Source organism: Microvirga ossetica (assembly GCF_002741015.1).
GTDB classification, from domain to species: domain Bacteria; phylum Pseudomonadota; class Alphaproteobacteria; order Rhizobiales; family Beijerinckiaceae; genus Microvirga; species Microvirga ossetica.
In genome coordinates this window covers 3,481,290-3,538,960 of the sequence record NZ_CP016616.1, presented here as the reverse complement: position 1 = coordinate 3,538,960, position 57,671 = coordinate 3,481,290, and the positions used below count along the sequence as shown (strand labels likewise).

Annotated in this window: 49 protein-coding genes (2 of these 49 cut by a window edge); 24 read left to right on the top strand and 25 right to left on the bottom strand. The window is 62.7% G+C overall.

Translation table 11 applies throughout. The features are described from left to right. A protein-coding gene (locus BB934_RS16735) for an SDR family NAD(P)-dependent oxidoreductase (protein ID WP_099510656.1) crosses the window boundary here: on the top strand, positions 1-85 show its 3' end. It extends 677 nt beyond the left edge of the window; the window shows 85 of its 762 coding nt (coding positions 678-762); its start codon lies beyond the left edge, outside the window; its stop codon occupies positions 83-85. A gap of 132 nt (positions 86-217) precedes the next feature. Then, positions 218-1,255, top strand: a complete 1,038-nt coding sequence (locus tag BB934_RS16730) for an NAD(P)-dependent alcohol dehydrogenase (RefSeq protein ID WP_099510655.1) — start codon at positions 218-220, stop codon at positions 1,253-1,255. A 345-nt stretch (positions 1,256-1,600) separates the two neighbouring features. On the opposite strand, the gene BB934_RS16725 is transcribed toward BB934_RS16730, so the two are convergent. The 12 genes from BB934_RS16725 to BB934_RS16670 form a co-directional block, all read right to left on the bottom strand. After that, the gene (locus BB934_RS16725; protein WP_099510654.1) at positions 1,601-3,085 is read right to left on the bottom strand and encodes a mannitol dehydrogenase family protein; all 1,485 of its coding nucleotides are present in this window, start codon (positions 3,083-3,085) and stop codon (positions 1,601-1,603) included. 6 nt (positions 3,086-3,091) lie between these two features. Further along, positions 3,092-4,762 carry a GMC family oxidoreductase gene (locus BB934_RS16720; protein WP_099510653.1) on the bottom strand — a complete coding sequence of 557 codons (1,671 nt, stop codon included), beginning with the start codon at positions 4,760-4,762 and terminating at the stop codon, positions 3,092-3,094. A gap of 18 nt (positions 4,763-4,780) precedes the next feature. Next, complete coding sequence (locus tag BB934_RS16715) at positions 4,781-5,914, bottom strand: ABC transporter ATP-binding protein (protein ID WP_099510652.1); 1,134 nt, start codon at positions 5,912-5,914, stop codon at positions 4,781-4,783. A 12-nt stretch (positions 5,915-5,926) separates the two neighbouring features. Continuing rightward, positions 5,927-6,748 (bottom strand): carbohydrate ABC transporter permease, encoded by an 822-nt coding sequence (locus BB934_RS16710; protein ID WP_099510651.1) that lies wholly within the window; start codon positions 6,746-6,748, stop codon positions 5,927-5,929. 10 nt (positions 6,749-6,758) lie between these two features. Continuing rightward, positions 6,759-7,682 (bottom strand): carbohydrate ABC transporter permease, encoded by a 924-nt coding sequence (locus BB934_RS16705; protein ID WP_173909462.1) that lies wholly within the window; start codon positions 7,680-7,682, stop codon positions 6,759-6,761. Positions 7,683-7,752: 70 nt separating this feature from the next. Then, entirely contained in the window at positions 7,753-9,069 is a 1,317-nt protein-coding gene (locus BB934_RS16700) for an ABC transporter substrate-binding protein (RefSeq protein ID WP_099510650.1), read from the bottom strand. Between the two features lie 382 nt (positions 9,070-9,451). Further along, complete coding sequence (locus BB934_RS16695; RefSeq protein ID WP_099510649.1) at positions 9,452-9,772, bottom strand: I78 family peptidase inhibitor; 321 nt, start codon at positions 9,770-9,772, stop codon at positions 9,452-9,454. A 126-nt stretch (positions 9,773-9,898) separates the two neighbouring features. Further along, positions 9,899-10,795 (bottom strand): NAD(P)-dependent oxidoreductase, encoded by an 897-nt coding sequence (locus BB934_RS16690; protein WP_099510648.1) that lies wholly within the window; start codon positions 10,793-10,795, stop codon positions 9,899-9,901. A 41-nt stretch (positions 10,796-10,836) separates the two neighbouring features. Beyond that, positions 10,837-12,351: a tripartite tricarboxylate transporter permease gene (locus tag BB934_RS16685; RefSeq protein ID WP_099510647.1), complete on the bottom strand. Its 1,515-nt coding sequence runs from the start codon at positions 12,349-12,351 to the stop codon at positions 10,837-10,839. Between the two features lie 25 nt (positions 12,352-12,376). Then, the gene (locus BB934_RS16680) at positions 12,377-12,856 is read right to left on the bottom strand and encodes a tripartite tricarboxylate transporter TctB family protein (protein ID WP_099510646.1); all 480 of its coding nucleotides are present in this window, start codon (positions 12,854-12,856) and stop codon (positions 12,377-12,379) included. Positions 12,857-12,931: 75 nt separating this feature from the next. After that, entirely contained in the window at positions 12,932-13,927 is a 996-nt protein-coding gene (locus BB934_RS16675; RefSeq protein ID WP_099512926.1) for a Bug family tripartite tricarboxylate transporter substrate binding protein, read from the bottom strand. Positions 13,928-13,987: 60 nt separating this feature from the next. Beyond that, positions 13,988-15,010 (bottom strand): 4-hydroxythreonine-4-phosphate dehydrogenase PdxA, encoded by a 1,023-nt coding sequence (locus BB934_RS16670; RefSeq protein ID WP_173909515.1) that lies wholly within the window; start codon positions 15,008-15,010, stop codon positions 13,988-13,990. A 212-nt stretch (positions 15,011-15,222) separates the two neighbouring features. Here BB934_RS16670 and BB934_RS16665 point away from each other — a divergent pair, with 212 nt between their 5' ends. The 6 genes from BB934_RS16665 to BB934_RS16640 all read left to right on the top strand — a co-directional run bounded on the left by BB934_RS16665 (position 15,223) and on the right by BB934_RS16640 (position 21,207). After that, complete coding sequence (locus tag BB934_RS16665) at positions 15,223-15,912, top strand: GntR family transcriptional regulator (protein WP_099510644.1); 690 nt, start codon at positions 15,223-15,225, stop codon at positions 15,910-15,912. A gap of 47 nt (positions 15,913-15,959) precedes the next feature. After that, positions 15,960-16,679, top strand: coding sequence for a 3-oxo-tetronate 4-phosphate decarboxylase (gene otnC / locus BB934_RS16660; RefSeq protein ID WP_099510643.1), 720 nt, complete (start codon positions 15,960-15,962; stop codon positions 16,677-16,679). Between the two features lie 4 nt (positions 16,680-16,683). Then, complete coding sequence (locus tag BB934_RS16655; protein WP_099510642.1) at positions 16,684-17,490, top strand: hydroxypyruvate isomerase family protein; 807 nt, start codon at positions 16,684-16,686, stop codon at positions 17,488-17,490. Continuing rightward, complete coding sequence (otnK, locus tag BB934_RS16650) at positions 17,487-18,752, top strand: 3-oxo-tetronate kinase (RefSeq protein ID WP_099510641.1); 1,266 nt, start codon at positions 17,487-17,489, stop codon at positions 18,750-18,752. The genes BB934_RS16655 and otnK overlap by 4 nt, the downstream gene beginning before the upstream one ends. A 77-nt stretch (positions 18,753-18,829) precedes the next feature. Continuing rightward, positions 18,830-20,236, top strand: coding sequence for an NAD(P)H-dependent oxidoreductase (locus tag BB934_RS16645; protein ID WP_099510640.1), 1,407 nt, complete (start codon positions 18,830-18,832; stop codon positions 20,234-20,236). A 17-nt stretch (positions 20,237-20,253) separates the two neighbouring features. Continuing rightward, positions 20,254-21,207, top strand: coding sequence for a bile acid:sodium symporter family protein (locus BB934_RS16640; protein ID WP_335645571.1), 954 nt, complete (start codon positions 20,254-20,256; stop codon positions 21,205-21,207). Positions 21,208-21,245: 38 nt separating this feature from the next. Here BB934_RS16640 and BB934_RS50240 read toward each other — a convergent pair whose 3' ends face one another. Continuing rightward, positions 21,246-21,380, bottom strand: coding sequence for a hypothetical protein (locus BB934_RS50240; RefSeq protein WP_257792360.1), 135 nt, complete (start codon positions 21,378-21,380; stop codon positions 21,246-21,248). A gap of 209 nt (positions 21,381-21,589) precedes the next feature. Here BB934_RS50240 and BB934_RS16635 point away from each other — a divergent pair, with 209 nt between their 5' ends. From BB934_RS16635 to BB934_RS16600, 8 genes are all read left to right on the top strand, one after another. Next, positions 21,590-21,781 (top strand): hypothetical protein, encoded by a 192-nt coding sequence (locus BB934_RS16635; RefSeq protein WP_099510638.1) that lies wholly within the window; start codon positions 21,590-21,592, stop codon positions 21,779-21,781. A gap of 511 nt (positions 21,782-22,292) precedes the next feature. Beyond that, a complete protein-coding gene (locus tag BB934_RS16630) occupies positions 22,293-23,813 on the top strand; it encodes an ABC transporter substrate-binding protein (RefSeq protein ID WP_099510637.1) in 1,521 nt (506 codons plus the stop codon). A 65-nt stretch (positions 23,814-23,878) separates the two neighbouring features. Continuing rightward, positions 23,879-24,820: an ABC transporter permease gene (locus BB934_RS16625; protein ID WP_162299172.1), complete on the top strand. Its 942-nt coding sequence runs from the start codon at positions 23,879-23,881 to the stop codon at positions 24,818-24,820. Then, a complete protein-coding gene (locus BB934_RS16620) occupies positions 24,820-25,683 on the top strand; it encodes an ABC transporter permease (RefSeq protein ID WP_099510636.1) in 864 nt (287 codons plus the stop codon). The genes BB934_RS16625 and BB934_RS16620 overlap by 1 nt, the downstream gene beginning before the upstream one ends. Positions 25,684-25,687: 4 nt before the next feature. Beyond that, on the top strand, positions 25,688-26,911 hold the full coding sequence (locus tag BB934_RS16615; RefSeq protein WP_099510635.1) for an amidohydrolase/deacetylase family metallohydrolase: 1,224 nt from the start codon (positions 25,688-25,690) through the stop codon (positions 26,909-26,911). Further along, complete coding sequence (locus BB934_RS16610; RefSeq protein ID WP_099510634.1) at positions 26,908-27,921, top strand: ABC transporter ATP-binding protein; 1,014 nt, start codon at positions 26,908-26,910, stop codon at positions 27,919-27,921. Before BB934_RS16615 ends, BB934_RS16610 begins: the two co-directional genes overlap by 4 nt. Then, on the top strand, positions 27,918-28,901 hold the full coding sequence (locus tag BB934_RS16605) for an ABC transporter ATP-binding protein (RefSeq protein WP_099510633.1): 984 nt from the start codon (positions 27,918-27,920) through the stop codon (positions 28,899-28,901). Before BB934_RS16610 ends, BB934_RS16605 begins: the two co-directional genes overlap by 4 nt. Beyond that, complete coding sequence (locus BB934_RS16600) at positions 28,898-29,386, top strand: RidA family protein (protein WP_099510632.1); 489 nt, start codon at positions 28,898-28,900, stop codon at positions 29,384-29,386. The genes BB934_RS16605 and BB934_RS16600 overlap by 4 nt, the downstream gene beginning before the upstream one ends. 20 nt (positions 29,387-29,406) lie before the next feature. Here the strand turns inward: BB934_RS16600 and BB934_RS16595 are convergent, their stop codons facing one another. Further along, a complete protein-coding gene (locus BB934_RS16595) occupies positions 29,407-30,210 on the bottom strand; it encodes an IclR family transcriptional regulator (protein ID WP_099510631.1) in 804 nt (267 codons plus the stop codon). Positions 30,211-30,338: 128 nt separating this feature from the next. Between BB934_RS16595 and BB934_RS16590 the strand changes: the two genes are divergently transcribed. Continuing rightward, a complete protein-coding gene (locus BB934_RS16590; protein ID WP_099510630.1) occupies positions 30,339-31,538 on the top strand; it encodes an aminotransferase class V-fold PLP-dependent enzyme in 1,200 nt (399 codons plus the stop codon). A 30-nt stretch (positions 31,539-31,568) separates the two neighbouring features. On the opposite strand, the gene BB934_RS16585 is transcribed toward BB934_RS16590, so the two are convergent. The 4 genes from BB934_RS16585 to BB934_RS16570 form a co-directional block, all read right to left on the bottom strand. Continuing rightward, complete coding sequence (locus BB934_RS16585) at positions 31,569-32,555, bottom strand: ABC transporter permease (RefSeq protein ID WP_237049991.1); 987 nt, start codon at positions 32,553-32,555, stop codon at positions 31,569-31,571. Further along, entirely contained in the window at positions 32,552-33,652 is a 1,101-nt protein-coding gene (locus tag BB934_RS16580; protein WP_099510629.1) for an ABC transporter permease, read from the bottom strand. Before BB934_RS16580 ends, BB934_RS16585 begins: the two co-directional genes overlap by 4 nt. Continuing rightward, positions 33,645-35,171: a sugar ABC transporter ATP-binding protein gene (locus tag BB934_RS16575; protein WP_099510628.1), complete on the bottom strand. Its 1,527-nt coding sequence runs from the start codon at positions 35,169-35,171 to the stop codon at positions 33,645-33,647. Before BB934_RS16575 ends, BB934_RS16580 begins: the two co-directional genes overlap by 8 nt. A gap of 83 nt (positions 35,172-35,254) precedes the next feature. Then, positions 35,255-36,385, bottom strand: coding sequence for a sugar ABC transporter substrate-binding protein (locus BB934_RS16570; protein WP_099510627.1), 1,131 nt, complete (start codon positions 36,383-36,385; stop codon positions 35,255-35,257). Between the two features lie 371 nt (positions 36,386-36,756). Between BB934_RS16570 and BB934_RS16565 the strand changes: the two genes are divergently transcribed. From BB934_RS16565 to BB934_RS16555, 3 genes are read left to right on the top strand one after another with little or no spacing between them, the layout of a single operon-like run. After that, positions 36,757-37,506: an ImuA family protein gene (locus BB934_RS16565; RefSeq protein ID WP_099510626.1), complete on the top strand. Its 750-nt coding sequence runs from the start codon at positions 36,757-36,759 to the stop codon at positions 37,504-37,506. Beyond that, positions 37,424-38,929 carry a Y-family DNA polymerase gene (locus BB934_RS16560; protein WP_099510625.1) on the top strand — a complete coding sequence of 502 codons (1,506 nt, stop codon included), beginning with the start codon at positions 37,424-37,426 and terminating at the stop codon, positions 38,927-38,929. The genes BB934_RS16565 and BB934_RS16560 overlap by 83 nt, the downstream gene beginning before the upstream one ends. Next, on the top strand, positions 38,926-42,096 hold the full coding sequence (locus BB934_RS16555) for an error-prone DNA polymerase (protein ID WP_099510624.1): 3,171 nt from the start codon (positions 38,926-38,928) through the stop codon (positions 42,094-42,096). The genes BB934_RS16560 and BB934_RS16555 overlap by 4 nt, the downstream gene beginning before the upstream one ends. 105 nt (positions 42,097-42,201) lie before the next feature. On the opposite strand, the gene BB934_RS16550 is transcribed toward BB934_RS16555, so the two are convergent. Continuing rightward, the gene (locus tag BB934_RS16550) at positions 42,202-44,055 is read right to left on the bottom strand and encodes a sigma-54-dependent Fis family transcriptional regulator (protein WP_237049990.1); all 1,854 of its coding nucleotides are present in this window, start codon (positions 44,053-44,055) and stop codon (positions 42,202-42,204) included. Positions 44,056-44,318: 263 nt separating this feature from the next. Between BB934_RS16550 and adh the strand changes: the two genes are divergently transcribed. Further along, the gene (adh, locus tag BB934_RS16545) at positions 44,319-45,836 is read left to right on the top strand and encodes an aldehyde dehydrogenase (RefSeq protein ID WP_099510622.1); all 1,518 of its coding nucleotides are present in this window, start codon (positions 44,319-44,321) and stop codon (positions 45,834-45,836) included. 102 nt (positions 45,837-45,938) lie between these two features. Beyond that, positions 45,939-46,325, top strand: a complete 387-nt coding sequence (locus BB934_RS16540) for a DUF779 domain-containing protein (RefSeq protein WP_099510621.1) — start codon at positions 45,939-45,941, stop codon at positions 46,323-46,325. Between the two features lie 7 nt (positions 46,326-46,332). Here BB934_RS16540 and BB934_RS16535 read toward each other — a convergent pair whose 3' ends face one another. Then, positions 46,333-48,522, bottom strand: coding sequence for a CHASE2 domain-containing protein (locus tag BB934_RS16535; protein ID WP_237049989.1), 2,190 nt, complete (start codon positions 48,520-48,522; stop codon positions 46,333-46,335). Positions 48,523-48,651: 129 nt separating this feature from the next. Then, entirely contained in the window at positions 48,652-51,654 is a 3,003-nt protein-coding gene (locus BB934_RS16530; protein ID WP_162299171.1) for an Ig-like domain-containing protein, read from the bottom strand. 273 nt (positions 51,655-51,927) lie between these two features. Between BB934_RS16530 and BB934_RS16525 the strand changes: the two genes are divergently transcribed. Next, entirely contained in the window at positions 51,928-52,323 is a 396-nt protein-coding gene (locus tag BB934_RS16525; protein ID WP_099510618.1) for a hypothetical protein, read from the top strand. Positions 52,324-52,340: 17 nt separating this feature from the next. On the opposite strand, the gene BB934_RS16520 is transcribed toward BB934_RS16525, so the two are convergent. The 4 genes from BB934_RS16520 to BB934_RS16505 all read right to left on the bottom strand — a co-directional run bounded on the left by BB934_RS16520 (position 52,341) and on the right by BB934_RS16505 (position 57,482). Continuing rightward, a complete protein-coding gene (locus tag BB934_RS16520) occupies positions 52,341-52,772 on the bottom strand; it encodes a PRC-barrel domain-containing protein (protein ID WP_099510617.1) in 432 nt (143 codons plus the stop codon). A 170-nt stretch (positions 52,773-52,942) separates the two neighbouring features. Then, a complete protein-coding gene (locus BB934_RS16515; RefSeq protein WP_099510616.1) occupies positions 52,943-53,836 on the bottom strand; it encodes a DMT family transporter in 894 nt (297 codons plus the stop codon). A 6-nt stretch (positions 53,837-53,842) separates the two neighbouring features. Continuing rightward, on the bottom strand, positions 53,843-56,239 hold the full coding sequence (locus BB934_RS16510; protein ID WP_099510615.1) for a PIG-L family deacetylase: 2,397 nt from the start codon (positions 56,237-56,239) through the stop codon (positions 53,843-53,845). Beyond that, complete coding sequence (locus tag BB934_RS16505; protein WP_099510614.1) at positions 56,229-57,482, bottom strand: ROK family transcriptional regulator; 1,254 nt, start codon at positions 57,480-57,482, stop codon at positions 56,229-56,231. The genes BB934_RS16510 and BB934_RS16505 overlap by 11 nt, the downstream gene beginning before the upstream one ends. 169 nt (positions 57,483-57,651) lie before the next feature. Here BB934_RS16505 and BB934_RS16500 point away from each other — a divergent pair, with 169 nt between their 5' ends. Continuing rightward, on the top strand, positions 57,652-57,671 hold the 5' portion of the coding sequence (locus BB934_RS16500) for an extracellular solute-binding protein (protein WP_099510613.1). The gene runs 1,234 nt beyond the window's last position; only the first 20 of its 1,254 coding nucleotides appear in the window; it begins with the start codon at positions 57,652-57,654; its stop codon lies beyond the right edge, outside the window.

Here is a 57,671-nt window from a genome sequence, read left to right as displayed (position 1 = left end):
CGATCACGCGAAGGCCGGCTTCGTGACCGGGCAGACCATGTGCGTGGATGGCGGCTTCACGGCTGCTGGCCTCATGGGCCGATAGACGCCGTCACTGCCGACGGGCGGAATTTCCCTGCGGCTTCTGGATTGTCGCCGCCGGGAGGCAATATTCAACAGGGCCGATGATCCTGCGGTGGCATCCCACCCACCGAGCGAAGCGTGAGGAGATCGAGCCATGAAGGCGCTGGTGCTGGAGCGCAAAGACGAGCTCGCCTTGAGGGACTTTCCCGTCGAGGACGAGCTCGGGCCCAGGGATGTTCGCGTTGCCCTTCGCACGATCGGCGTCTGCGGCAGCGACGTGCACTACTACACCCACGGTGCCATCGGCCCGTTCGTGGTCCGGGAGCCGATGATCCTCGGCCACGAGGCGGCAGGCGAGATCGTCGAGGTCGGCTCGGATGTGACCGCGCTGAAGCCCGGCGACAGGGTTTGCATGGAGCCCGGCATTCCCGATCCGGCGAGCCGGGCAACGCGGCTCGGGAAATACAATCTCGATCCGGCCGTTCGCTTCTGGGCGACGCCGCCCGTGCATGGCGTGCTGCGGCCGAGCGTCGTCCATCCGGCCGACTTCACCTTCAAGCTGCCCGATCACGTGAGCTATGCCGAGGGCGCGATGGTGGAGCCCCTGGCGGTCGGTGTGCATGCGGCCACCAAGGTCCAGGTGCAGCCCGGCGATATCGCGGTGGTCATCGGCGCCGGGCCGATCGGGATGGTGACGATTTTGGCGGCCCTCGCCGCCGGATGCGCACGGGTCATCGTCAGCGACGTCCATGAGCCGAAGCTGGAGCTTGCGAGCAAGCTCGGTGCCGTCCTTCCCGTCAATGTCAGGAGCCAGAACCTTCAGGAAGTCGTCGGGCGCGAAACCGACGGATGGGGCGCCGACGTGCTGTTCGAATGCTCAGGCTATGGGCCTGCCATGGCCGAGATGTTCGATCTCGTCTGCCCCGGTGGAAAGGTCGCCCTGGTCGGTATTCCCCTCGAGCCCTTCGCCTATGACGTGAGCAAGGCGCAGGTGAAGGAGGTCAGAGTCGAAAACGTCTTCCGCTATGCTCATGTCTATCCGCGCGCCGTCGCGATGATCGCCTCGGGCAAGATCGACGTGAAGCCGCTGATCACGGACCGCTTCGCCTTCGAGGACAGCATTGCGGCTTTCGACTTCGCCAAGGCGATGCCGCCGAGCTCGGTCAAGGTGCAGATAGACATGCCCGCCTGAGCGGATGGCCCATAAAGCTGTGACGGCTGTTTCCTTTCCCGTTATGGGGAGGAATTGAGGGTTGGGGTGTGAGCGATAACCTGTGAAAACACGGCACTGGCCCACCTCTCCTTGAGGGAGAGGTCGCGCCGGACGCGCGAGAGAGGGGTTACACCTTATCCGGATGAACCTGTGCCCCCTCACCCTCGCTGCGCTCGACCTCTCCCCACCGGGGAGAGGTGAAGCTGCGGCAACCTCTCGGTTAGCAGGACAAGCGTGCGCTCACATCTCCAACTCCTCGCCACAAGGGGGAGGAGAGCCTATAGGCGCTGCTCTTCCTTTTATGAGCCAGATTTCTGAGCGCGGTCACAAACGCTCGCCGTTCAGATAGCGCTGCAGCGTTGCCCGCGTGCCATGCCGCCACAGGCTGTTCAGGGCGACCTCGAAATGCGCGCGGAACGGCCGCGCATCGGCGACATCGCCGAAGATGTCGCGCAGGCCCAGGAACTTGGCCGGATCGTCCTTCGCCGCCAGCGCCAGGGGCACGAGCCGGGCCGCATTCGGATCGTCGAGCCGCACCACGTCGCCCGTATCGGTGGTGCCGGCGCAATAGCGGCACCACAAAGCGGATTCGAGCGCCAGCCCCGTCACGTCGCCGCCGGCCTTCAGCCGGTCGCGGGTCGAGGGCAGGATGAATTTCGGCTGCCGGTTGGAGCCGTCCTGCGCAAGGCGCGGAATGGTGTCGCCCACATCCGGATTGGCGAAGCGCTGCGCGATGGTGCCGTAATACGCCTTAAGGTCGACGCCCGGCACCGGCGGCACATGCGGGATGATCTCCTCCGCCTCCAGCTTGTCGAGGAAGCCCCGCACCAGCGGATCGGCCATGGCATCGTGCACGAAGTGGATGCCCATCAGCGCGGCGGGATAGGCGATCGCCGCATGGCCGCCGTTGAGAATGCGCAGCTTCATCAATTCGAAGGCTGCGACCTCCGATGTGAAGGTGACGCCCACATCCTCCAGCGCCGGGCGCCCGGTGGGGAAGTTGTCTTCGAGCACCCATTGCCGGAACGGCTCGCAGAAGACCGGCCAGTTGTCGCGGATCCCGAAGCGTTCCTCGAGCATGCTGCGCTCGCGGTCCGTGGTCGCCGGCGTGATGCGGTCGACCATGCTGTTCGGGAACGCCACCTTCTCGCGAATGAAGGCGGCGAGCGCCGGATCGGTGAGCTCGGCGAGCCCCGCCACCGCATCCATCGCCACGCGCCCGTTATGGGGGATGTTGTCGCACGACATCACGGTGAAGGGCGCAGCACCCCGGTCGCGGCGGCGCTTCAGGGCCGCGACTAGCGCGCCGAACACGCCCTTCGGCCTGTCGGGATGGGCGGCATCGTGGCGGATGTCCGGATGCTCGGGATTGAAGGATCCGGTCGCGGGATCGATGCAGTAGCCGCCCTCGGTCACGGTCAGCGACACGATGCGCAGCGCTGCATCGTCGAGCGCATCGACAATGGGGGCGGCATCCTCGCCGACCGGGACGAAGCCGGTCATGGCGCCCGTCACCCGGGCGGAATTCGCACCGGGCTCCAGCTCCACCACGGTGGTGAGCCAGTCCTGCGGCTCAAGAGCGCTGCGCATGGCCTGATCGCCCGCGCGCACGCCCGCCCCGAGCAGCGCCCAGTCGAGATGCCTGCCCCGGTTGAACAGGTCGTCGAGATAGACCGCCTGATGGGCGCGGTGAAAATTGCCGACGCCGATATGCAGGATGCCGGCGCGCAGGGCATCGCGGGCGTAGTTCGGCCGTGCGATCGTGGACGGAAGGGCGGTAAGGGCTGAAAGATTGAGAGGCTGGCTCATGACACCTTAAACCTGATTGGCATGGGAAGTGCGTGCGCGAGAAACAGGCTGGCCTGCATCCTTCCTGTCGGCGCGGCCCATCAAGATATCGACGGCTTTGTCGGCGATGGCAAGCACGGGCGCATTGGTGTTGCCGCTGGTGATCGTCGGCATGATGGAGGCGTCGACGATCCTTAAGCCCTCGATGCCGCGCACCTTGAGGTCCGGCGTGACGACGGCGTCGCGATCGGTCTCGCGGCCCATCCTGCAGGTGCCGACGGGATGATAGTTCGTCTTGACGGTGCGTCGGCAATGCGCCGCGAGTGCCTCGTCCGACATGACATCCGGTCCCGGGAAGATCTCCCTGTCGACCATGCCCCGCACCGGGCTCGTCGCCAGAACCTCCCGGGCATAGCGCAGACCCGCGACGGTCAGGCGCAGATCCTCCGGGTCGCCGAAGAATTGCGGATCGACCTGGGGCGCTGCGAGCGGATCGGCCGATGCAAGGCGCACTGAGCCTCGCGCCTTCGGCCGCAGGAGGCAGGGATTCAGCGTCACGCCATGGGTCGGCTCGACGCCTGAGACATCGCGGTCGAGATAGACCGTCGGCACGCAATAGAGCTGCAGCGTCGGCCGTGCGTTTCCATCGGGATCGATGAAGGCGCAGGCCTCTACGCCGGTCGTGGTGACGGCGCCCGACTTGAACAGCATGTATTGGAGGCCGTGGCCCACCATGGCGAAGCCGCGATCCTGACCGAAATAGCCGAAAGCCCCTGTCGTGCTCGCGACGATCGGGACCTCGTGATGATCCTGCAGGTTTTGCCCCACGCCAGGCAGATCGGCCTGGACGGCGATGCCATGCTGCGAGAGCACGCCGGCGGGGCCGATGCCCGAGAGCATCATGAGCTTCGGCGTCATGTAGGTGCCAGCCGCGACGATCACCTCGGAATCGGCGTGAAAGGTTTCCGCGCCGGACGGACCTTTCACCTCCACGCCCGTCGCCCGCCCGTTCTCGATGCGGATGCGTGTCGCCACGGTGTCGGCGACGATGGTCAGCTTCAGGTTGGACAGGACGGGGCGAAGGAAGGCGTCGACGGTGCTGCAGCGGCGGCGCGCCTCCCAATCGATCGTGTGCTGCATGAAGCCGACGCCGGCCTGGCGGGCGCCGTTGAAATCAGCGTTGTAGGGAACGCCCTTCTCCTGCAGCGCCTGCACGAAGGCGCGGCTCATCGCGGAGTGTTGCCCGAGATGCGAAACCTTCAAAGGGCCGCGCACGCCATGATAAGGCTTGCCGAGATGATCGTTTCCCTCCTGCCGGATGAAATGCGGCAGGAGGCCCTCGTAGCTCCAGCCGGCACCACCCAGCGCCTCGTCCCAGGAATCGTAATCCTCCGCGTGCCCGCGAATATAGACCATGGCGTTCACGGCGCTGCCGCCGCCCAGCACCTTGGCCTGCGGCACGATGGGCGAGCGCCCCTCGAGCTGCGGCTGCGGCACCACCTTGTGCATCGTCAGGTAGGTGTCGCGGGCGAGAAACTTCATGTAGCCCGCAGGCATCGCCAGGATGCGGCTGACTTTGCGCGGTCCCGCCTCGATCAACAGAACCCTTGCGTCATGCTCGGCGACGAGGCGGCTGGCAACGACGCAGCCGGCGCTTCCGCCGCCGACGATGATGTAGTCGAAACGCTGCGAGGCCATGGCCAGCCTCCGGGGCGCTCAGCTCGCCTTGCGCGTCGGCAGCCGGCGCAGGTTCGCCAGAGGATGGCGCTGAAGGCGCTCGACCGACAGTCCCTCGGCGTCGAACAGATGGCAGGTCGAGGGATCGAGCTTGATGGCGACGCGCTCGTGCACGCCGGTCGGAATCTCGCCGTCTGTCTGGACGATCACCATCTCCCCATCCTCAAGCTGCGTATAGAGGAACGTCTCGCCACCGAGCCTTTCCACAACCTTGACCTCGCCGGTGACTTCGCCCTCCGCCCCCAGCCGCATATGCTCCGGCCGAACGCCCAGCGTGACCGACTCGCCGACCTTCTGGTGGCCGGCGCGAACGGGGACGACCAGCGTAGCCCCGCTGGCCAGTTGAACGGTGGTGCCCGCCTCGTCGATTCCCGTCACCTTGGCCGGCAGAAAGTTCATCTTGGGGCTGCCGATGAATCCCGCCACGAACAGGTTGCGTGGATGATGATACAATTCGAGCGGCGTGCCGGCCTGCTCGATGATTCCCCCCTGCAGCACCACGATCTTGTCGGCCATGGTCATGGCCTCGACCTGATCGTGGGTCACGTAGATCATCGTTGCCGCCAGTTCGTCATGCAGCCGGGCCAATTCGATGCGCATCTGCACGCGCAACGCGGCATCGAGGTTCGAGAGCGGCTCGTCGAAGAGGAAGACCTTGGGCTTGCGCACGATCGCCCGCCCGATCGCCACGCGCTGCCTCTGACCGCCGGAGAGTTCCTTGGGCTTGCGGTCGAGGAATGCATCGAGATGCAGGATGCGCGCGGCCTCGGCGACCTTGGCGCGGCGCTCTTCCTTCGAGGCGCCAGCGAGACGGAGCGAGAAGCCCATGTTGTCCGCAACCGACATGTGCGGATAAAGGGCGTAGGATTGGAACACCATCGCCAGCCCGCGCTCGGAGGGCGGAACGTCGTTCACCCGCTGCCCGTCGATCATGAGATCGCCCGCGCTGATCTCCTCGAGGCCGGCGATCATTCGCAGGAGCGTGGACTTGCCGCATCCGGACGGTCCGACGAACACACAGAACTCACGGTCGTCGATGGACAGATCGACGCCTTTGATCACCTGGACGGCGCCGTAATCCTTCTGGATTCCCTTGAGGGTTACCGTTGCCATTGCATCCTCCGCTTACTTGACGGCGCCGAAGGTCAGGCCGCGCACAAGCTGGCGCTGGCTCATCCAGCCGAAAACGAGAATCGGCGCGATTGCAATCGTCGAGGCGGCCGAGAGCTTGGCCCAGAACAATCCCTCGGGCGCAGAGAACGAGGCGATGAAGGTCGTCAACGGGGCCGCCTGCGATGTGGTGAGGTTGAGGCTCCAGAACGCTTCGTTCCAACACAGGATGATCGACAGGAGAGCCGTGGATGCGATGCCGGGCAGAGACAGTGGCATCAGGAGCATCCAGACTTCCTGCTTGGGCTTGGCACCGTCCATGCGGCCCGCCTCGAGGATGTCCTTCGGCACCTCCTTGAAGAAGGTGTAGAGCATCCACACCACGATGGGCAGATTCATGAGCGTGTAGACCACGATAAGACCCCAGCGTGTGTCGATCGCGCCCGTATCGCGGAACAGCAGGTAGATCGGGATCAGGACGCCGACCGCCGGCATCATCTTGGTCGAGAGCATCCAGAGCAGGATATCCTTCGTCCGCTTCCCGGGGAAGAAGGCCATGGCATAGGCCGCCGGCACGGCGATCAGCGTTGCCAGGAATGTGGCGCCGACGGAGATGATGATGCTGTTGAGGGCGAAATGAACGTAGTCGGCGCGCTCGCGCACGGTGATGTAGTTCTCGAGGGTCGGCGTAAAGAACAGTTTGGGTGGCGTCGCAATCGCCTCGACCTCGGTCTTGAAGCTCGTCAGGATCATCCAGAAGATCGGAAAGAAGATCACGCCGGCGGCCAGCCATCCGACCAGGGTGTAGATGAGTTTATCGCGTGTCTTGGGATGCATGGCTTGGCCCTCAATCGGCGATGTTCTTGGCGATCGAACGGACCAGGAAGATCGCGACGATATTCGCCAGGATGACCGCGATCACGCCCGCAGCGGAGGCCCCGCCCACGTCGTATTCGCGAAGCGCCCGCAGATAGATCAGGAAAGCCAGGTTGGTGGAGGCCAGTCCCGGACCGCCCGAGGTGGTGACGTAGATTTCCGCAAAGACCGAGAGCAGGAAGATCGTCTCGATCATGATCACCACGCTGATCGCGCGGCCGAGATGCGGCAGGATGATGAAGAAGAACATCGCGAACGGCCCGGCGCCGTCCATGCGAGCCGCTTCCTTCTGCTCGCTGTCGAGGGATTGGATGGCGGTCAGCAGGATCAGCAGGGCGAAAGGCAGCCACTGCCAGGCGACGATGATGATCACCGATGTCAGCGGGAAGGCGCCGAAGAAGTCGATGGCCGGCAGCCCGAGGGAGCGAGCGAAGAACGCGAACAATCCGTTGACCGGATGCATCAGCATATTCTTCCACACCAAGGCGCTGACGGTGGGCATGACGAAGAACGGCGCGATGGCCAGCAACCTCGCGATGCTTCGCCCGTAGAATTCCTGATCGAACAGGACGGCGAGCAATGTGCCGAAACCCACCGTGATCACCAGGACCCAAAACACCAGGAAGAGCGTATTGGCCATGGCCGTCCAGAGGGACGGATCGGTGAGGAGAAAGGTGTAGTTCTCGAACCCGGCGAAACCGCTGACGGACGGATCGAGCAGATTGTAGTATTGGAACGAGAACCACAGCGTCATCGCCAGCGGCACGATCATCCACAAGAACAGGACGATTACCGACGGAGCGATCAGCGGCAGGGTTTTGACGTTGCGCTGACTTCGCTTGCCGGCGGAAGCCGAGCCGCTGGGGAGTGTTGCAGTGGTGGTGGTGCCAGCCATGTCCTTGACTCGCGTCTGGAGTGAGCAGCCGGCAGGCGCTCAGTACGCCTGCCGACGATTGGCCGTCAGCTCACTTCGGATATCCAGCCTGCTTCATGGTGCGCTCGGTCGAGCGTTGCGCGCTGTCGAGCGCCTGGTCGACCGTCGATTGGCCGGCAAGGGCAGCGGCGATCTGCTGGCCGACCACCGTTCCGATTCCCTGGAACTCGGGAATGGCCACGTACTGGATGCCGATATAGGGCACGGGATCCTTGGTCGGCTTGGTCAGGTCGGCATTGGCGATCGAGTCGTAGACGACCTTCGCGAACGGTGCGGCCTTCTGGTACTCGGGATTGTCATAAGTCGACTTGCGCGTCCCGGGAGGAGCAGACACCCATCCGGCCTCGTTGCCCACGAGGGTGATGTAGTCCTTCGAGGTGGCCCATTTCACGAAAGACTTGGCTGCATCGGCCTTCTTCGTGGAGGCCGGGATCCCTAACGACCATGCCCAGAACCAGCCCGAGCCGTTGCTCGTCACCTGCACCGGCGCCGGGGCGAAAGCCGTCTTGTCGGCAACCTGGCTTTCCTTCGGGTTGTAGATGTAGCCGGCCGCCGAAGTGGCATCGACCCACATGGCGCAGTGCCCGGTCGCGAACAGGGCGCGGTTCTCGTTGTGCCCATTGGCGGTGGCTCCCGGAGGGCCGTATTCCCGCATGTTCTTGACGTAGTAGGTGATCGCGTTCTTCCACGGTTCCGTGGTGAGCTGCGGTTCCCATTTCTCGTTGAACCAGCGTCCGCCGAAGGCATTCACCATCGGGCCGACGAACGCCATGTTCTCGCCCCAGCCGGGCTTGCCGCGCTGGCAGAAGCCGTACTGCTCCTTGGACTTGTCCGTGAGCTTGGCGGCATATTCTGCGATCTGATCGTAGGTCGGCTTGTCCGCCATCTTGATGCCGGCCTGATCGAACAGGTCCTTCCGGTAGAAGGTGAACGAGCTCTCCGCATAGAACGGCACGGCATAGAGCTTGCCGTTGTAGGACAGGCCGTTCTTCACCGATGGGATGATGTCGGCGTAATCATAGTCGGCACCGAGATCGTCGACGGGCAGCAGCCAGTTCTGCTTGCCCCAGATCGGAGCCTCGTAGGAGCCGATCGTGATGATGTCGAACTGTCCGCCTTTCGTGGCGATGTCCGTCGTCGCGCGTTGGCGAAGGACATTCTCTTCCAGCACGACCCAGTTCAACTTGTTGCCGGTCGCCTGTTCCCATTTCGGCGACAGACGCTGCATGATGATCATGTCGGCGTTGTTCACCGTAGCGATCGTTAAGGTTTGGCCCTGAGCAAAGACCGGGCCTGCGCCCGCTGTAAACACGACGGCCGAAAGTAGGGCAACATTCCTGAAGCGCATAGTTTCCTCCAGCACATGTAATTGACTTTTATTGTTGTTGTAGCTGCTTACACGACCACCTTTTCTCACAACCGTGGCCGGATTTACTTCTAAATGGAACATTTACGTAAAATGTCTTCCGATCCTACCATCCCCTTAAGAAAACCTGCGTCTCGCCAAGAGAGGTATTGCTGAATCGCGCAGGCTTTCTAATTAATGCCACCTTGCCATCATGGGCGCCTATGTTGGTGAATCTCTGACAGGGGTCAGGCTAGCCGGATCCTCCTCCCGTCAGAAGCATGGCAATCCGTTCTAAGGTTGAAGCCTAAGATCACGGTGTGGCAGTTCTTGAGCCGAGAATGCTTTGGCCGAAGCGTGATTTTCGACCTCCGGGTTCATCCTGTCAGCCGCAGCGGACACCCGTCACGATGCCGGCGCGGTCGACTTCGATATTTAACCGGTCCGGGCTCAACTCCATCGTATAGGCACCGCCCGGCTCGATCTTGCGGACCTCGCGAGCCTCGGCCGCCTGTCGGGCTTTGTCGGCAAGTTCCATGGAATAGGGCTGTCCGACGATGGACTGAGTTTGGCCGGCCACGCAGCGTGCCGGTGTCGGATCGGTGGCCGGCTGCGCGAAACCATATCCGGGGACGACGAGTGGTAGGGCCAAGGCCATGAGGCCGGGCAATCGGCAGGCGAGGATGAGGGCGTAACGAACCTGCACGACGCGCTCCTGCTCTGGTTCCAACGAGGTTATGCGCCAGATTGGAATCCGTTCCCGACCGCCATTGCGGGCCGGTTGGCTATGGTGCAGCCGATGGGCGATCGGGACGGATCAGGACGCCGGAGATCAGCTCTCGGCCAATGCAGCGTTTCTACGCTCGAGCTCGACAAGCAGGCCGCTGTGGTCGAGATCGCCGGCATTGGCGATGAGGCCTCGGAACAGATCTGCGGTCAGGGCCGTGTAGGGGAGAGACTCCAGGTCGATCCGGTCCGCCGCATCGAGTGCGTTGTCGAGATCTTTCAGGTGGGTGATCGAGCGGCCCTTCGTGACGAAGTCGCGCTCCACCATACGCTGCCCGTGAAGCTCGAGGATGCGGCTTTCGGCAAAACCGCCGCGAAGCGCTTCTCGCACCTTGGCCGGGTCGGCCCCGCCGCGCTGCGCCAGCATAAGCGCCTCGGCGACCGCTCCGATGGTCACGCCGACGATGATCTGGTTGGCGAGCTTCGCCAGCTGGCCGGCGCCGTGCGGCCCCACGTGAACGGGACGCCCCATGACTTGCAGGATCGGTTCGACCCGGCCGAAGATCTCGGCCTCGCCGCCCGCCATGATGGCAAGCGTCCCCTGCTCCGCTCCGAGCGTTCCGCCGGACACCGGGGCATCGATGTGATGGATGCCACGCTCTGCCAGATGCCGGGCGTGATCCTGCGCCTCGGCGGGCTTGATGGAGCTCATGTCGACGACGACGGCGTCCGGCTGCAGGGCCTGCGCCGTCCCCTGCGCGAACAGCACGTCAGTGACGATGGTGCCGTTCTCCAGCATCAGGACAACCACATCGGCGCCGGCGACGGCCTCGGAGGGCGTATCCACCACGCGGGCCCCGAACGGCGCGAGCGCCTCGGCCTTGTCGCGCGACCGGTTCCAGACAATCAGGCGATAGCCCGCATCGAGCAGCCGCCGGGCCTGGCGCGAACCCATGAGACCGATGCCCAGAAAGGCCACGGTGCCGAAACCGGATGCCGTCATCGCAAGCTCCTTCAAACCCGATCGTCTGATGAACGACGCTCTCACGCCACCGCTGATGACGCCTTCGGCCGAACGACGCGTCCCACCAGGGTGCTCAGGACCGGCCCGAGCGCAAGGGCGAGACCGATGAGCATGAGCGTTGTGACAAGCCCATTCGACCAGAAGATCGAGAGCGATCCCCGCGACATGATCATGGACTGGCGGAAGGCATCCTCCGCCTTGTCGCCGAGCACCATCGCCAGAACGAGGGGCGCGATCGGGTAGTCGAGCTTCTTGAACAGGTAGCCGACGATGCCGAAGGCCAGGGCCAGCCACAGGTCGAACGGACGGCCCGCGACGGTGTAGGCGCCGACGAAGCACACGACCACGATCACCGGTCCGATGATGGCGAAGGGAATGCGCAGGATCGAGGCGAAGAGCGGAATGGTTGCAAGCACCATGAGCACGGCGACGATGTTGCCAAGATACATGCTGGCGATCAGGCCCCACACAAAATCCGGGCGCTCGATGAACAGCATCGGTCCCGGATTGAGACCCCAGATCATCAGGCCGCCCATCATCACGGCCGCGGTCGCGGAGCCGGGAACGCCGAGGGCCAGCATCGGCAGGATGGCGCTGCTTCCGGCGGCGTGATCCGCGGTCTCGGGAGCGACGACACCCTCGGGCTCGCCTTGCCCAAAGCCTTCCTTGCGGCGGGAGAGCCGCTTGGCGATGCCGTAGCTCATGAAGGACGCCGCGGTCGGCCCGCCGGGCGTGATGCCCATCCAGCATCCGATGATGCTGCTGCGCAGGAGAGTGACCCAGTAGCGCGGCATCGTCGCGATGGTCTTGAGGACGTCGCGCACCCTGACGCGGGCGCTGATGCCTTCGAAGCGAAGCCCCTCTTCCATGGTGAGCATCAACTCGCCGATGCCGAAGAGACCGATCACCGCGATGAGGAAGCTGATGCCGGACAGCAGCTCGTTGAAGCCATAGGTGAGGCGCAGGCCCCCGGACACCGTATCCATGCCCACTGCCGCAAAGGCGAAGCCGAGGCCCATGGAGACGACGGTCTTGAAGGGCGATGCAGCGCCAAGGCCGATGAAGCTCGCGAAGGCCAGGAAGTAGACGGCGAAATATTCCGGCGAACTGAAGCGAAGGGCGAACTTGGCGACCCAGGTCGACAGCACCGTGATGAGGATGACACCCACGAGAGCGCCGAAACCGGCCGACAAAAACGCCAATGTCAGCGCCTGCGTGGCCTGCCCCTGGCGAGCCATGGGATAGCCGTCGAATGTAGTCGCTACCGATGACGGCTCGCCGGGAATGTTGAAGAGAATGGATGTGGTCGATCCGCCGAAGAGCGCTCCCCAGTACATGCTGGTGAGGAGAATGATCGCGGCCACCGGGTCCATGGTGAAGGTCAACGGCAGCAGCAGCGAAACGCCGTTGGGAGCGCCAAGTCCGGGAAGCACTCCGACGAGAATTCCCAGAAGGACACCGATGATCATCAGCGCAACGTGATAGGTCGACAGTGCGACGCCGAATCCATGAAGAAGCGATGCAAAATTTTCCACGGCCGGTCCCCGTCAGGTTTGGAGGCTAGTAGAGGCCCAGAGCGGCTTCGAGCGGACCTTTCAGGAGCGGAACCTGGAACGCCATTTCGAGCACGAGATAGAAAGCGATGGCTGCAGCAAGACCAGAGGCAACGGATATGACGAGACGATATTTCCCCTGCACCCACATGACGAAGGAGATGTAGAGAGCCGTCGCCACATAGAGCCCGAGAAGACGGGCCACGACCACGAACGCGAGCATCGGCAGGAAGAAGGATGCGACGCGCTTGGCTTCCTCGCGATGAATGAAGACGGATTGCAATCCACCGCGGCCGATAATCGCCTGGATCAGCGTTCCTGCGCTGGCAGCGATGACGAGAAGCCCGATATAGAAAGGAAATGCGCCAGGCTCCGGCCCAGCATCTCCCCACCCGATCCCGAATTCCAGCGCGCCGACCACCGCAGCGAGGCCCAAGCCCGCCGTCAGAGTCGCGGTTCCGATCTCAGCCGTATAACGAGAAATCATGGCGTCCGTCCCGTTTCCGTAAGTGCGTAAAGAAATGCTGGCGGAGAAAGCCCCGCCAGCCATTGGCTATCGCAATTAGCGAACGACCCAGCCTTCCTGCTCGAAGACCTTGCGGTTCTTCGCATCGTCCGAGGCAATGAAGCTCTTGAGATCCGCACCGGCGATGAACCGGTTGGTCTGTGACGTCCGCTCGATATATTCCTTCCACTCCGGCGTCTCGCTCACCTTCTTGAGCACATCGGCATAGAAGGCCACGGCCTCGGTGGGCACGCCGCCGGGCAGCCATACGGTGCGCGGCATCTGGAACTGATCGATCGGGATACCAGCTTCCTTGCAGGTCGGAATGTCCGCCCAGCCCATGGTCGCCGTGACCTTCGGGCCATCCTGCAGACGCGACGGGCTGAACACGCAGAGCGGGGTGATCGCGCCCGCCTTCCACTGCCCGGCATTCTCGTTCGGATTGTTCGTGTTCGAATCGATGTGGCCGCCGGCGAGCTGCACGCCGGCTGCGCCGCCGCCCTGGAACGGCACGTAGATGAACTTGGCGCCCGTCGCATCCTGAATCAGGCTGGTCAGCGTCTGGTCCGTATCCTTCGACTGGCTTCCGCCCATCTTGAAGGAATCGGGTTTAGCCTTCACGGCCTCGATATAGCTCTTTGCGTCCTTATAGGGTGCGCTTGCATTGACCCAGAGCAGGAACTCGTCCAGCGCCATGGCGGCGACGGGCGTCAGCTCATCGGGCTTGTAGGCGAGCTTTGCCACGTAAGGCAGAAGATAGGCGTTGTTCGTGCCGAAGGTGAGCTTGTGAGAATCGCCGGTCGCCACCTTGGCGTAGATGAAGCCTTCCGCACCGCTGCCGCCACCCTTGTTGGTGACCACGACCGCCTGGTCCATCAGCTTGTGCTTGGCGATGATCGACTGCACGACGCGGGCGAAATTGTCGGTGCCGCCGCCGGGGGCCGACGTGACGACGAACTCAACCGGCTTCGTCGGCTTCCAATCGGCGTGCGCTGCGCCTCCGAATGCCACGGCCATTGCGGTGGCCACCAACCATGACGTCTTCTTAAGCATCTTTCTTTCCTCCATTTTGATGTTTCCGACCGATGGCGTCGGTTCTGCGGAACGGGATGTTCAGGAATTGACGGCCGACAGACGCGGCTCGGGCTGAGCCGCGGACCGACGGGCGCGCACTTCGGTGCCCATGCGGATCGCCAGCGAGAGCGCCTCGCGGCTCGCACCGAGATTGGCGATGCCGCGTCCGGCGATCTCATAGGCTGTACCGTGCGCGGGCGTGCAGATTGGGAACGGGAAGCCGCCGATCAGCGTCACGCCGCGATCGAAGCCCATCAGCTTCATCGCGATCTGGCCCTGGTCGTGATACATGGTGAGGACCGCATCGAAGTCACCGTTCTTGGCGCGCAGGAACACCGTATCTGACGGGAACGGCCCCTCGACTGCAAAGCCCTTTTCCTTCGCCTGCACGACAGCCGGCTCGATGACGTCAATTTCCTCGGTGCCGAAATTGCCGCCATCGCCGGCATGGGGATTGAGCCCGGCGACTGCGATGCGCGGAGGATTGAACCCGGCAGCGCGCATGCACTGATCGGCGAGCGTCAGCGAGCGCAGGATCGATGGCCCGGAGATTGCGGCAGAGACCTGGGACAGCGGGATATGTGAGGTCACGCGCGCATTCCAGGTCTTGCCCAGAACATTGAACTCGCTTGCGGCCACCGATGTCTTGAGCACATCGCGCACGAAGCGGATCTCGTCGTCGTACCCGTCATAGGCAAGGCGCATCGCCTTCTTGTTGAAAGGCGTGAAGAACACAGCGTCGGCGCGACCGGATTGGGCGAGCAGCAGCGCACGACGGAAATTCTCGGTCGCGAAAAGACCGCCCTCGAGGGTTGCCGTCGCGGGCGTCACCTGATCGAGGCTCAGGTTCTTGAGATCGACGAAAACAGGGCGGGTCGCGCCTTCCGGAACCTCATCCTCCGACGAGACCACCTCGACGTCCACGTCGACACCGGCGACCTTGGCGCCCTGCGCCAGAATTCGCAGGTCGCCGAAAATGACGAGGTTCGCCCCGGTGCGAAATTCTTCTGCGGCGATGAGCTTGGCAGCGAGTTCAGGGCTGATGCCGGCGGGATCGCCCATCGCGAACGCAACTCTGGGCTTTTCGGACGTGGTCGATGACGTGTGGGCGTTCACAGCGGCCTCATTCTCAAGATGACGGAAGGACACTAGCAGCCCAAAATGCCGTACACAAGTATGCTGTATGCAGAATTTTGTTTGCATGGATTTAGGAAAGGGTTGTATAAAAATCCGGCGCCCGTCAGGAACGTGAGGCTGAAACAATGGAACGAGTCATGGCACTTGAGGCTGCAGACCTGCCGATCGGCGACTTCGATTCGCGCGGCCCGATCCTCCGCCCGACGCTCCATGACGCCATCGTGGCGCGCGTCCGCGACATGATCATCGAGGGCGAACTCGCTCCCGGCACCCGGCTCCATGAGGGCAATATCGGCAAGATGCTCGGCGTTTCCCGCACGCCTTTGCGCGAAGCGGTCAAGTTTCTGGCGAGCGAAGGCCTGCTCGAGCTATCGCCTGGCAAGGGCGCCGTGGTCCGTCAGTTTACGGCAAAGGATGTCTGCGACAGCCTCGTGGTGCTCGGCAACCTCGAAGGCCTTGCCGGACAACTCGCCTGCGAACACGCCAGCGATGCCGAAATCCTTGAGGTGCGCCATCTGCACGACCGCATGATGGACATGTATGCGAAGCGCGACCGCATGCCCTATTTCAAGCTGAACCAGAACATTCATTCCGCCATTCTCCGGCTGTCGAAGAACGAGGCGCTGATCTCCGTTCACAGCATTCTGCAGGCCCGACTGAAGCGGATCCGCTACATCGGCAACGAGGGACCCGAGAAGTGGGCCGGCGCCGTGGCAGATCACGAGGAGATGATCGAGGCCCTCGAGGCACGGGACGGCGAGCGCCTGTCCAAGGTGCTGACCGCGCATATGGAGAAGACCTGGGAGCGGGTCAAACACTCCGTCTGACTTGACCAAACTGACGTGCCACCCTCTAGCCTTCCGAGAGCCTCGACATGAGCGCTGAGAGCGAACTTCGCGAGATGATCTGCCGCTTCGGGCGCTCCCTGTTCGAGCGCGGACTGACTGCGGGGTCCTCGGGCAACATCTCGGTGCGGCTGAGCGATGGGGGCTGGCTCGCCACACCCACCAACTCTTCGCTCGGCTTTCTCGACCCGGCGCGCCTGAGCAAGCTCGACGACGAAGGGCGGCTCCTGTCGGGAGATGCCCCGACGAAGGAATTGCCGCTTCACTCGGCGCTCTATACGACCCGGCAGGGCGCCGGCGCTATCGTCCATCTGCATTCCACCCACTCCGTCGCGGTGTCGATGCTGCCGGACGTCAACCCTGACAACGTGCTCCCACCCATGACCGCCTATTATGTCATGCGCGTCGGCCGCACCGCTCTCGTGCCGTACTACCGGCCGGGCGATCCGGCCGTTGCCGACGCGATCCGCGGTCTTGCCGGGCGGTACAGCGCGGTTCTCCTCGCCAACCATGGACCCGTGGTGGCCGGCAAGGATCTGGAGGCGGCCGTCTATGCCACGGAAGAGCTGGAGGAGACCGCAAAGCTGCGCCTTCTCCTGCATGGCCTCAATCCTCGTCTCTTAAGCCGGGCACAGGTTCAAGATCTCGTCTCACACTTCAAGCTGGACGAGGCGATTGCCGAGGACATGCCCGAGGACGAGCGGAACTGCTGCTCCCACGACCATCACCCTTCCCACACATGCGGATGAACTCATGCCCCGCTTTTCGGCCAATCTAGGATTTCTGTTCACCGAGCATACCGAAATCGAGCGGATCGCAGCCGCCGCAGCATCAGGCTTCAAGGCGGTTGAAATGCACTGGCCCTACCAGGTGCCACCGGCGGAGATGCGCAGCGCCCTCGCGCGGAGCGAGGTCACGATGCTCGGACTGAACACACCCGTCGGCAATGCGTCCGCGGGCGATTTCGGGCTAGGTGCCTTGCCGGGGCGTGAGAGCGAATTCCAGCAGGCGCTCGACCAGGCCGTGTCCTACGGCCATGCCATCGGAGCATCGGCGGTCCATTGCATGGCCGGTGTTGTGGCGGCGGATGCTAGAGCTGCCGCCGAACTCACCTTCGTCGAGAACCTGAAAGCGGCGGCCGACAAGGCCGCACAGGCTGGAATGACCGTTCTCCTCGAGCCGATCAATCACCGCGACCGGCCCGACTATTTCCTTCACACCATCGAGCAGGCGGCGTCGATCATCGGCCAGGTGGGACGCAGGAACGTGAAGATCATGTTCGACTGCTACCACACACAGATCATGCAGGGTGACCTGACGCGCCGGCTCAAGGATCATCTCGACCTGATCGGTCATGTGCAGATCGCCGCCGTGCCGAGCCGGGCCGAGCCCGACGAAGGCGAGATCGACTATCGCGACATCTGCCGAACGCTCGACCGCCTTGGCTATGACGGCTGGATCGGCGCGGAATACAAACCTCGCGGCCGGACGGAAGACGGCCTCGGCTGGCTCTCTGCATGGTCCGACGATCGATCGACCTCCCGGGGAGATGCAGCATGAGACTCGGATGCATCGCGGACGATCTGACCGGCGCCTCGGATCTCGCCCTCATGCTGGCCCGCGAAGGACTGCGGACAATCCAGACGATCGGCGTGCCGCGCGAGGGTCTCGACCTCTCCGCTGCCGATGCCGTCGTCGTCGCGCTGAAGTCCCGGACGATTCCGCCGCAGCAGGCCATCGAACAGTCGCTGGCGGCGGCTACCGCCCTGCGGAAGGCCGGCGCCTCCCATGTGTTCTTCAAGTATTGCTCCACCTTCGACTCGACCGACGAGGGCAACATCGGCCCGGTCACCGAGGCCTTGCTCGCCTTCACCGGCAGCGACTTCACCCTCGCCTGCCCTGCCTTTCCGGCTAATGGCCGCACAATCTACAAAGGCCATCTGTTCGTGAACGGCGTGCCGCTTCACGAGAGCAGCATGAAGGATCATCCGCTCACGCCGATGCGGGATTCCAACCTTGTCCGCGTCCTGCAGCGCCAGATGGAGCTGTCCGTCGGTCTCGTCCCGTATGAGGATGTGGACGCAGGCCCGGATGCTCTCCGCTCGGCCTTCGCGCGTGAGCGGGCGGCGGGACATCGGGTGGTGATCGTCGATGCCGTGAGCGACACGCATCTTCGCTCCATCGGCATGGCGGCAGCCGACTTTCCCCTGATCACCGGCGGCTCGGGCGTTGCGATGGGGCTTCCGGCCGCCTATCGGCAGGATGCCGCATCTGCTGCCGCTCCCCGCGGCGCGAGCTTCGATGCTCCTGATGGGCGACCGATCATCCTGGCGGGGTCCTGCTCCAGCGCAACGCAGGGCCAGGTCAAGGCGGCCATCGATGCAGGCGTTCCCGCCCTTCGGCTCGATCCGATGCAGCTTTCATCCAAGGATGTCACTGCCCAAACTGCGCTCGACTGGCTGGCCGCTCAGCAGACGAACGGCCCAGTTCTGATCTATTCCACATCCACCCCAGACGACGTGCAGGCCGTGCAAGGCAAACTCGGGCGCATGAATGCCGGCGAGATCGTCGAAAAGACGCTCGCGGACATCGCGCGCGCTCTGCCCGCTCTCGGCTTCACACGGATCATCGTTGCAGGTGGCGAAACCTCCGGAGCCGTCGTGAACGCGCTCGACGTTAAAGCGCTCACCATCGGCCCCGAGATCGATCCCGGCGTGCCGTGGACCCGGTCCCTCGGCGGTGTCGACCTCGCCCTCGCCCTCAAGTCGGGCAATTTCGGCGCCCCTGACTTTTTCCTCAAGGCCTGGACCATGCTTCGGTAGGACCGGCACAAAGGCCTTCACATCTCACGAGCACAAGAACCGGCGACGCCCTGCGCACCGGACGGGAGAGATACGCCATGAATTTCCATGACCATTACGCGAAGGCTGACCGCCCCGTCGAAACCTGCGTCGTCGGCACGGGCGGGTTCGGGCAGAGCTTTCTCGCTCAGGCGCGGCATGTGCCGCTGATGAATGCACGCATTGCGGTCGACCTGACTGCGGAAGCCGCCGCGGCGGGCCTGAAAGCGGCCGGCATCGACCCGCGCAACATCCGGATTTGCGAATCCGCGAGCGATGCAAGAGCCGCATGGGATCGAGGAGACTTCATCGCCGCCAGCGATCTCGCGCTCGTCGCCGAGCTTCCCTTCGATGTGGTCGTCGAGGCAACCGGACGCCCGAGAGCCGCCGCCCGCCATGGCCTCCTTGCTATCGAAGCCGATAAGCATCTTGCTCTTGTGACGAAGGAAGCCGACAGCGTGATCGGACCGGAGCTGAAGGCCCGCGCTGCCGAGAGAGGCCTCATCTCCACGACCGTCGACGGCGACCAGCCGAGCCTGCTCATCGGGCTCGCCACCTGGGCGGAAGTCATGGGCTTCCACCTGATCGCTGCAGGAAAGTCGAGCGAGTATGACTTCGTTTTCGATCCCGCCACGCGTCATCTCAGCAGCAACGAGCGTTCGGCCGACGATGTCGATCTTTCTCCCCACTGGGAACTTGGAACGAGGAGCGTTTCGGAGCTTCTCGAAGCCCGTCACGCCGCGATCTCCGGCTTCCCGCAGCGCGCCGTGCCGGACCTGTGCGAGCTCATGGTCGTCGCCAACGCGACCGGCCTGCAGCCGGATCGCCTCGATCTCCACGCTCCCCTCGCCCGCATTGGTGAAGTGCCGACCATCTTCTCTCATCGCGAGGGAGGCGGCATCCTCTCCGGTGATCGTCGTCTCGACGTGTTCCACTGCCTGCGCAAGCCCGATGAGATCAGCTTTGCCGGCGGCGTCTTCGTGGTCGTGCGCTGCGACGATGCCACGAGCTGGGAGATGCTGGCCCAGAAAGGTCATATCGTCAGCCGCACCAGCGCAACTGCGATGATCTTCCTGCCGCGCCACCTGCTCGGGCTCGAGGCCGCCACCAGCATTCTCGACGCGGCCCTGCATCGCCGGTCGGGATACGGCTCCGATTACAGGCCGCGCTATGACCTGGTCGCCGTGGCGACCGACGACCTCGCTGCGGGCACCGTTCTGTCCATGGGCGGGCATCACCATACGATTGCCGGCGTCACCGCTGAGTTCCGTCCTGCGCAACCCCTTGTAGCCTCGGCACCCGCCCCGTTCTATCTCGCTTCCGATTGCCGTCTTGCCGCGCCGGTTGCGAGAGGGCAGGAGATACGCATGTGCGATCTCGAGATGGACGAGGGCCAGGCTCTGATGAAGCTGCGCCGCGATCAGGACACGCGGTTCTTCGGACGTCGTGCGCAGGCCGCGATGTGAGCGTGCGAGTGATGTCAATGCTGGCTCTTCTGAAGCCCGACCGTTTCACCCTGGCTCTCGTGGCAACCGCCATCGTCGCGACGATCCTGCCGGCGACGGGTGCGGGCGCTCCCGTTCTCAAGGTAATAATCGCCGGCTCGATTGCCCTTCTGTTCTTTCTGCAGGGGGCACGCCTCCCGCGCGAGGCGATCATCCAAGGCGCCGTTCACTGGCGCCTTCACCTGATGGTGTTCGCCGCGACCTTTCTGCTTTTCCCCGCTCTAGGGCTGCTCACGAAAACCTATCTGCAATCCTATCTCGCGCCCGGCATTGCCCTTGGCGTGCTCTACCTCTGCCTCCTTCCCTCCACGATCCAGTCATCCATCACGTTTACATCCATTGCCGGTGGGAATGTCGCTGCAGCCGTGTGCAGCGCGTCGGCCTCGAATGTCATCGGCGTCTTCCTGACCCCGCTTCTCATGGGGTTTCTCATGCAGACCCAGGGCGGAATATCCCTGAATGCCATCGGCGAGGTCGTGCTGCAGCTCCTCGTACCTTTCCTTGTCGGACATCTCATGCGCCCCTGGATCGGCAGATGGGTGGAAAGGCAGCGGACCTTAACGGGGATCGTCGACCGCGGCGCGATCCTTCTGGTCGTGTATTATGCGTTCGGCGAGGCGACTATCAACAATCTGTGGCATCAGCTGGATCCAAGCGACCTGATCGTCCTCGTCGTCCTCAACTGCGTGCTTCTCGCCACCGTGCTGCTCATCACGACCGGCGCAAGCCGCCTGCTCGGATTCTCGCGGCAGGACGAGATCGCCCTCGTGTTCTGCGGCTCCAAGAAGAGCCTGGGCAGCGGCGTGCCGATTGCGAGCATTCTATTCCCGGCAAGCATGATCGGCGCCGTCATCCTGCCGCTGATGCTGTTCCACCAGATCCAACTGCTCGTCTGCGCCGTCCTGGCGCGATCCTATGCCGAGCGCAATTGACCGAGGATGACGATCGCCCTGACGCGAACGAAAGGAATTCAGCCGGCCTGGGGCGCAGCTCCTGCGGGTGTATCGTTCTGCAACCGATCGAGGAGCTTCCTCAACATCGCCTTCACATGCTCTTTGATGGCCTGACTACTCGGCTCGGCGACGCTCGGCTTCAACTGGGTCATGCCTCGCCCCCCAAGATCTACAGCGAGTTGATGATCCCTCAAACAATAGGTGAGCGTAGAAGTGTAGCTGTGCTACAGCACACATACTTTAGGGTTAGGCCCTGCTGCGATGCCGGGAACTATCCCTTCGATAATCCTACTACCACCTCCGAAATGCTGCAGATGCGAGAGCATACTGTTACGCTTCGGAGAGTGAGGGGGATGGGATTATGCAGCGTTTTGAAGTCATTCAAATGCGTGAGGATCTCTGGTCGGTGATGTACCAGGGGCAAACCCTGTACCAGTATACGACGGAGGAAGAGGCGCGGTGGGCTGCATTGGCTCTCGCGACGAACGCCTGTGAGACAGGATCTCAGGCATCGGTCGTCATCACCCCGTCCGGCATGAGCGACGCGGTCTAGGATCTAAGGCGACCGAATTAACTCCATCGGCAACGAGCGCCGCGAAAGCGGCCGGAGTTTCTGCGCTTCGGCTCTCTCATCGCGCAGCCTAGAGCCCGATGAAGCAAGGTCACATGCGTCGGTCGCCAGAACCACCTGACCGAACCGCTTCGCCGCCATCACCCAAGAGGATCGTTGCCATGAAACTGCTTCATGCCGATGTCTTCGAACTGCTTTTCCAATCGGTCCTGGCCGTCAGCGGTATCGCGGCATTCGCGATGCTCACCGTGGCTGGCCGCTACATGGTTTAGAATCGCGCTTCGGCGCGGATTGAAGTTGCACCTGAGCATCTTCCCGAGTTCGGCACCGGCGCAAATCTTCTGCAGCACCGCTCAGAGACCTCTTCCCGCCATGACGATGCGCGTAGCCCGATGGCCGATGGCCTTGGGACCTCTTGACCTCGACCTCGCACTGGCTCACTATCTCATAACTAAAGCAACTAATACATAATTATAGAGCAAGAGGGAGACACATGAGGATCAAAGGAGCATTGCTTACCGGTGTGGTTCTGCTCGCATCGAGCCCCGCCTTGGCTCAATCGGGAGGTGTCATCAACGTGGCGACGATCGGCGAACCGCCGACACTCGACCCCATGGTCTCGACGGCGGATCTCGTCGGGATCGTCACCCAGCACTTCTTCGAGACGCTTTACACCTTCGACAAGGATTGGAAGGTGACACCCCTTCTCGCGGCAAGCATGCCCGAGGTCACCGAGGGCGGAAAGGTCTATACGATCAAGCTGCGGGACGGCATCAAGTTTCACGACGGCTCGGACATGACCTCCGAAGATGTGGTTGCCTCTCTCAAGCGCTGGATGGAGCAGGGCTCCCGCGGCAAGCAGGTTGCCGGCAATGTCGACAAGCTGGAAGCTGTCGATCCCTCAACCGTGCGTCTGACCCTGAAGACGCCCTATGCGCCTCTCCTGGCCCTTCTGTCGTTCAACAACTCCGCGGCTGTCATCATGCCGGCGGAGAAGATGGATGTTCCGATGAAGGAGCCGGTCGGGACCGGCCCCTACAAGCTGAAGGAACGCAAGCCGGATCAGTATATCCAGCTTGTTCGCAACGACGCCTACAAGCCTCTCGACGGCGCCGGAAACGGCTATGGCGGAGCGCGCAAGGCCATTCTCGACGAGATCCGTTTCGTCCCGGTTCCGGATCCCAATACGCGCGTCGAAGGTGCGATTTCCGGACAGTTCGACTATGTGGACTCGCTCCCGGTCGAATCCTTCGATCGCCTCAAGAACCTGCAGACATCGAAGCCGGTCATCCTCAAACCCTTCGGCTGGCCGGTCTTCGTGATGAACACGAAGCAGGGTGTGACGGAGAATGTCGACACGCGCATGGCCATCCGGTTGGCACTGAGCATGGAAGACATGCTGGCCGCCGCCTTCGGCAATCCCGAATTCTACTCGCTCGACGGCGCCATGTATCCGAAGGGCTATGTGTGGAATTCGAATGCCGGCATCGACGGTCGTTACAACGTCGCGGATCCCGACAAGGCCAAGGCGCTTCTGAAGAAGGCCAATTACAACGGTGCGCCGCTGCGCATCCTCACCAGCCGCCAATACGAGTTCCACTACAAGATGGCACAGGTGGCGGCGGAATATCTCAAGCAGGCCGGGTTCGCCGTCGATCTTCAGGTCGTCGATTGGGCGACCCTGACACAGCGGCGCGGCGATCCGGCTTTGTGGGACATCTACATCACCCACAGCCCGTTCCTGCCGGAGCCGGCTCTGATCGGCCAGCTGTCCGAGAGCTCGCCCGGCTGGTGGTCGACCCCGGCACGCAAGAAGGCGGTCGATGCCTTCAACACCGAGAGCGATCCGCAGAAGCGCCCCGCACTCTGGGCCGAGGTCCAGAAGGTCATTTACGACGAAACCCCCAGCATCAAGATCGGCGATTTCAACGCCCTGTCGGCGCAATCCCCGAAGCTGGAAGGCGTCGTGCCTGCGCCCTGGCCTTACTTCTGGAACGTGTCGGTCAAGAAATAAGCGCACGCAATCCGGGGAGCGCTCTAAGGAGTGCTCCCCACCCCTCCTCTTTTGCATATGGACGCATGAGCCGTTACGTCATTCAGCGCCTTCTCGGCATGCTCGCCGTGATGTTCGTCGTGGTCACGATCGTCTTCATCATCGTGCGCATCGCTCCTGGCGACCCTGCGGCCGTGATGCTCGGGCCCGACGCCACGGCACAGGACATCGCCGCACTGCGCACTCGCCTCGGCCTCGATCAGCCGCTCATCGTGCAATACGGCATTTTCTTCGGTCAATTGCTGCAGGGCGATCTCGGCGAGTCCATCTTTCTCAACCGCCCTGTCCTCTCGGCCTTGGCGGATCGCGCCGAGCCGACCTTCTTTCTGACGCTGTTCTCCATGTTCATTGCCGGCCTGATCGCCATTCCGGTCGGCATCCTGTCGGCTTACTGGCGCGGGTCGATCTTCGATCAGGCCTCCACGACGCTGGCGATGCTGGCGGCATCCATTCCGAGCTTCTGGCTCGGCCTGCTGCTGATCCAGTTCTTCGCAGTGCGGCTCGGCATATTCCCGGTCTCAGGCTACGGCGGTCCGGGCGCAAGCCTCTTGACGAGGCTGTCGCATCTCGTCCTTCCGGCCCTGTCCCTTGGTATCGTCTCGTCGGCACTGATCCTGCGCTTCACCCGGGCCAGCATGCTCGATGTTCTCAACGATGATTATGTTCGCACTGCGCGCTCGAAGGGGATGAGCGAGTTTCGGGTGGTGATGAAGCACGCTTTCAAGAATGCGCTCATTCCGGTGTTGACCGTTATCGGCCTGACGGCGGCCCTTCTCGTGTCCGGCGCTGTGGTGACCGAAACCGTGTTCGGCCTGCCGGGCGTCGGCAACCTTGTCGTCTCGGCCGTCCTGAGGCGCGACTATCCCGTGATCCAGGGCGCCCTGCTGATCGTGGCCGCGCTCTATGTTCTCATCAACTTCCTGATCGACATGCTCTACCTGCTCATCGATCCTCGGGTGCGTTACTGATGGCTGCGGTCAGCTCCCCTGCCATTGCCGAAGCGAGCTTCGTCTCGCGGCTGATCACCCGCAAGACGGTGATGGTCGGCATTCTCATTCTCCTCGTCGTCGCAGCCCTGGCGATCCTGGCTCCGTTGATCGCACCTTATTCGCCGAGCCGCCTGTCGGTGGTGAACCGCCTGAAGCCGCCGAGCGGCATCTACTGGTTCGGCACGGACGAGTTCGGCCGGGATGTCTTCAGCCGCACGATCTATGCGGGGCGCCTCTCCCTGCTCGTCGGTGCGTCGGTGGTGGCGTTTGCGGCCGTCTTCGGCGTTACGCTCGGACTCGTGGCCGGATTCTTCCGCCGCCTCGACACGCCGATCGCCCGCATCATCGACGCCATGATGGCGTTCCCGGACATTCTCCTGGCGATCGCCCTCGTTGCAGCGCTGGGTCCGTCCCTCGTCACGGTCATCGTCGCGCTCGGGATCGTCTACACGCCGCGCCTCGCCCGCATCGTGCGCGCCTCCACGCTCGTGATCCGCGAACTGCCCTATGTGGAAGCAGCCCGCGCCCTCGGGGTTCCGACCTGGCGCATCATGACGCGGCACGTGCTGCGCAATCTCGTGTCGCCCATTCTCGTCCAGGGAACTTTCATCTTCGCCTATGCGATGCTCGCCGAAGCCGGCCTGTCGTTCCTCGGCCTCGGCGTGAGCCCCGAGGTGCCGACCTGGGGCACGATGATCGCTGCCGGGCGGCAATATATCGGGCAGGCCGATTGGATGACGCTGTTTCCCGGCATCGCCATCATCCTGTCCGTTCTTTCATTGCAGATGGTCGGCGACGGCTTCCGAGACCTTCTCGATCCGCGCCTGAGAAAGGATCTTTGATCTCATGACTTTTCATGCGGAAGCGTCTCCTCTGCTGCTGTCTGGCGTGAAGCCCGTCGGGTTCGGCAAGGGCGTGCCTCAGGAGGCGATGGACATTCTGATCGGCGCGGACGGAATCATCGCCGGCGTCGGCGCATCGCTGGCGTCGCCGGAAGGGGCCCGCCGCATCGATGCGAAGGGCGCCTATGTCTCGCCCGGCTGGGTCGATCTGCATGCCCATGTCTGGCATGGCGGCACCGACATCTCCATCAAGCCGCGGGTCTGCGGCATCGAGCGCGGCGTGACGACCATCGTTGATGCCGGATCGGCCGGCGAGGCCAATTTCCATGGCTTCCGCGAGTACATCATCGAGCCCGCCAGGGAGCGCATCAAGGCCTTCCTCAACATCGGCTCGATCGGCCTCGTCGCCTGCAACCGCGTCAGCGAACTGATCGACATGCGGTCGATCGACATCGATCGCACCATCGCCTGCGTCGAAGCCAATCGCGACATCATCATCGGCATCAAGGTACGGGCGAGCGGCGTGATCGTCGGCGGATGGGGCATCACCCCCGTGAAGATCGCCAAGAAGGTCGCCAAGATCCTGAAGCTGCCGCTGATGGTGCATGTGGGCGAGCCGCCTCCGGTCTTCGACGAAGTTCTCGAGGTCCTCGGCCCCGGCGACGTGGTGACCCATTGCTTCAACGGCAAGGCTGCTGCGAACATCATGGAAGACGAGGACCTGTTCCTGCTCGCGGAGCGCTGCGCGAAGGACGGGGTTCGTCTCGATGTCGGCCACGGCGGCGCCTCCTTCTCGTTCAAGGTGGCCGAACTTGCGATCCAGCGCGGGCTTCTGCCCTTCTCGATCTCGACCGACCTGCACGCCCGCTCCCTCGACAACCCGGTCTGGGACATGGGCACCACCATGTCGAAGCTTCTCTCGGTCGGCATGCCGTTCGAGGCGGTCATCGACGCATCCACGCGGGCGCCGATGGAGGTGATCGGGCTTCCCACCGAGAACCTGCTCTCTCGCGGCACCCGCGCCGAATTCACAGTGTTCGAGGTCAACGACAGCGATTTGCGGATCGTCGACTCGATGGGCTACGGCGCGCACCTGTCGCGTCTGATCGAGCCGGTCTGGACGATCCTCGGCCAGGAGGCCGTCAAGGCGAGCCGCTACGTCCCTCCGCGGAAGTCCGCTCTGGAAAGCTCCGCCTGCCCGCATTGCGGGTGGATCAACGCCCGATGACGGTCCTGCCCGACGATATCGTGCTCAAGGTCTCGGATCTGCAGACTCACTTCGAGCTCGGCAGCCGCGTCGCCAAATCGGTCGACGGCGTGAGCTTCGACGTGAAGCGCGGTGAGACGGTCGCGGTCGTCGGCGAATCCGGTTCGGGCAAGTCCGTCACCAGCCTGTCGATCATGCGCCTCCTGTCGTCACCCGGCCGGATCGTCGGCGGTAGCATCCTTTACCGGACGAGCCAGGGTCAGGTCGTGGATATCGCGACCCTGCCGGAGAGGAAGATGCGAGCCATCCGTGGCCGGGAGATCGCCATGATCTTCCAGGAGCCCATGACGAGCCTCAATCCGCTCTACACGGTCGGCGATCAGATCATGGAGATGATCCGGCTTCACCAACCTGTTTCGGCAGCCGAGGCACGTCAGCGCGCCAAGCAGATGCTGGATCTTGTGGAGATTCCGGCGGCAGACCGCAGATTGGACGAGTACCCGCATCAGATGTCCGGCGGCATGCGCCAGCGCGTGATGATCGCGCTCGCGCTCTCCTGCAATCCAAACCTCCTGATCGCGGACGAGCCGACGACCGCTCTCGATGTGACGATCCAGGCTCAGATTCTCGATCTGCTGCGCAGGCTGCAGCGCGAGATCGGCATGAGCATTCTGTTCATCACGCACAATCTTGGCGTCGTGGCGGAGATCGCTCACGACGTGGTGGTGATGTATACCGGGCGCGTGGTCGAGAAGAGCCCTGTCTCCGGCCTCTTCGCGCATCAGAAGCATCCTTACACCCGGGGCCTTCTGGCCTGCATCCCGAATGCCGCGCGGGACCGCGATGCAGCCGGTGGAAGGCTGCGGCTCAACCCCATTCCGGGCAATGTGCCGAGCGTAACCGCACTGCCGCCCGGCTGCAGCTTTGCGCCGCGCTGCTCCTACCGCATTCCGAAATGCGATGAGGCTCCGCCGCTCATGACGGCCGGCCCGTCCCACCTCAGCCGGTGCTGGAGGCATGAGGCCCTATGAGCACGGACACTCTCTTAAGCGTTCAGGGACTCACCAAGCGGTTCCAGACCCGCAGCGGCACCGTCAAGGCGGTCGATGGTGTGAGCTTCGACGTGAAGCGCGGCACCATCGTCGGCCTCGTCGGAGAATCCGGATCGGGCAAGACCACGGCCGGCCGCTGCACGCTCCGGCTCGTCGAGCCGAACGAGGGTCGGATCGTCTTCGACGGCGTCGATCTGCGCACATTGTCGGAGCGGGACATGCGGGCTTACCGCAGCCGGCTCCAGATCATCTTCCAGGATCCTTACTCCAGCCTCAACCCGCGCCTGCGCATCGATCAGATCATCGGCGAAGCGCTGGACATTCATCGTCCGGTCAAAGGCAGCGCCCGGCGCGACCGCATCGCGGAACTGCTCGAGAGAGTGGGGCTCAATCCGGATGCGGCGCGCCGCTTTCCGCATGAATTCTCCGGCGGACAGCGCCAGCGCATCGGGATCGCGCGGGCTCTCGCTGTGGAACCCGATTTCATTGTGGCGGACGAGCCCGTCTCGGCGCTCGACGTCTCGGTGCAGGCCCAGGTTCTCAACCTGATTCAGGATCTGCAGCAGAGCTTCGGCCTGACGATGCTGTTCATCGCCCACGATCTGTCCGTGGTGGAATATCTCTGCGACGAGGTCGTCGTCATGTATCTCGGGCGCGTCATGGAGCGCGGACCGAGCCGCGAGATCTACGCCATGCCGCGCCACCCCTATACCCAGGCGCTTCTCTCCGCGGCGCCGGTGCCGGATCCGACGGCAAGCCGTCAGCGGATCGTTCTGAAGGGCGATATTCCAAGCCCCATGAATCCGCCATCCGGATGTGTGTTCCGCACACGCTGCCGCTATGCGGTCGAGGCCTGTGCCGAGATCGTTCCTCCGCTCGAGGACCTCGGATCGAACCATCATGTCGCCTGCATTCGCCAAGGCGATTCTGAAGTGATTTCTCAAGGACTGACATTGTGAACGAAGTTCAATATCTGAATGCGTCGAATCCTTACGAGCGCCTGAAGGAGCTTGGCATTGCTCTGCCGAAGCCCCCCAACCCGATTGCCAACTTCGTGACCCATGTGCAGGAAGGAAACCTCCTGTTCCTGTCGGGTCAGGGCCCGCAGGAAGGCGACGGCTACCTCCACACGGGCAAGGTCGGCCTGGATGTCGATCCTGACGAGGCCTATGAGCACGCCAAGCTGACGGGGATCAATCTGCTCGCGGTCATGCAGGATGCACTCGGCGACCTGTCGCGGGTGAAACGCATCGTGAAGCTGCTCGGCATGGTGAATGCCGTGCCCGATTTCGGCGAGCATCCCAGGGTGATCAACGGGTGTTCCGATCTCATGATGGCCGTTTTCGGAGAGGCCGGGCGGCACGCCCGCTCCGCCGTCGGCTTCGGATCCCTGCCCAACAACATCACGGTGGAAATCGAAGCCATCGTCGCCGTCGAGGAATGAGGCATTCCCTCATGCGTGGATCAGCGCCAGCCCAATGTTGCCTCGATCCTCTCGGACGCCTTGCGCACGGCCGTGGTGTAACGCTCGCGATCCTGCACCACGCGATGCTCGGGAAGCACGATGGAGATCGTCGCGAGGCATTCGCCGGAGGGCTGGCAGATCGGCGAGGCAATGCAGGCGACGGAGAAGTCGGACTCGTTGATCTGGATCGACAGACGTTCCCGCAAGGCGGCGACCGAGGCTTCCGACAACGCTTCCGGATTCGTGTTGGCGCGACCCGTGGGCGACACCTTCGCCGCGTGCCTGAAGACATCCAGACGCTCCGCGTCGGGAAGGTGGCCCAAAAGAAGCCGCCCCGAAGCCGTCCAGTTCAGCGGCACGCGCGAGCCGACCTTGGATGTCACCCGGAAATGTCCCGGCCCGTCCGCCATGGCCATTACGACCATATGGTCACCGTCACGCCCGCAGATCTGAATGGTTTCCTCCACCTCCCTGCACAGGTCCTGCATCTCGTGAGTCGCGATGTTGAGGAAGTCGAGGGACTGGGCATAAGCGAGACCGTAATGATAAAGCCGCGGCCCAAGCCAGACCGTTCCGTCGTTGCGACGCTGCAGAAGCCGCTTCTCGACCAGATCCTCGATGATCACATAGACGGTCGAAAGCGGCGCCCCTACAGCCTTCGCGACGGCATAGGCGCCGACCGGCTTCATTTCCGCCTGCAGGAAATCCAGAATCTGCAAGGCACGATCGATGCCGCTGACGCGCGCGCCACGGCTGCGCTTCTCGGGCGTAGCCTTCGCGATATCGGAAACCTTGGTGTCCACTGGATCTTCTCCCGGATCTTCAGGAATTCGCAGCCTGCCGTCACGATTGGCTGCTTCCCGTCACGCGCTTCCTCAATAATGGAATAAACGCCATTCCGGCAACATAAAACATAGAGACAAAGAGCCCCATGACCCAGAATGACATCCGCCCCGATCTCGGCCTTCGCCCCATCATCAACGTCTCCGGCACGATGACGTCGCTCGGTGCATCCATCGTCGTCCCGGAGGCTGTTGCGACCGTTTCTGCGATTCTGCCGCAATTCGTCGAAATCGGCGATCTTCAGAAGAAGGCGAGCCGGACGATCGCACGCCTGTGCGGCGCCGAGGCCGGCTTCGTCACGGCGTCCTGCTCGGCAGCAATCACGCTCGCGATTGCGGGAGCCATGACCGGCTGCGACCTGGCGGCGGTCGAGCGGCTTCCCAATACGGATGGCCTCAAGAACGAAGTGCTGATCATGACCGGCCATATGGTCGGCTATGGCGCACCGGTCGAGCAGGGAATCCGCCTGTCCGGCGCGAAGGTCGTGCCTGTCGGACAGGCGACATCGGCCCACGGCTACCAGCTCAACGGCGCCATCAACGAGCGCACGGCGGCTGCGGTTTATGTGGTGTCCCATCATACGGTGCAGTACGGACAGATCCCGCTCAAGGAGTTCGTTGAGATCTGTCATGCGCGGGGCGTGCCGGTGATCGTCGACGCGGCGTCGGAATACGACCTGAAGGGCTTCCTCGCCACCGGCGCCGATATCGCGCTCTACTCGTCCCACAAGTTCCTCGGCGGCCCGACCGGCGGCATCGTGGCGGGCCGGACCGAGCTCGTTCGCGCGACCTACATGCAGAACATGGGCATCGGTCGCGGCATGAAGATCGGCAAGGAGGGCATTCTCGGCACCATTGCTGCACTGGAGGCCTGGGAGAAGCGAGACCATGCGGCGGTGCGCGAACGCGAGACGCGCTATCTCGAACTCTGGGAGCAGACGCTCTCCGGCCGCCCCGGCGTGACCCCGATCCGTGAAGCCGACCCGACCAACAACCCGCTCGACCGTCTCAAGGTCGCCATCGAGCCGAAGGGCGCGCATATCACGGCCTGGGATCTGGCCGATGCTCTCGCAGCCGGACAGACGCCGATCATCGTGCGCGACCATGAGGTCGAGCATGGCTACTTCTATCTCGACCCCTGCAATCTCCATCCCGGACAGGAAAGGATCGTTGCAGAGCGGCTCGTCGAGGAATTGGACAAGGCGCGACGGTCGAATGAGATCATCGCGACCTCGCTCGATACGCGGCGCAATCGGGCCTCGCGGGCCATCATGCGCTGGCCCGAATGATCGCAGGGACGAAGAGCGAGTAGCGTTGCCTCAACCGGTGACGCGCTCGCCGCGCCCATAGACGAGCAGCATCGCGATGATGACGGTGCCGTAGATGATCTGCCTTCCGGCCTCGGGCATCTGCATGATGGAGAGCACCGAGTTGAGAAGCACGATCAGGATGACGCCCACGAGCGTGCCGAGATAGCGCCCGCGCCCACCGAGGATGTTGGTGCCGCCGATCACCACGGCGGCGATCGCCGGCAACAGATAGGCATCGCCCATGCCCTGGTAGGCCTTCGTGGAATAGCCGGCGAGAAGGACGCCGGCGAGGCCGGCCGCGGCGCCCGAGAGCGCAAAGGCGATGAGGATCACGCGGTTCGTGTCGATGCCCGAGAGATAAGCGGCACGCTCGCGATTGCCGATGGCATAGATCGCGCGTCCGAGAGTCATGCGCGTGAGAATGACGACGACCAATGCCGAGACCGCGAGCCAGACGAGGAGCGCGACCGGTATCACGCCGCCGATGCGGGCGACCGCGAGATACTGCATCAGGTCGGTGGCCGCGGTCTGCGGCGCGAAACCGCCGGTATGAGCGACCATGAGGCCACGCATCACGGCGTTCATTCCGAGCGTGAAGATCATGGACGGCACCCGCAGATACGCGACGCCGAGCCCGTTGACGATGCCGACGACAAGGCCGATCCCCAAGCCCATGGGAATGGCCCATGGTCCGCCGACGGCGGTGGCCATCATGGCGGCGGCGGTCAGCGTCCAGGGCACTGAGAGATCGATGTGGCCGAGCAGGATCACCAGCATGAGGCCCGCCGCCACGATGCCGAGGAAGGATCCCACCTGAAGCTGCTGCAGGAGATATTGCGGCTGCAGGAGCGGCGCGCTGCCCTGCGTCAGGATCGTATAGCCCGTACCGACAAGCAGGATGAGCAGCACGAAACCGGCTGCGAAGACCACAGGCTTGTCGTCCGGCTTCAGGCGAAAGCCCTGCAGCGCGGGTATTGGGGCGGCGGTCCTGCTCACCGGAACACCTCGAGCTTGTTCTTCAGGCGCAGCAGCTTCAAACCGCCGAGGCTCACGGCTGCGAGAAGAACGACGCCCTCGAAGAGCGGCTGAAGAAGCGGAGCTACGTCGAAGATGCGGAAGTTGAACGAGATGGTGCGCAATACGAATGCACCGATCATCGAGCCGATGGCACTTCCGCTGCCCCCGACGAGGGACGTGCCTCCGATTACCACTGCGGCGATGGAATTCAACGTGTAGGCCCCGGCCTGCGGAATGTCCGCATTTCCGGAGGATGTCTGGAGCGCAAGGAACAGGCCTCCTAGCCCGGCAAAGAGCCCGGCCAGCGTGAAGGCCGCAAGCTTCGCCCGGTTGATCGGCAGACCCGACATATAGGCCGCGCCTTCGGAGGATCCGATGGCATAGACCGTGCGGCCTGTGACGGAACGGGTGAACGGCACCCAGACCAGAAGGACGATGAGGGCCAGCAGGATTAGCGGCACCGGAATCCAGGCGAAAGGCTGCAGCCAGAGGGCCTCGCCATCGGAAAAGAGCCCGAAGGTTGCCGCGAACTCCTTCACGTCGCTCGTAACCGCCCAGGACAGGTCCTCATGCACCTTGCCGCCGGGCGTCGGCCGCAGGATGAGGGCAAAGCCCATATAGATCGCACTGGTGGCAAGCGTTGCAATGATCGGCTGGATCCGTCCATAGACCACCACGCAGCCATTGGCGAAGCCGCAGGCGGCACCTGAGGCGATGCAGATCGCAATGCCGAGCACGATCTCGCCCGGGCTGCCGTTCACGAGATGGCTCGCGATGCAGCCGACGAGCGTCATCACCGCACCGACGGAGAGATCGAGGCCCGCCATGAGCACGGGCACCGTCTGAGCCATGGAGACCAGAGCCAGGGCGAAGACCTCGTTGGCGTTCTGAATCAGGACCTGCCCGGTGAAGCCGCGAGGATGATTCGCTTGATAAAAGAGGTAGAGCACAAGGAAGAGCGCAAGTGCGCCGATAATGCCTGCGTGCTGCCGAAGCCGCGGGCCAAGGCTCCCTCGTCGCCCTTGTGCTCTCTCCACCGACTCCACCGCAGCAGGATTAAGCGCCGCGTCAGCCATGAGCCGGCTCCCGCTGCCCGACGATGTTGAGGGCGCTCGCGATCAGATTGCGCTCGGTGATCGCGTCATCCTCGAGTTCGCGAACGATGCGGCCGTCATACATGACAGAGACCCGGTCGCAGCATCCGATCAGCTCCTCGTAGTCGGTCGAGTAGAACAGAATGCAGGCGCCTGCGTCTGCGAGTTCTCGCATGAGACGGTAGATCTCCTGCTTCGTGCCCACATCGATGCCACGGGTCGGATCGTTGAGAAGGATCACATCCGGTCCCGTGGCAAGCCATTTTGCGATCACCACCTTCTGCTGGTTTCCGCCCGACAGGGTCGCGACCGGATCGTCCGCATCGCCGATCTTGATCCGCAACTGCTCGATGGCTCTCCGCACGGCTTCACGCGTGCGGTGCGCGCTGATGAAAGGCCCGAACGCGAGACGCCCGAGAGAGGACATGGCGAGGTTGTCGGCGATCGACATCGAGAGAATGAGCCCCTCGCTCTTGCGGTCCTCCGGCACCAGGGCCATGTGAGCGCGGCCGCTCTTTGCCGCGCGCGGCGAGGACATGGCGAGGTTTCGGCCTTCGACCGTTACCGTACCGTGCACACTTCGCAACACTCCGAAAAGGGCAAGCAGCAGTTCCTTCTGCCCCTGTCCGTCAAGGCCGCCCAAGCCGACGATCTCGCCGCGCCCGGCCGCAAGCGTCACGCCGTTGAGGCGGTTTTCCCAGGAGAGATCGCGGATCTCGATAAAGGGCGGCGGGCGTGGTCGCTCAGGCTTCGGCGGGAACTGCCCTTCGATCTCGCGGCCGATCATGAGCCCGATGATCTCGTCGCGGCTTCGTGTACCCTTGGCGAAAGTCTCGATATGCCGTCCGTTGCGGAAAACCGAGCAGCGATCCGCCAGAGCCTCGATCTCGTGCATGCGATGGGAGATATAGAGAATGCTCAGGCCACTCGCTTTCAGATCGAAGAGCGTGCGATAGACCAGGTCCACATCGGCTGCCGTGAGCGCGGAGGTGGCCTCGTCGAGAATGAGAAGCTTGGGATCACGCCCGAGGGCCTTCGCGATCTCCACCATCTGCCGACGGGACAGCGGAAGGTCGACGACGCGGGTCGATGGGTTGATATCCTCGCAGCCGACGCGGGCGAGCAGTTCCTCCGACCGCCGGCGCTGTGCCCGTCCATCGATCAGGCCGAAGCGGCGCGGAGGGCTCGACAGGGTGATGTTGTCAGCCACCGTGAGCTCCGGCATCAGCGAGAGCTCTTGAAAGATGCAAACGATGCCGGCGCGGTTCGCAGCCGCCGGGTTGGGAAACGTGACAGGGATGCCCTCGAGGGTCATGTGGCCCTCGTCCGGCTGCACGACGCCTGCCATGATCTTCATGAGCGTCGACTTGCCGGCGCCGTTCTCCCCCAGCACCGCGTGGATCGAGCCGCGGCTGCAGGCAAAGTCCACGCTCCGCAAGGCATGAACTCCCCCGTAGCGCTTGGAGACGTTCTCGAGGGCGAAGAAGGGCGCAGGTTTCATAGGACCCCTTCGATGCTCGGAAGAAGAAGCTCCTTTCCCGACTCTCGTCGGGAAAGGAGCGAACGCGTGTCGGCCCTATGCTTCTACTCGGTATTCTTGGCATCCTTCGCCATGATTTCCGGTGCGGTGACATTCACGCCGCAGGCAGGGAATTCATTGGCTGCAAAGAAATTGTCGGAGAGGTTCGACCAGTAGTTCACATTGTCCTTGAGCGTCGTGTAATCGACCACCGGGATCGGGACCGAGATGAGCTGCGGCATTGGATTGCCTTCCAGCGCCGAGAGCGCGGCCTTCATGGAGATCGACACGAGGCCGGGCGACTGGCTGTAGGATAGGCCTTTCAGGCCCTCGCCCGCATGCTTCGCGATGAGCTTGCGGTAGCCATTCTCGCCCTCGCCCGCCATCGGCACGAATGGATGCTTCGCATCCATCATCGCGCGTACGGAACCCGTGGAGCCGCCCTGCGTGAACACCGCCTCGAACTTGCCATGCACGGCGAGCGCATCGGCGGTCGCCTTCTGCGCGGTGCCGTCGTCCCAGTTGCCGACAACCTCGATGATCTGGAACTTGCCCTCCTTCTCCATCACTTCGCGGAAGCCGAGATGACGGTCACGGTCGACCGAGTTGCCTGGGAGGCCCCGCACTTCGAGAACCTTGCCATCGCGCTTCTGCCCCAGCTCCTTCAGAAGGAAGCGTGCCGAGGTGCGGCCGATCTCAAGCTGATCCTCATTCACCTGCATGACCTTGTCGGTATCGAGCACGTTGTCGAACGGGACGACCACCACATTGTTGCGGTCGGCCAAGCGAATGACGCGATCGAAGCCGTCGGGCGCCACGGCAATGGTGATGATGGCGTCGAAGCCCTGATTGATGAAGTCCTCGATGGCGCCGAGCTGTGCGGCAACGTCGGTGCCGGTGGAGACGACCTTCAGCTCCTTGATCTTCTCCTTGATCCCGGCCTGCTCGGCAAAGGCCTTGGCGGTCTGGATCATCTGGATGCGCCAGGTATTGCCGACGAAGCCGTTGACCACCGCAATGCGGTAGGGCCCGGGCTTCTTGTCCCATTGCATGTACTTGGTCTGAGCACTCCAGGGCTTGAAGCAGTTCGGATCCGGTCCCGGTCCGGCGACCGATTTCGGGGCCGCGATGGCGGCAACGGATGAAAGCAGGAAGCCGGTGAAAGCGAGAGCGGACAGGCGAGCAACGCGTGTCATCTGATCCTCCTAAGGCGACGTTCTTCCCCGGCCCGGTTCGTCTGTCGCGAACCTGAACCAACTAGCATGTTAGCGCACCCTTACGGCAGGACAAGCGGGGCGTTTTCGTGATCGACTCTTTAGTCATTGCCGGGAATGGGCCTTGCTCGCGAGGGGGAACCGGCGCTTCCGATGTCCCGGCGACAGAGACACGGGCCAATTCTCTGCCACAGAAAATCCCTCCTGTTGGGGGCGGTCAGGATGCCCCATCAGCTCTACGAAACATTCTTCTCCCCAAAATTCACAGCTACCTTTGCGTGTATTTGACTCACTCTTAAATGAGAACATGATAGGAACATCATCAACAAGGCATTGGCTATTGGCACGGATCCATGGACCTCGGGCGACAGGACAGGCTTGCCGATTTGCGGCTGCAGATTGCCCGAGTGGGAGCGCCTCACAAGGCCAGGCCCCTGCCCTTCGGCCTACGCCCTGTCGATGGCCATCTGCCCGGAGGCGGCTTGGCCCGAGGCGCGCTCCACGAGATGATCGAAGCGGGGCCCGCCTCAGAATTCGCCGGCTGCACAACCCTTTTCACGGCAGGAATTGCGGCCCGTCTTCAGGGACCTGTCCTCTGGTGCCTGGCGCGCCGGGATCTGTTCGCCCCCGGTCTCCTGCGCGCGGGCCTGCATCCGAAGCGGGTCATCTATGCCGAGGCCAGGCGCGAGCGGGAGATCCTGCCCCTCATGGAGGAAGGCCTGCGCGAGCAGGGGCTCGCAGCCGTCGTCGGCGAGGTTTCGCGCCTGGGGCTGACAGCGTCGCGCCGCCTGCAACTTGCCGCTGAATCGACCGGAGTGACCGCCTTGGTCATCCGGCGCTGGTGGACGATGTCCGAGAAGGAACTGGTCCATTGCCCGACGGCTGCCGTCACCCGCTGGCGCATTGCCCCTGCCCCATCCGACCTCATCCCCACTCCCGGCATCGGCCGGGAGCGCTGGCAGGTCGAGCTCCTGCGCTGCCGCAACGGTGGACCCTATACATGGATCTTGGAGTCTTGCGATGAGAAGGGTCGTCTCGCTCTACCTGCCGACCTGGCCGACCGACCGGATCAGGCGCCGCAAAGGCTCGCCACCGCCAGATGAGCCCCTTGTCACCGCAAGCATAGAAGGCTCCCGCCGCCTGATTGGCGCCGTCGATCGGGCGGCACACGCCCTTAGCCTGCGTCCCGGCCAGACCATTGCCCATGCTCAAGCCATGGTGCCGGGCTTGCATATCGTCGATGCGACGCCGGAGGAGGACGAAGCCTCCCTCACTGCACTGGCACATTGGTGCATCGGATATTCGCCCATCGTCGCTGCCAACCCGCCCGATGGCATCTGGATCGATATCGCCGGCGCGGCTCACCTCTTCGGGGGCGAGGAGCAGCTCGTCACCAATCTCGTCTATCGGCTCCGCTCCCAGAATATTAGGGCGGATGCCTGCGTGGCGGATGCACCTTGCACGGCCTGGGGCATCGTGCGGTATGGAAGCCAGGTCATCGTTCCGCCGGGGCGCTCTATCGAGGCAGTTGAAGGCCTGCCGCTTCCGGCTCTGCGCCTGCCGCAGGCGACGGTCGAGGCGCTTCATCGTCTTGGAATCGAGCGGGTAGGCCAGCTCGCGGCGATGCCCCGCGCTCCGATCGTCCGGCGCTTCGGAAAAGAGGTCCTGCTCCGGCTCGATCAGGCCTTCGGCCATGTCGTCGAGCCGCTCAACCCGCTCATGCCCAAGGATGTCCCGGTGCGACGTGTCACTTTCGCCGAGCCGATCGGGCGGCTTGAGGATCTGCAAAGCGTCGTGAGACGCCTTGCGGACAGGCTCTGCCGCGATCTTGAGCGGGCATCTCTCGGTATCCGCCGCCTTGATCTGGTCTTCGAGCGAATCGACCGCTGCAGCATCGCTTTTCGCATCGGAACCGCAAAAGCGACACGCGAGGCGAGACATCTTGCAAAGCTCTTCGACGAGCGCCTGCAGACGGCCGATCCCGGCTTCGGAATCGAAGCGGCCGCGCTCATGGCCAGCAAGGTCGAACCGTTGAGCGAGCGACAGATCGCAGCGAAGGAACTGGCGAAGGATGAGGCAGACAATGTGGATTTGAGCCACCTCGTCGATCGGTTGAGCACACGGCTTGGGCCGAAGCGGGTCTATCGCCTCGCTCCGGTCGAAAGCCGCGTGCCCGAACGGACGATGAAGCGCATTCCGGCTCTCGCGCCCATGCCGGATGCCAATTGGCCTGAGGATCTGCCGCGGCCGGCCCGCCTCCTCGATCCACCCGAACCTGTGACGGCAACGGCCCTCCTGCCGGACCATCCGCCGGCTTTCTTCGTCTGGCGCAATGTCCGTCATCGCGTGGTCAGAGCCGACGGGCCGGAGCGCATCACAGGCGAATGGTGGAAATCCGAGCGCGAGCATTTTTCTCTGCGCGATTATTACCGCGTCGAGAGCGAACAAGGCACGCGCTTCTGGCTCTTCCGCGACGCGCCGACCGCCGAGGGCGGACGCTGGTGGATGCATGGGTTCTTCGCATGACCTATGCCGAGCTTCAGGTCACCACGCATTTCTCCTTCTTGCGCGGCGCCTCGAGCCCGCGCGAGATGTTCGAGCAGGCGAAACTCCTCGGCCTCCCGGCGCTCGGGATCGTCGACCGCAATTCTCTGGCCGGGATCGTGCGGGCCTATGAGGCGTCGAAGGAAACCGGCGTGCGCCTCGTAGTCGGCTGCCGGCTCGATCTCGACGACGGCGCATCGCTTCTCGTCTACCCCACCGATCGCACCGCCTATTCCCGTCTCTGCCGACTCCTGAGCGTCGGCAAGAGTCGGGCCGGCAAAGGCAAATGCAGCCTCGCCTGGGAAGATGTGGAGGCCTGGAACGAGGGCCTGCTCGCAGTGCTGCTTGGAGACCATGCGGATGAGGCCTTGCAGATCGATCTGCGGCGCTTGAAGCGCATTTTCGGAGACCGGGCCTACATGGCCCTGATCCGCCGGTTTGCCCCCAACGAGCACCTGCGCCTGTGGCAGATCGAGCAGGCCGCTCAGGCCGCACGCGTGCCGACCATCGCGATGGGTGACGTCTTCTATCATCATCCCTCGCGCCGCATGCTGCAGGACGTCGTTTCCTGCATCCGCCAGGGCTGCACCATCGACGATGCCGGCTTCCGTCTCGAACGGCATGCGGACCGCTTTCTCAAGGATCCGGCCGAGATGGCGCGCCTTTTCGAAAGGCATCCGGAAGCGCTGGCCCGAACAAACGAGATCGTCCGGCGCTGCCGGTTCTCGCTCGATGAGCTGTGCTATCAGTATCCAAGCGAGACGGAGCCCGGCGAGACAGCACAGCAGAAGCTGGAGCGCTTGACCTGGGAGGGTGCCGAGCGTCGCTACGGCAAGGATCTACCGGAGCAGACTATCTCGCAATTGAAGCACGAGCTTACCCTGATCAGGAACCTGAACTACGCTCCGTACTTCCTGACCGTCCATTCCATCGTGAACTTTGCTCGGAGCCAAGGTATTCTCTGCCAGGGGCGAGGCTCGGCAGCCAATTCTGCCGTCTGCTTCGTGCTCGGCATCACCTCCATCGACCCTATCCATTCCGAACTTCTCTTCGAGCGCTTCATCTCCCAGGAGCGCAACGACCCGCCCGATATCGATGTCGACTTCGAGCACGAGCGGCGCGAGGAAGTCATCCAGTGGATCTACGACACCTATGGCCGCACACGGGCCGCGCTCACTGCGGTCGTGATCTGCTACCGCACCCGCGGTGCGGTGCGCGAAGTCGGCAAGGCGTTGGGAGTGCCGGAGGATGTGACGAGCGCTCTGTCCGGACTCGTGCGGGGCTGGAGCACGGAGGGTGTCAGCGACAACGATCTCAAGGACCTGAACCTCAATCTCGACGATCCGCGTCTTCGCCTGACCCTGGAGCTTTCGCACGACCTGATCGGCGCCCCGCGCCATCTCTCGCAGCATCCGGGCGGCTTCGTCCTGACGCAGGACCGGCTCGACGATCTCGTGCCGATCGAGCCGGCCGCCATGGAGAACCGGCAGGTCATCGAGTGGGACAAGAACGACATCGAGATCCTCAAATTCATGAAGGTCGACGTGCTGGGCCTAGGCATGCTCGGGTGCATGCGCCGCTCCTTCGAGCTCCTGCAAAGGCACAAGAACACCAGCCACGACTTGGCTTCGATCCCGCAAGACGATCCTGAAACCTACGACATGATTTGTCGTGCGGATACGCTTGGCGTGTTCCAGATCGAAAGCCGGGCGCAGATGGCAATGCTGCCGCGGCTGAAGCCAAGAAATCTCTACGATCTCGTGATCGAGGTCGCGATCGTTCGGCCCGGGCCGATCCAGGGCGATATGGTTCACCCCTATATCCGCAGACGAGAGGGCCGCGAGGAGGTGTCCTATCTGTTTCCGGAACTGGAACGAGTGCTACACAAGACGCTCGGTGTCCCACTCTTTCAGGAACAGGCTATGCGCATTGCCATCGAATGCGCAGGATTCACGGCCTCGGAGGCCGATCAGCTGCGCCGGGCCATGGCAACCTTCAAAGCCAAGGGCGACGTCTCGAAATTCCGGACCAAGCTGCTTCAAGGCATGCAGGGCCGTGGCTATCCGCGGGAATTCGCCGAGCGCATCTTCAGGCAGCTCGAAGGCTTCGGCTCCTACGGCTTTCCCGAAAGCCATGCCGCCTCCTTCGCCCTGATCGCCTATGCCTCGTCCTGGATGAAATGCCACCATCCGGATGTGTTCGCTTGCGCCCTCCTCAATGCGCAGCCCATGGGCTTCTACGCGCCGGCGCAGATCGTTCGCGATGTCGGGCAGCACGGCGTCGAGGTTCGGCCCGTCGATGTCAATCTCTCGCATTGGGACTGCAGGCTGGAGCGAACCCGCCGCGAGGATCGCTTCGCCCTTGGCCTCGGGCTTCGGATGGCCAAGGGCCTGTCCAAAGCCGACGGCGATGCGATCGTCGAGGCACGCGGCGGCAAGACCTTCTCGTCCATCGAGGATCTCTGGCTTCGGGCAAAACTGCACGTCGCCCCCCTCGAGCGCTTGGCAGAGGCCGATGCCTTCGGGTCCCTCGGTCTCAATCGCCGTGATGCACTCTGGAAGATCAAGGGATTAGGCGACACCCAGCTTGCCCTCTTCACGGCAGCGGACGAGCGCGATGAGCAATTCCGCCCGGAAGCGGTCGAACCGGAGGTCTCCCTGACACCGATGAAGGCAGGACGTGAAGTCGTCGAGGATTATCTCTCGAAGGGCCTCACCCTGAGACGTCATCCCGTTGCTTTCCTACGCGAAGAGCTGGCCCGCCGCCGCATCATTCCCTGTGCCGCTCTCAAAAGCATTCGCCACGGCCAGCGCATCACCGTCGCCGGCCTCGTTCTCGTGCGCCAGAAGCCGGGTTCCGCCAAGGGGGTGATGTTCATGACCATCGAGGATGAGACGGATGTTGCCAACCTCGTGATCTGGACATCCCTCTACGAGAAGCATCGGCGCCTGATCCTCTCATCCGGCATGATCGGCTGTCGCGGTCGGCTTCAACGGGAGGGCGATGTGACCCATCTGGTCGCAGAATACCTCATCGATCTGTCGGACCTTCTGCGCTCTGTCGCCAATCGCGACGATGCTCCACATCTGTCTCAAGGCCCGGGCAGCAAGGAGCCCATCATCAAAGTGGCCACGCGGGACTTCCGATGACTGGAGCACGACCCAGAGCTGTTTCCACTTGCGTGGAATCACCTCTCTTCTTTGGCTTGCCGCATTTTTTGACGACGAACCGGAGTCATTTCGTCGAAAAATGCTCTAGCTTTGCATGCGTCGGTAGAGCGTGCTTCGGCTGACGCCGAGCTGGCGCGCGGCCCGCGAAACGTTTCCTTTCGCCGCTGCGAGGGCCTCGTGCATGGCCGTGACGGTAATGGCATCGAGGGTGGACAGCGTCCCGCTCTTGGACATTGGGGCTTTAGAGTCGACATCATCCCCACGGCGGCGGACATCCGGAGGCAGGGCATCGGCCGTCAGCACATCCCCCGGCTCGCCGAGTGCCAGCATCGCCCTCAGGCAACCGACCAACTGTCGAAAATTTCCGGGCCATTCATAACTGGAAAGCTCATTCCGGCATTCCGGGCTGAGAGCGATTCCATTGGCTCTTCCTCCGACAGAACTCCATAGCTCATCGATCAGCTGCGCACGATCCGCACGACTGCGAAGCGAAGGCAATGCGATTGTGTACTGCGCGATACGGAAATAGAGATCCGATCGGAAACTGCCGGCCTGAACGCGTTCCCACAGATCCTTGTTGGTCGCACAGATCAGCATGAAATCGATGGGAACCGGTTGCCCCCCACCCAGGGGAACGATTTCCCTCTCCTGCAGCGCGCGCAGGAGTTTCGTCTGCAAGGAAAGCGGCATATCGCCGATTTCATCGAGGAAGAGCACGCCGCCATCGGCTTCCCGCAAATAGCCCTTCGATCCGCCGGGCCTTGCTCCAGTGAATGCGCCGGATCGATAGCCGAAGAACTCGGCATCCATGAGTGTCTCGGGCAGGGCCGCGCAATTGACGGCGACCAGAGGCTTGCCGGAACGCAGGCTTCTCGCGTGAACCGCACGGGTGAAGACTTCCTTGCCCGTCCCCGTTTCTCCCCGCACGAGAACGGGAACCGCGGCATCGACCAGCCGGACGGCACGTTCCAGGGCCTTCGCCGTTTCGGCGTCGAAGATCGGCTTCGGCACGGCGAACGTCATTCCACGTGTCGACCGGCGGGGCGGCGCAGGTGACCTCTCGAACCCGTCAAGCCGGCCAACCAGCGCGGTTCCGTTTTGGTTCTTGAAACTTCCACCATCGGCAAGATCTGTCAGCCTGTCTCGAAACAGATCGCTCCATGTCACTCTGCCGAGAGCATCGAAGCTTCGGCCGATCAGCTTCAAACCGCGCCGGTTGGCAGCCTTGAGACATCCGTCCTCGAAAACAAGAATGCCCTCCCGTGCGGTGCCGAGCATGGCTGGATCGACGTGGAGCCGGACGACATCCGCCTCCCTGAACGCCCTATCGAAGAGCCTGTGCTCGATCTGCGCGGCAGCGAGCGTCACGAGACCCAGTGCATGGGCATGGTGCGTCTCGGCAGGACCGGAGAGATCCAGAACGCCGAGAACGTTGCCTTGCGGACCGAGAATCGGAATGGCCGAGCAGCTCAGGATCCGGTTGCATTCGAGATAATGTTCTGCGCCGCGCACCTCGATAGGGCAGCCTTCGGCCAGGGAGGTTCCGATCGCATTGGTCCCGACAATCTGCTCACTCCAGGGCACACCCGGCCGCAAAGCCACCTGGGCAGCGCGCTGAGCGAAGTCGAGACTGCCGACGGTGTCGAGGATGAGGCCTGAGGCATTGGTCAGGATGACGATGCTGTCCGTCGCCTGCGCGTCCGCATAGAGCGCCTCCACTTCCGGCCGGCAGAGGCGCCTGAAGCTCTCGGCCTCCTCCGCCGTAATGGCGAATTCGTAGGCTGTGACCGGCTCGGGCAGCGCGTTCGCCCTTCCCTCGAGGCCGAGGGCCTGGCACCGGGTCCACGACCGGAGGATGGATTGTGAAACGAGACCACCCGGAACGGCTTCCTTCGAGAAGAAGTGCCGGCGAGCGTGCTGGATCGGATCTGGCGACAAGGGCGTCCTCCTATCCCGGTGTCGCAAATTGCAACATGTGTTGCAGATGCGTTTCTCTCCGCGACAGAGTTTCTCCGCGACAGAGTTCATGATAGGCGAAGCTGAGGCAAAAAGAAGTCCGCGAAAGGTCGACACATCAAGTCTTGAATGACCCCTTTCGTGCCCAACAGGTTACCGCGACGCGAAATGAATGCTGCTTCGCGATACAACGGCTTGGCACGACATTTGCTCAGCAGGGCCTGTACATCCCGGGAGGAAACCACATGAACAAGCCAGAATTCCTGACACTCTCGCATGTGCCGTTCAAAGAGCGCTATGGCAACTTCATCGGCGGGCAATGGGTGGAGCCTGTCAACGGCCGCTATTTCGAGAACACGTCGCCGATTACCGGAAAGCCGGTCTGCGAGATCGCCCGCTCCGACAAGGACGACATCGAAAAGGCGCTGGATGCGGCCCATGCGGCTAAGGATGCCTGGGGCAAGACGGCGCCCGCCGAACGGGCACGCATCCTCAACGAGATCGCCGACCGCATGGAGGCCAATCTCGACACGTTGGCCCTGGCGGAGACCTGGGACAACGGCAAACCGATCCGCGAGACGACCGCAGCCGACATGCCGCTCGCCATCGACCATTTCCGCTATTTCGCCGCCTGCATCAGGGCCCAGGAAGGCTCGGTCGCAGAAATCGACCACGATACGGTCGCCTATCATTTCCATGAGCCGCTCGGCGTCGTCGGTCAGATCATTCCCTGGAACTTCCCGATCCTCATGGCAGCCTGGAAGATGGCTCCGGCCCTTGCAGCGGGCAACTGCGTCGTCATCAAGCCGGCAGAACAGACGCCGGCCTCGATCCTTGTCTGGGCGGAGATGGTGGCCGACCTGCTGCCGCCCGGCGTCCTGAACATCGTCAACGGCTACGGCCTGGAGGCCGGAAAACCGCTTGCCTCGAGTTCGCGCATCGCCAAGATCGCGTTTACCGGCGAGACGACCACCGGCCGCCTGATCATGCAATATGCGAGCCAGAACCTGATCCCCGTGACGCTCGAGCTTGGCGGCAAGTCGCCCAACATCTTCTTCGACGACGTGACGGCGGAGGACGACGACTATCTCGACAAGGCGATCGAGGGCTTCGTGATGTTCGCTCTGAATCAGGGCGAGGTCTGCACCTGCCCCAGCCGCGCCCTGGTTCAGGAATCGATCTACGACAAGTTCATGGAGAAGGCGCTCAAGCGCGTCGAGGCGATCAAGCAGGGAAGCCCGCTCGATCCTTCGACGATGATCGGCGCCCAGGCCTCCAGCGAGCAGCTTGAGAAGATCCTCAGCTATATCGACATCGGCAAGCAGGAAGGTGCGCAGGTGCTGACCGGCGGCGAGCGCAACAACCTCCCTGGGGATCTCGCCGGCGGATACTACGTGAAGCCGACCGTCCTGAAGGGCCACAACCGCATGCGTGTCTTCCAGGAGGAAATCTTCGGACCGGTCGTCTCCGTCACCACGTTCAAGGACGAGAACGACGCTCTGGCGATTGCCAATGACACCCTCTATGGCCTCGGCGCCGGCGTCTGGACCCGCAACGGCAATCGCGCCTATCGCTTCGGCCGTGCCATCCAGGCGGGACGCGTCTGGACGAACTGCTACCATGCCTATCCGGCCCATGCGGCATTCGGCGGATACAAACAATCCGGCATCGGCCGCGAAACGCACAAGATGATGCTCGATCACTATCAGCAGACCAAAAACCTGCTGGTCAGCTACAGCAGCAAGGCGCTTGGCTTCTTCTGATAGTCCACAATCCTGCCCCTGGGAGAAGACAATCGCCAGGGGCAGGGTCTACCGGACGGGTCTTCAATATCCCGCTCGGATCATGATGAGGGATCGATCCGGATGAATGACGATAGCATTCCACGCGTGACGGCAACCCCTGCGGCGCTCGATCTGATCGCGACCCTGCGGAATGAGCATGGCCCGGTGCTGTTTCACCAGTCGGGCGGCTGCTGTGACGGTTCCTCGCCCATGTGCTATCCCCAAGGGGACTTCATCGTCGGCGACGAGGATGTCCTGCTCGGCCATATCGGCGGAGCGCCGTTCTATATGAGCCCGTCCCAGTACGAGTACTGGAAGCACACGCAGTTGAATATCGATGTCGTTCCGGGCAAGGGCGGCATGTTCTCCCTCGAGAACGGCCGCGGGATCCGCTTCCTGACCCGTTCGCGCCTTTTCACGGACGAGGAGATCGCCGCCCTCGATCTGGCCCATACGTCGCTTCAATGATTTCCGGTCAGCTGGACGATGCCTGCGTATCGATCAGGTGCCGGATCCTCTGAACATAGAGATCGTAGTAGTCGTCGAGACCGAAACTCTTGCCGAGTTCCTTGCACAAAAGGATCATTTCGAGTGCCTGCGACCATTCTGCGGCGCGATACGCGGCAAGCATCGCGCTGTTTCGCTCATTCAAGGTCAGATAGGCGGAGCTTCCGGCCACCTCAGCACGGCCCAGGAGCGTAAAGATGCGCTCCAATTCCCACTTCCCCCTCACCTGGAGATGGTCGATCTCGAGAACCGCGAACTGCGACTGAACGGCCTGGGCGGTTTTCTCTCCGATGATGATGGAAACGCCATAATGCTTTGTCAGTCCCTCAAGACGGGATGCCAGATTGACCGGGTCGCCGATGACGGAATAGTTGAAGTGAAGCTCCGATCCGAAATTGCCGACCACGCATTGGCCGGTATTCAGGCCGATGCCGATCCTCAGCGGCGGGGGTGGATGAATGCCGACGGTCTCGCTCTGACGCTGTTCGTTCAGTTCGTCGAGACTTTCCAGCATCGCGAAGGCCGCCTCGCATGCGTTCATCTCGTGGCAAGGATCGTCCAGCGGGGCATTCCAGAAGGCCATCACGGCATCGCCCATATATTTGTCGATGGTCCCGCGGCGCTCGATGATGTCCTTCGTCAACGGCGTGAAAAGCCGGTTGATGAGAGTTGTCAGTCCCTGTGGGTCGTCCTTGTAGAGTTCCGAGATGGTCGTGAAGCCACGAACGTCGGAAAAGAGCACCGTCAGCTCGCGCTGCTCTCCGCCAAGAGCCAGCTTTTCCGGCGACTGCGCCAGCTGTTCGACCAGATCGGGAGAGAGATATTGATTGAAGGCCGATCTGATCCGGAAACGGTCTGCCGACACGCTCATGTAGTTCGTGCATACCAGAATCGCATAAACCAGAAAGCTCGCGATCAAGGGAAAGGTGCAGTCGATCAGAAGATCGACAAACGTAAAGCAGTACCAGGACAGGCTTAAGGTCACGACTGCGGTCGTGCCGCCGAGGAGGAACAGCGTTCCCGCATTCATCCTCGGTGCGAAGACAATCAGGATCAGGCTCAGAATCGTCGCCAGCGCGAGCTCGATCACGGCGGTATAGCTCGGCCGGCTCAACGTCGCCCCGGTGAGGGCGCTCTCCAGAAGCTGTGCATGAAGCTCGACCCCAGGCAGCGCCGGGTGGATCGGGGTGACCTTGAGATCGAGCAGACCGGCGGCGGAGGTTCCGATCAGAACCATTTTCCCGGCAAGGCTGCCGGCGGGAATTCTCCCCTGCAGAAGATCGATCGCGGACACGTACCTGCCCAGGTTGGGCGGCGAGAAGTGGACCCAGACGCGGCCCTTGCCGTCGGTGGGGATCTCGATGGCATCGACACCGACACTCCGGACGCCGCTGGCATCGCTTTTGATAAGGACGGCACTCGATCCGGTCAGGACGCGAAGCATCTCGAGCGAAAGGGATGGTACGATCGTGCCGTCGGCAACCGCAACGACCGGCACGCGGCGGACGACGCCATCCCTCTCGGGTATGATGGAAAAGATGCCATGCCCATCCGCCGCCCCATCAAGAAGGGGAAGATTCCGCAACAGATGCGGAAAGTCGACGAGGTAAAGACGTGGATCGGGGCCGATCGTGGCGATTCCGGTCTGGATAGGCGGATGCGCGATCGGAGCACCTCCCGCGACACGATAGCCCGATTGCCCGAGCACAACCTTGGACCGACGAATGGCTTCCGCGAAGACGGCATCGTTGCCAGGCAGCTGTCGGAGCGTCTCTCGCGTCGTCGGGTCAAGGCCTTGGAACGTCTCGGCAGCGACTTCAGGCGAGCTGCGATCCGGCTCCGGAAAGAGCACGTCGAAGCCGATGACCGTGCCACCATGCTCGACGATCTTCGAAACCATCTCCGCCATCACCGTGCGCGGCCATGGCCATTGCCCCAAAGCCTGCAGGCTCCGCTCGTCGATGTCGACGACCGCAGCAAGCTCCTGGCGCGCCACGCGCGGATACATCAGCTGATAGATGTCGAAGGATTTCAGGCGGATGGTTTCTGTAAGACCGGGATCCCAGACCCGCAATGCCAGAAGGCTCACGAGAAGCAGGAGGCCGAGGATTCGCCCGGCTCCGAAATAGCGCGTCTTTCTTCTCAGCAGAGCGATCACAATGGTCGTTCCAATGGGCAGCAGGCCCATTCCATTCCGGCCCGAAATCCGCTGGGCCTATGTCGCATCTCCTGTTGGACGAAAACCTCGATCGACTTGGACGGATACGTCACGCGATGCATCGTATCCTCACAGGATGAGATCGGTGGAGCGGGGCAGAGCGCCCGCGATGTTCAACTGCGCCGAAAGAGTTTCCCCACTTAAGAAGGTGATGGTTGCCGACACGACGTTGCCATCTCCGGCAAGCCGGCTTAGCTCGCCGATCGAGGCATTGAGGGCGAAGCCATTGCGGGTCGCAACAAGATCCTCCGGACCGATCTCGACGATTTCCCTTCCATTGACGAAGACATCGATGTCAGTAACGGTCCCGCTCGGAAGCGGCCTTCCGAGCACCGAGATATCGATCTGCTCGGGCGAGGTCAGGACTGAGGCTCCACCCGTGTTGTCGATCGCGTCGAGCCGGGAGAGATTGGCGTTCTCGCCGACGCCAAGGGCGGTGATCGTCGCTCCATAAAGATCATTCAACGTCGCGATCTCATCCTCGATCGAGCCTTGCCCGGCACCGTCGGAAAGGAAGTAGAGGAAGTTGCTTTCTCCTCCTTGATCGAGGCTTCCAAGCCGGTCATTGGCCGCTCTCAGGGCATCGGCGAAATTCGTTTGTCCTCCGGCATCCAGATCTCTCAGGTAATTTGCGATCGCAGCATCGCCTGTCTGGCCGAGACTGAACGTCGCCGCATTCACGGCGCCTCCATCTGTCACATTTGCCGGATCGGCGGCGCCGTTGAAGGGAATCACCGTGATCGAGACATCCGCGGACGAAAATCCGAGCCCCCGGACCCGATCGGTCAAAGCGATCAAGCTCGCGATCTCCGCATCGAGGACAGTATTGGTAGCTCCGTCGCCGTTGAGGTCGCCGACCGGCGTCCCATCGAAGGTGTCGGACGTACTGCCTGAGATGTCGATCAGGTAGACGATATTCATTTGCGGCTGCAGAACCGGCCCGAGACCGATGACCAGGCCGAGATTTGCTGTTGAGGTTGTGGTCGCCGATGGCGCATCGACGGTCAGCGAGACCGGCTGACCGTTGAAGCCGAGAACTGCACCTTCGGAATCCGACTGACTAGGCGATGTGAAAGTGCCTGTCCCGCGAACCTGCAGAGTAACATTGGCGGTATCTGTCGCTCCGTTGCTATCGGAAAGCGTGTAGCTGAAGGACACGGTTGCGGTTTGGCCGGCACTGAGAGCCAGAAAATCGTCACCCGGATCGAAGACCAACTCGCCGGAGGAGTTTCGAAAGACGGAGCCTTCGAACGGCCCGGTCCAGGCAACGACGCGAACGGCATCGCCGTCCACATCCCGGTCGTTGCTCCTCACTGCAAGGAGCTTTTGACCTGCCTCGTCGACCGCAGCGATATGATCATCTGCGGCAACGGGAGCGTCGTTCTGCCCCAGAACCTGCAGAGTGACATTGGCGGTATCTGTCGCTCCATTGGTATCGGAAAGCGTGTAGCTGAAGGACACGGTTGCAGTTTGGCCGACACTGAGAGCTCGAAAACCGTTACCGGGATCGAAGACCAACTCGCCGGAGGAGTTCCGGAAGACGGAGCCTTCGAACGGCTCGGTCCAGGCAACGACGCGAACGGCATCGCCGTCCACATCCCGGTCGTTGCTCCTCACCGCGAGGAGCGTGCGGCCGGCATCGCTAACCGCGGCGATACGATCTCCGACGGCAACGGGAGTGTCGTTCTCCCCTGTAACGGTCCAGGACGCCGATGCGGGAACGCGGGTGCCGTCTTCGGCCAACAGATTGTAGGCTATCGTGACAACTTCTCTCTCTCCTGCGCCGAGATGCTGATAAGCCGGATGCGACGGGTCCAGCGAGAAGCTTCGCGTGCCGGCGAGATACCGCACGCCGGGCGGCAGGTTCGCCGGCAGGAGAACGATGATGGCCTCGGACGACGCTACTGCGTCCGTCAGTGCGCTCAGCCGTGTGAGCGGTCCATCCTCGACGGCTCTGCCGCGGATCGCTTCCGGCACGGTCGGGGAAGAGGGGACGACAATATCCCGGGATGTCGCACGTTCTCGAGCGAAGGGCGTAACGGCAAATTGCGAAGGATCCGGCGGACTTGCCTTCTCCGGCAAATTCACGGGGATGATGGGGACATCATTGGGATCGCTGCTGCCCCGCCTCTGAGGCTCGGGCGAGAATACCTGAAAGAGGTCCCTCACCAGATCGTTCTCGCCCCGGATCTCGTCGGTAGATTTCGTCACTTGCGTGATGCGCGGGTCGGTGCCAGCTAAAGGTGTCAGGAGCGTCGAGACCCGCGGATCCGTGATCGACGCGATCACCCGCGAGGGATTGGTCCGGTCCAGAAGAACGAACGAGCCCACCGTTCCATCGGGTTCGGTGAGGAGCGAGAACCGTGTCTCGCCGCTGAACGCCGAGATCTCGGTGTGAATGGCCGTTCCCCTGATCGCCATGGTGGCCACGGGAGTGTCGACCTTGAGATCGCCGGTTTTTGCAATCCGCCCTGCAACAAACCCGATGACGCCTTGGACGAGCGTAAACAACGCCGAATTCGCGCTCGCATCTGCGGCGTAGACCATGTCGTTCAGCACCATGCGGGCATTGGACGACAGGCTGAAGACTGTTCCATCGTTGAACTTGATCGTGAGTGACGCGTTCGAGCCCGTCTGCACCACATCGCCCTTGGTGACCGCATCTCCGAGGCGCAAGTCTATCGATACACCATTGCGCAAGACGGTGACGGCCCCAGATGCCTTCTCAACACGTCCGATGGCCAACAATCCAGCTGCCGCACCCGTCGCTTGCGCATATTGTCCTGGTGAATCCGGCCCTGCCAGAGCATCGACCGTTGCGCCGCTGAGACCTGCCCCTTCGCGTGTTGCGAGACCTGGGCGCCGCTCATCCTTGAAGTAGCCGAGGATGACGGCCTTCGTCTCGTGACCGAGGAGGAGAAGATCGTCACCTGACTTTTTAAAGTCTGCGGTGAAAAGCAGATCCTTATCGGGAAAAAGGATCGGGGAATCCGGGTCAGCACCACGACTCGACGCCTCTGCAGCATCGATCTGAATGTCGAAGGCACTGGCGCCGTCCCCGGATTGGTACACAGCGGATCCCTTGGGTTTCCAAAATGATATCCTTTTCGCTGCTCCATTCATACCGGAATGAAATCTCAAATATCCAAGTCAATCAGGAATGATCCCTTAGTTTTTCTGGAGACGGGAAGTCGTCTACCACGTTAGAGGTAGGCCATTAGTGGAGCTTACAATGCTTTTGCTCGCCTCTGTTCGCGGCTATGCGATCCGAATTGTCTTGCTTTGCATTGCAATTACTCTTCCCGCTCTCAGCGGAGCGGAAGACTTGGCCCAAGGCCACCATCTGTGGACCGTCGCTACCGCGAACGGCGGCAAGACGTTCATCGCGGCAGGGACCTATGCGACGGATCCAAGGCCGATGTCATTCTCAATCGGCAGATCAAGGCGATCGGCAACGTCAAGCTTGTAGCGCTTTCGAGCGACGGTCACGCCTCGGAAATAGCGAAAGACGCCTGGATGAGGAAGGCGCTCTTCGGCTTGCAGCCCGATGCCTATCGGCGGCATCGGGATATCACCGGCTCCATTCTCGCCGACTTGGCCGAGCCCATACCTACAAGGCCGGGACCGAACCTCATCGTGGTTTGGGAGGTCAAAGATCTGGGCGGATCGTCCGGCATGATCACGACGCGTCAGAGCCGAGGATTCCGGATCACACCGCTAGCCCTGCCTGACCTTCCTTGACGGGGTGCGAAGCAGGATCAGGCCGTCGGCGTCGTCCGATAATAAGCGTCGACTCTGGCGCCGTATTCGTCATCCATGAATGGGTCCTCTCCGGCCTCATATCGGGGAGCGCCCGAGAGCCGGTCCTTGTCGATGTCCACCACATAGCCGCCAAGCCGCGTGTCATACGTCAGCGCCCGCCATGGGAGCGGATGATAGCTCTCTCCGATGCCGAGAAACCCACCGAAGCTCATGACGACATAGGCGACTTGGCCAGAAACCTTGTCGACCATGAAATTATACACCGTTCCCAGCTGCTCCCCTGCCCGATTGAACACCGGCGTACCCTCGACCTTGCTGGAAGCGATCAGCCGCTGCGTTTCCTCGATGGCGACGCCCTCGCCGGCCGGATCGAGTTCCATCGATCCCGGCTGACGCATTTCTCTCTCATTCGGCAGCTTTGTCGGCATGACATTCTCCTCCGGTGAGAACGCCGCGGTGCTCCGGGCCGTTCCGAAGGATGTCCCGGCACGACAAAGCTTTGGCTCAAGCTAGCAAGACTGCGGCTCCTGCTTTCTCTATTGGGCCTCGTGGGGGATGGCGTTGTTTTGCGTACCCCTAACATCACCTCGTCCCGGGCTCACCGCCTGCTCTTGAGCCAGCGCTCAACGGGCGTGGCCGACAGCGTAGTTAGGACGACGATGACGGCGCCGAGGCACAGGGACAGCGACGGGATTTCCGCGAAGAAAAACCAGCCCGCCAAGCCGGAAAAGATGATCGAGAGATAGCCGAGCGGCGCGAGAAGCCGTGCTTCCTGCTTCTGGTAGGCCTGCAGCCAGCAATATTGGCCGAGCTGGGCCAGAACGCCGACGAGAATGATGTTCGGTGCCTCGGAATACGGGATCGGAACCCACACGAGAGCGGCCGGGATCGACGTCAGCAGAGTCAACCCCACTGTATAGAAGAGCATCAGGACGACGGTGTTCTCGCCGGCGAGCCGCCTCGTCTGAACCACGGCAAGGGAGCCGAAGAACACCGATCCGAAAGCCGCGATCAATCCCATGTTCCAGGAGATCGCATCCGGCCGCACCATGATGATGACACCGATGAAGCCCAGTACCGTGAAGAGGTAGCGTATCCTGCTGACGTTCTCTCCCAGCAGGATCGAGGCCATCACCAGAAGCGCGAGTGGCCGGATGAACCCGATCGCCGTCACCAAGGCGAGCGGCAACGCGGCGAAGGCGGCAAAATTGAGGGTCAATGCGATCGAGTTGAACCCGACGCGCGTGAGATGCCCGCGAATGTTCGACAGGTTCGTCAGCTTGGCGCGGTGACGCCATACCAACGGCGCTACAGAAACGAATCCGACAAGCGAGCGGAGAAAGACAAGCTGGATCGCGGGGTAGGTCTCTCCTTCGGCTTTGACGATGGCCTGCATGACGGTCACCAGCGCCATGTCGAGCAGCAGCCATCCCGCACTGCTCCACAGCGGCACGGGAGACCGGATGAGGCCGGTTTCTGGTTCGGTAGCCATGTCCTCTCAGGCAGGCTGAACCAGATTGGCCAGAAGACGGAAGGCGCCGGGAACCAGCTTGTCCAGCTGATGATGCAGCACCAGCGCCACATGGGTGTGGCGGCCCTGGCCGATGTGAGCGGAGACCAGCGCACCCTTGAGCGGCTGTTCGCCTACATCGTTCACGGACAGCAACTCTTCGTAGGCAGCATCGTATTCGGCCGCGAAATAGAGACCTCTCTCCTTGTCCCACCCTTGCCAGTCACCCGCTTCGATATGGTTCGGATAGGTGAGCAAGGAATTGTCCGGTTGCAGAACCGTGATGGGTGCGGCCGGATCGGTCACGCGCCACCGAAGCGAGGGTGAACCGATGACGAGACGGCGAGGCGGTGTCCGCTCGGGATCCCAGGCATCGGTGGGACGGTGATAGAGCGTCACCAGATGGCCGCCCTTCTCCACGAACCGATGCATCCTGTCGGTCGCAGCCTTGAGGCCGCGTCTGAGACCAAACGCGAAGATGCCGACGACGATGGTGGTGAAGTCCGCAAGCGAACCCGTCGTCAGGTCGGCCTCTCCGAGATCCGTGACGTCGAGCCCGAGCCGGCGCATATGCACACCGACATTGTCGCTCCCGCCTCCCACATATCCGATGCGTGCACCGGGAGGCAAAGCGACATCGAGAGTGAGGATCCTGAGATCCGTCGGCGCAACGAAGGTGCGCTGCCGAATATGAGGATAGGCGATCGTCCTCGCAGCGCTTGCAGGCCGGCCATCCACCGTCGGAACGAGCGTGGCAAGACCGGCGACAGGTCTCTCCGGCGACTCAACGACCCACTTGCCCTCTTGTCGCCGCACAATCCATCCCTCCGGCGCCTGCCAGCCCGTCGCGTCCGCGCCGACGGATCGAATAGGAATGCTCGACGTCGGCGTCCCGATCCTGACGATCGCGGTCGACGGATCGAGAGACAAAGATTGCGCGGGGCCAATCGTGAACGGCTCTTCCGGGTCCAGATCGACCCTGACGACGCGTCCGTCGATCTCGCCGGAGATGCGGATGCTGGCCGGACCGTTTCCTCCCAGTGGATCGAAAGCTGCGGCATAATTCTCGGTCAGGGATATGGATGCGGGGATCTCGACGGTGTAGTCGGTACGTACCGAATTGCGGGAAACCTCCGCGATTGAAACCTCGTCGGGAAGCCTTGGATCAATCGTCAGGTCAGCAAGGCCGGGCGCATCGATGCGGACCTCGAGCACCGGCTTGGATCCTGGATGAGACGCGCCCTTGAAGATCGCGCGAGCTCCGCTGGCGCTCGCCTCGAAAATGGCGGCGTCGATCTCCCGCAGCTTACGGTCGAGCCTATGCCCGATCTGATCGATGACGTTGCGCGCAAGTCCATCTCGTGTCTCTTCGATCAGGGATGCCGCCCAACTGAGTGCCTTGACGATCCGTGTCCTGTCGGGAAATGCCACTATCGCGGCATCGATATGGTCCTGCGCTTCCCGCAACTTCAAAGCGACTGCTTCGGGCAGGGTGTGGACGGCGGCAAGATCGGCAAGGTTTACAGGGAGATGATCCCGGATATCGCGCTCTGCGACAGATGAGCCGCCCGCGCGCAGCTTCAGGTGAAGGCTCCATTGGTCGACCGGATCGTCGCGCCACATGCCCATCCCCTGGGATGCATGCGCAGCACGCGACCACTCGCCAAGCTGCCGATACGCGAGACCGGTCACCTCATCTCCGCCTGAAACCTGGACGCTCAGCGTCGCGGGCGGTGGCGGCACTTCGTCGTCATAGGCATAGCCGGCTCCCGACCATGCGGGGAGGTAGAACTTGCAGATCTGCCACGGCCGAAGGCCCAGCTTACCGTGCTCCGGAAATGCTGCCGGGTCGGCTGCCATGAAGAATGCTTTTTCGGCTGCACGCGTCATGGCGCGGTGATGACCGTGCTGCCCGGGGACATCCAGAAATGTCGGGATGACGATGTCGGGCCGGTAATGTCGATACGCTCGAACGAGACGCTCGACGATGCGCTCCTCGCCCCATCTCCGCAGGGTATCCTCGCCGTTCTTGGAGAAGCCGAAATCGTGAACCGGATCGTCCGGCCCATGGCCGAGCCATGCCACGTCGGCATCCATGCGACGGGCGGCTTCCTCCATTTCAGCGGTTCTGAGCACGCCGAGGGCGGCACCGCGCTCAGGCCCCAAGGCATTCTGTCCTCCTTCCCCGCGCGTCGAACAGGCAACCACCACGCGCATTCCCATGGCAAAGCGCAGGGCTGACAGCATGCCGTTGATCTCGTCGTCCGGATGCGCTCCGGTGTTCATGACGGTCAATGCGGATCGCAGGCGGCTCAGCGCACGGTGCAGGCGGACGAGCGCAGGCTGATGCACGGCGCGGGCCAGACGGCTATGATCATCCAGCAAGAGAGATCTCCTCGTTCGGTTGTTCTCGGCGAGCCGCGTGAGCGGTATCGAGCCGGGGGGTCATGGTTTCAAGAAGCGGCAGGGCAGCAGCGCCGAGGGCAGCGGTCAGGCGGCCTGTCCGCCCACGGATCAAGCGGGCCTCGTTTCGATTCCTGCGGCTTGCAACCGATAAGGGAAGCGGCTGCATCGCCTGGATCAGATCCTCCAGAAGGCTCGGCGGCAGAGCGCCGCCGATCACGACGGCTTCGGGATCGAAGAGATTTTCGAGCATCGCGACCTGAGGCGCGAGATATTCCGCAGCCTCGTCAACCCATTCCGCAATGACGGGATGCTTCTCGTGGTGAAGCTGCTCTAGCCGCGCATAATCGAGATCCTCAACCCCGGCCACGGACAGCCTTTCCGCCAACGCCTGAATCGACGCATAGGCCTCGAGACAGCCATGCTGCCCACAAGAGCAGAGGTGACCTCCCTTTTTCACCAGCACGTGGCCGATCTCGCCCGCATTGCCGTTGGCGCCGCGAAACGGGCGGCCGTCGATCATGATGCCGAGACCAAGCCCCTGGCCGAAATAGATGAGGCAGAAATTCTTCAGATCCCTGGCAGCACCGTGAAGGCGTTCGCCGACGGCGGCGGCAGTCGCATCGTTCTCAAGGGTGATGGGCACGCCCATCATGTTTCCGATGCGGCCGGCCGCATCGAAGTCGGACCATCCTGACAGGGTCGTTGGACCCACCGACGACATTCCCTCGACATTGAACGGCCCCGGCATCACGACACCGATTCCGAGAAGCTGCGGCACGGGAGGGTCCAGATGCGCCTGCGCCGCCTCGATCTCGCCCTTGACGACGGGAAGAACCGCGTCGGGATCGTTCCTTCGGATCGAGACGGTCCTCTCCGCGCGAATGCGACCGCCGATATCCACGAGAAGGGTGGAGACGTGGTCGGCAGCGATCTCTACTCCGGCGGTCATGCCGCCATTGGGATTGACGGCGAACTGGATCGGCGGCAGACCGCGGCCCGCTCTCAGACGTCCGGCTTTGATAAGCAGTCCATCGGCGACAAGATCCTCGACGATGTTCGACACGGCCTGCGTGCTGAGATGCGCATGCCGCGAGATCTCCATGCGTCCGACCGGTCCGAGCTGGCGCACGACGTCCAGCACCACCCTTCGGTTGTGGGACCGATTCCGCTCCGGGTTACTCCCGATCGTCGACCTCGCTCCTGCCTTGGGTTTTCTTGGCATTCCACCCACTCCACGGCGCAACGATGACGTGACGCAATGAATAACTCAAGTGAATTATCTTATTGACAGCTTCTTAACTCTGGAGGAGCCTTCAGACCGGAACGGACCTCGGACGTCCGCCGCCAGAGAACCGTGGGGCGCCAAGAGCCCCGCAATAACGGAGAGGGATATGCGTTTTCGTCACATGCT

What these genes read in the sequence shown, in the direction of transcription:
- BB934_RS16730 (WP_099510655.1), top strand. Translation starts at nt 218, where the DNA reads ATGAAGGCGCTGGTGCTGGAGCGCAAAGACGAGCTCGCCTTGAGGGAC.
- BB934_RS16715 (WP_099510652.1), bottom strand. Translation starts at nt 5,914, where the DNA reads ATGGCAACGGTAACCCTCAAGGGAATCCAGAAGGATTACGGCGCCGTC.
- BB934_RS16560 (WP_099510625.1), top strand. Translation starts at nt 37,424, where the DNA reads ATGAGAAGGGTCGTCTCGCTCTACCTGCCGACCTGGCCGACCGACCGG.
- BB934_RS16520 (WP_099510617.1), bottom strand. Translation starts at nt 52,772, where the DNA reads ATGCCGACAAAGCTGCCGAATGAGAGAGAAATGCGTCAGCCGGGATCG.
- BB934_RS16575 (WP_099510628.1), bottom strand. Translation starts at nt 35,171, where the DNA reads ATGAAACCTGCGCCCTTCTTCGCCCTCGAGAACGTCTCCAAGCGCTAC.
- BB934_RS16655 (WP_099510642.1), top strand. Translation starts at nt 16,684, where the DNA reads ATGCCCCGCTTTTCGGCCAATCTAGGATTTCTGTTCACCGAGCATACC.
- BB934_RS16640 (WP_335645571.1), top strand. Translation starts at nt 20,254, where the DNA reads ATGCTGGCTCTTCTGAAGCCCGACCGTTTCACCCTGGCTCTCGTGGCA.
- BB934_RS16615 (WP_099510635.1), top strand. Translation starts at nt 25,688, where the DNA reads ATGACTTTTCATGCGGAAGCGTCTCCTCTGCTGCTGTCTGGCGTGAAG.
- otnK (WP_099510641.1), top strand. Translation starts at nt 17,487, where the DNA reads ATGAGACTCGGATGCATCGCGGACGATCTGACCGGCGCCTCGGATCTC.
- otnC (WP_099510643.1), top strand. Translation starts at nt 15,960, where the DNA reads ATGAGCGCTGAGAGCGAACTTCGCGAGATGATCTGCCGCTTCGGGCGC.
- BB934_RS16680 (WP_099510646.1), bottom strand. Translation starts at nt 12,856, where the DNA reads ATGATTTCTCGTTATACGGCTGAGATCGGAACCGCGACTCTGACGGCG.
- adh (WP_099510622.1), top strand. Translation starts at nt 44,319, where the DNA reads ATGAACAAGCCAGAATTCCTGACACTCTCGCATGTGCCGTTCAAAGAG.
- BB934_RS16720 (WP_099510653.1), bottom strand. Translation starts at nt 4,762, where the DNA reads ATGGCCTCGCAGCGTTTCGACTACATCATCGTCGGCGGCGGAAGCGCC.
- BB934_RS16635 (WP_099510638.1), top strand. Translation starts at nt 21,590, where the DNA reads ATGCAGCGTTTTGAAGTCATTCAAATGCGTGAGGATCTCTGGTCGGTG.
- BB934_RS16725 (WP_099510654.1), bottom strand. Translation starts at nt 3,085, where the DNA reads ATGAGCCAGCCTCTCAATCTTTCAGCCCTTACCGCCCTTCCGTCCACG.
- BB934_RS16540 (WP_099510621.1), top strand. Translation starts at nt 45,939, where the DNA reads ATGAATGACGATAGCATTCCACGCGTGACGGCAACCCCTGCGGCGCTC.
- BB934_RS16625 (WP_162299172.1), top strand. Translation starts at nt 23,879, where the DNA reads ATGAGCCGTTACGTCATTCAGCGCCTTCTCGGCATGCTCGCCGTGATG.
- BB934_RS16630 (WP_099510637.1), top strand. Translation starts at nt 22,293, where the DNA reads ATGAGGATCAAAGGAGCATTGCTTACCGGTGTGGTTCTGCTCGCATCG.
- BB934_RS16705 (WP_173909462.1), bottom strand. Translation starts at nt 7,682, where the DNA reads ATGGCTGGCACCACCACCACTGCAACACTCCCCAGCGGCTCGGCTTCC.
- BB934_RS16700 (WP_099510650.1), bottom strand. Translation starts at nt 9,069, where the DNA reads ATGCGCTTCAGGAATGTTGCCCTACTTTCGGCCGTCGTGTTTACAGCG.
- BB934_RS16610 (WP_099510634.1), top strand. Translation starts at nt 26,908, where the DNA reads ATGACGGTCCTGCCCGACGATATCGTGCTCAAGGTCTCGGATCTGCAG.
- BB934_RS16565 (WP_099510626.1), top strand. Translation starts at nt 36,757, where the DNA reads ATGGACCTCGGGCGACAGGACAGGCTTGCCGATTTGCGGCTGCAGATT.
- BB934_RS16665 (WP_099510644.1), top strand. Translation starts at nt 15,223, where the DNA reads ATGGCACTTGAGGCTGCAGACCTGCCGATCGGCGACTTCGATTCGCGC.
- BB934_RS16590 (WP_099510630.1), top strand. Translation starts at nt 30,339, where the DNA reads ATGACCCAGAATGACATCCGCCCCGATCTCGGCCTTCGCCCCATCATC.
- BB934_RS16580 (WP_099510629.1), bottom strand. Translation starts at nt 33,652, where the DNA reads ATGGCTGACGCGGCGCTTAATCCTGCTGCGGTGGAGTCGGTGGAGAGA.
- BB934_RS16570 (WP_099510627.1), bottom strand. Translation starts at nt 36,385, where the DNA reads ATGACACGCGTTGCTCGCCTGTCCGCTCTCGCTTTCACCGGCTTCCTG.
- BB934_RS16605 (WP_099510633.1), top strand. Translation starts at nt 27,918, where the DNA reads ATGAGCACGGACACTCTCTTAAGCGTTCAGGGACTCACCAAGCGGTTC.
- BB934_RS50240 (WP_257792360.1), bottom strand. Translation starts at nt 21,380, where the DNA reads ATGACCCAGTTGAAGCCGAGCGTCGCCGAGCCGAGTAGTCAGGCCATC.
- BB934_RS16675 (WP_099512926.1), bottom strand. Translation starts at nt 13,927, where the DNA reads ATGCTTAAGAAGACGTCATGGTTGGTGGCCACCGCAATGGCCGTGGCA.
- BB934_RS16505 (WP_099510614.1), bottom strand. Translation starts at nt 57,482, where the DNA reads ATGCCAAGAAAACCCAAGGCAGGAGCGAGGTCGACGATCGGGAGTAAC.
- BB934_RS16620 (WP_099510636.1), top strand. Translation starts at nt 24,820, where the DNA reads ATGGCTGCGGTCAGCTCCCCTGCCATTGCCGAAGCGAGCTTCGTCTCG.
- BB934_RS16710 (WP_099510651.1), bottom strand. Translation starts at nt 6,748, where the DNA reads ATGCATCCCAAGACACGCGATAAACTCATCTACACCCTGGTCGGATGG.
- BB934_RS16690 (WP_099510648.1), bottom strand. Translation starts at nt 10,795, where the DNA reads ATGACGGCATCCGGTTTCGGCACCGTGGCCTTTCTGGGCATCGGTCTC.
- BB934_RS16670 (WP_173909515.1), bottom strand. Translation starts at nt 15,010, where the DNA reads ATGGGCGATCCCGCCGGCATCAGCCCTGAACTCGCTGCCAAGCTCATC.
- BB934_RS16645 (WP_099510640.1), top strand. Translation starts at nt 18,830, where the DNA reads ATGAATTTCCATGACCATTACGCGAAGGCTGACCGCCCCGTCGAAACC.
- BB934_RS16515 (WP_099510616.1), bottom strand. Translation starts at nt 53,836, where the DNA reads ATGGCTACCGAACCAGAAACCGGCCTCATCCGGTCTCCCGTGCCGCTG.
- BB934_RS16555 (WP_099510624.1), top strand. Translation starts at nt 38,926, where the DNA reads ATGACCTATGCCGAGCTTCAGGTCACCACGCATTTCTCCTTCTTGCGC.